General features: G+C 62.7%; 53 protein-coding genes and 2 pseudogenes (1 of these 55 cut by a window edge). 20 read left to right on the top strand and 35 right to left on the bottom strand.

Features of this window, described 5'->3' with window-relative positions; all coding sequences use genetic code 11:
- The 6 genes and pseudogenes from M5B42_RS14685 to metG all read right to left on the bottom strand — a co-directional run.
- Nucleotides 1–321 carry the 5' portion of an Rnf-Nqr domain containing protein gene (locus M5B42_RS14685; RefSeq protein WP_248746264.1) on the bottom strand. The gene continues 303 nt to the left of window position 1, outside the view, so the window shows 321 of its 624 coding nt (coding positions 1–321); its start codon is at nt 319–321; the stop codon falls past the left edge of the window.
- Nucleotides 314–913 carry an RnfABCDGE type electron transport complex subunit G gene (locus tag M5B42_RS14680; protein WP_248746263.1) on the bottom strand — a complete coding sequence of 200 codons (600 nt, stop codon included), beginning with the start codon at nt 911–913 and terminating at the stop codon, nt 314–316. The genes M5B42_RS14685 and M5B42_RS14680 overlap by 8 nt, the downstream gene beginning before the upstream one ends.
- Complete coding sequence (locus tag M5B42_RS14675; RefSeq protein ID WP_177102762.1) at nt 910–1,902, bottom strand: RnfABCDGE type electron transport complex subunit D; 993 nt, start codon at nt 1,900–1,902, stop codon at nt 910–912. The genes M5B42_RS14680 and M5B42_RS14675 overlap by 4 nt, the downstream gene beginning before the upstream one ends.
- Before the next feature lie 19 nt (nt 1,903–1,921).
- Nucleotides 1,922–2,719 (bottom strand): annotated as a pseudogene (rsxB, locus tag M5B42_RS14670) (electron transport complex subunit RsxB); the annotation flags it as partial.
- Complete coding sequence (locus tag M5B42_RS14665; RefSeq protein WP_103494191.1) at nt 2,716–3,303, bottom strand: Rnf-Nqr domain containing protein; 588 nt, start codon at nt 3,301–3,303, stop codon at nt 2,716–2,718. The pseudogene rsxB and the gene M5B42_RS14665, both read right to left, overlap by 4 nt.
- Before the next feature lie 112 nt (nt 3,304–3,415).
- Nucleotides 3,416–5,467, bottom strand: a complete 2,052-nt coding sequence (gene metG / locus M5B42_RS14660; protein ID WP_248746262.1) for a methionine--tRNA ligase — start codon at nt 5,465–5,467, stop codon at nt 3,416–3,418.
- A gap of 142 nt (nt 5,468–5,609) precedes the next feature.
- On the opposite strand from metG, the gene apbC reads away from it, so the two are divergent.
- Nucleotides 5,610–6,704 carry an iron-sulfur cluster carrier protein ApbC gene (gene apbC / locus M5B42_RS14655; RefSeq protein WP_177102760.1) on the top strand — a complete coding sequence of 365 codons (1,095 nt, stop codon included), beginning with the start codon at nt 5,610–5,612 and terminating at the stop codon, nt 6,702–6,704.
- A gap of 247 nt (nt 6,705–6,951) precedes the next feature.
- On the opposite strand, the gene M5B42_RS14650 is transcribed toward apbC, so the two are convergent.
- Nucleotides 6,952–7,161 (bottom strand): cold-shock protein, encoded by a 210-nt coding sequence (locus M5B42_RS14650; RefSeq protein WP_002554837.1) that lies wholly within the window; start codon nt 7,159–7,161, stop codon nt 6,952–6,954.
- Between the two features lie 374 nt (nt 7,162–7,535).
- On the opposite strand from M5B42_RS14650, the gene dcd reads away from it, so the two are divergent.
- The 3 genes from dcd to M5B42_RS14635 all read left to right on the top strand — a co-directional run bounded on the left by dcd (nt 7,536) and on the right by M5B42_RS14635 (nt 9,478).
- Nucleotides 7,536–8,102 (top strand): dCTP deaminase, encoded by a 567-nt coding sequence (gene dcd / locus M5B42_RS14645; protein WP_100944471.1) that lies wholly within the window; start codon nt 7,536–7,538, stop codon nt 8,100–8,102.
- 108 nt (nt 8,103–8,210) lie between these two features.
- Nucleotides 8,211–8,444, top strand: a complete 234-nt coding sequence (locus M5B42_RS14640; protein WP_103498263.1) for a hypothetical protein — start codon at nt 8,211–8,213, stop codon at nt 8,442–8,444.
- Between the two features lie 188 nt (nt 8,445–8,632).
- Nucleotides 8,633–9,478 (top strand): transporter substrate-binding domain-containing protein, encoded by an 846-nt coding sequence (locus M5B42_RS14635; RefSeq protein WP_103498264.1) that lies wholly within the window; start codon nt 8,633–8,635, stop codon nt 9,476–9,478.
- Between the two features lie 13 nt (nt 9,479–9,491).
- Here M5B42_RS14635 and M5B42_RS14630 read toward each other — a convergent pair whose 3' ends face one another.
- The 6 genes from M5B42_RS14630 to M5B42_RS14605 form a co-directional block, all read right to left on the bottom strand.
- On the bottom strand, nt 9,492–10,256 hold the full coding sequence (locus M5B42_RS14630) for an ATP-binding cassette domain-containing protein (protein WP_103498265.1): 765 nt from the start codon (nt 10,254–10,256) through the stop codon (nt 9,492–9,494).
- A 7-nt stretch (nt 10,257–10,263) separates the two neighbouring features.
- Entirely contained in the window at nt 10,264–11,382 is a 1,119-nt protein-coding gene (locus M5B42_RS14625) for a succinylglutamate desuccinylase/aspartoacylase family protein (protein ID WP_152741335.1), read from the bottom strand.
- An 11-nt stretch (nt 11,383–11,393) separates the two neighbouring features.
- Nucleotides 11,394–12,104: an ABC transporter permease gene (locus M5B42_RS14620; protein WP_100944466.1), complete on the bottom strand. Its 711-nt coding sequence runs from the start codon at nt 12,102–12,104 to the stop codon at nt 11,394–11,396.
- Nucleotides 12,101–12,829 carry an ABC transporter permease gene (locus M5B42_RS14615; RefSeq protein WP_100944465.1) on the bottom strand — a complete coding sequence of 243 codons (729 nt, stop codon included), beginning with the start codon at nt 12,827–12,829 and terminating at the stop codon, nt 12,101–12,103. The genes M5B42_RS14620 and M5B42_RS14615 overlap by 4 nt, the downstream gene beginning before the upstream one ends.
- 58 nt (nt 12,830–12,887) lie before the next feature.
- Complete coding sequence (locus tag M5B42_RS14610; protein WP_152741334.1) at nt 12,888–13,667, bottom strand: transporter substrate-binding domain-containing protein; 780 nt, start codon at nt 13,665–13,667, stop codon at nt 12,888–12,890.
- A 312-nt stretch (nt 13,668–13,979) separates the two neighbouring features.
- The gene (locus tag M5B42_RS14605) at nt 13,980–16,433 is read right to left on the bottom strand and encodes a penicillin acylase family protein (protein ID WP_248746261.1); all 2,454 of its coding nucleotides are present in this window, start codon (nt 16,431–16,433) and stop codon (nt 13,980–13,982) included.
- Between the two features lie 122 nt (nt 16,434–16,555).
- On the opposite strand from M5B42_RS14605, the gene M5B42_RS14600 reads away from it, so the two are divergent.
- Nucleotides 16,556–17,152 (top strand): cysteine hydrolase family protein, encoded by a 597-nt coding sequence (locus tag M5B42_RS14600; protein ID WP_248746260.1) that lies wholly within the window; start codon nt 16,556–16,558, stop codon nt 17,150–17,152.
- Here M5B42_RS14600 and M5B42_RS14595 read toward each other — a convergent pair.
- Nucleotides 17,111–17,311: a hypothetical protein gene (locus M5B42_RS14595; protein ID WP_349292780.1), complete on the bottom strand. Its 201-nt coding sequence runs from the start codon at nt 17,309–17,311 to the stop codon at nt 17,111–17,113. The genes M5B42_RS14600 and M5B42_RS14595 overlap by 42 nt on opposite strands.
- A gap of 367 nt (nt 17,312–17,678) precedes the next feature.
- Here M5B42_RS14595 and M5B42_RS14590 point away from each other — a divergent pair, with 367 nt between their 5' ends.
- On the top strand, nt 17,679–18,566 hold the full coding sequence (locus M5B42_RS14590; protein WP_248746259.1) for a hypothetical protein: 888 nt from the start codon (nt 17,679–17,681) through the stop codon (nt 18,564–18,566).
- 20 nt (nt 18,567–18,586) lie between these two features.
- Here the strand turns inward: M5B42_RS14590 and M5B42_RS14585 are convergent, their stop codons facing one another.
- From M5B42_RS14585 to M5B42_RS14575, 3 genes are read right to left on the bottom strand one after another with little or no spacing between them, the layout of a single operon-like run.
- Nucleotides 18,587–19,684, bottom strand: a complete 1,098-nt coding sequence (locus tag M5B42_RS14585) for a DUF1513 domain-containing protein (protein WP_248746405.1) — start codon at nt 19,682–19,684, stop codon at nt 18,587–18,589.
- Nucleotides 19,685–19,686: 2 nt separating this feature from the next.
- Nucleotides 19,687–20,751, bottom strand: a complete 1,065-nt coding sequence (locus tag M5B42_RS14580) for an imelysin family protein (protein ID WP_248746258.1) — start codon at nt 20,749–20,751, stop codon at nt 19,687–19,689.
- A 12-nt stretch (nt 20,752–20,763) separates the two neighbouring features.
- On the bottom strand, nt 20,764–22,185 hold the full coding sequence (locus tag M5B42_RS14575; protein WP_248746257.1) for a di-heme oxidoredictase family protein: 1,422 nt from the start codon (nt 22,183–22,185) through the stop codon (nt 20,764–20,766).
- Nucleotides 22,186–22,331: 146 nt separating this feature from the next.
- Here M5B42_RS14575 and M5B42_RS32185 point away from each other — a divergent pair.
- A pseudogene (locus M5B42_RS32185) lies at nt 22,332–22,409 on the top strand (outer membrane lipoprotein carrier protein LolA); the annotation flags it as partial.
- 21 nt (nt 22,410–22,430) lie between these two features.
- Here M5B42_RS32185 and M5B42_RS14570 read toward each other — a convergent pair.
- From M5B42_RS14570 to M5B42_RS14550, 5 genes are all read right to left on the bottom strand, one after another.
- On the bottom strand, nt 22,431–23,771 hold the full coding sequence (locus tag M5B42_RS14570; RefSeq protein WP_152741328.1) for an imelysin family protein: 1,341 nt from the start codon (nt 23,769–23,771) through the stop codon (nt 22,431–22,433).
- Between the two features lie 172 nt (nt 23,772–23,943).
- Nucleotides 23,944–25,995 carry a bifunctional diguanylate cyclase/phosphodiesterase gene (locus tag M5B42_RS14565; protein ID WP_103498274.1) on the bottom strand — a complete coding sequence of 684 codons (2,052 nt, stop codon included), beginning with the start codon at nt 25,993–25,995 and terminating at the stop codon, nt 23,944–23,946.
- A 286-nt stretch (nt 25,996–26,281) separates the two neighbouring features.
- Nucleotides 26,282–26,878, bottom strand: a complete 597-nt coding sequence (gene sodB, locus M5B42_RS14560; protein WP_103498275.1) for a superoxide dismutase [Fe] — start codon at nt 26,876–26,878, stop codon at nt 26,282–26,284.
- 179 nt (nt 26,879–27,057) lie between these two features.
- Nucleotides 27,058–27,660, bottom strand: coding sequence for a LysE/ArgO family amino acid transporter (locus M5B42_RS14555; RefSeq protein ID WP_103498276.1), 603 nt, complete (start codon nt 27,658–27,660; stop codon nt 27,058–27,060).
- A 5-nt stretch (nt 27,661–27,665) separates the two neighbouring features.
- Entirely contained in the window at nt 27,666–28,067 is a 402-nt protein-coding gene (locus tag M5B42_RS14550; RefSeq protein ID WP_103498295.1) for an ACT domain-containing protein, read from the bottom strand.
- 95 nt (nt 28,068–28,162) lie between these two features.
- Between M5B42_RS14550 and M5B42_RS14545 the strand changes: the two genes are divergently transcribed.
- From M5B42_RS14545 to M5B42_RS14530, 4 genes are all read left to right on the top strand, one after another.
- Nucleotides 28,163–29,056 carry a LysR family transcriptional regulator ArgP gene (locus M5B42_RS14545; protein ID WP_103498277.1) on the top strand — a complete coding sequence of 298 codons (894 nt, stop codon included), beginning with the start codon at nt 28,163–28,165 and terminating at the stop codon, nt 29,054–29,056.
- Nucleotides 29,057–29,108: 52 nt separating this feature from the next.
- On the top strand, nt 29,109–30,107 hold the full coding sequence (locus M5B42_RS14540) for an NAD-dependent epimerase/dehydratase family protein (RefSeq protein ID WP_248746256.1): 999 nt from the start codon (nt 29,109–29,111) through the stop codon (nt 30,105–30,107).
- A 114-nt stretch (nt 30,108–30,221) separates the two neighbouring features.
- The gene (locus tag M5B42_RS14535) at nt 30,222–31,070 is read left to right on the top strand and encodes an ATPase (protein WP_152741324.1); all 849 of its coding nucleotides are present in this window, start codon (nt 30,222–30,224) and stop codon (nt 31,068–31,070) included.
- A gap of 272 nt (nt 31,071–31,342) precedes the next feature.
- Nucleotides 31,343–31,660 (top strand): hypothetical protein, encoded by a 318-nt coding sequence (locus M5B42_RS14530; RefSeq protein ID WP_152741323.1) that lies wholly within the window; start codon nt 31,343–31,345, stop codon nt 31,658–31,660.
- 15 nt (nt 31,661–31,675) lie between these two features.
- Here the strand turns inward: M5B42_RS14530 and M5B42_RS14525 are convergent, their stop codons facing one another.
- Complete coding sequence (locus tag M5B42_RS14525) at nt 31,676–32,794, bottom strand: enoyl-CoA hydratase/isomerase family protein (protein WP_103498281.1); 1,119 nt, start codon at nt 32,792–32,794, stop codon at nt 31,676–31,678.
- A gap of 130 nt (nt 32,795–32,924) precedes the next feature.
- Between M5B42_RS14525 and ung the strand changes: the two genes are divergently transcribed.
- Nucleotides 32,925–33,617, top strand: coding sequence for a uracil-DNA glycosylase (ung, locus tag M5B42_RS14520; protein ID WP_152741321.1), 693 nt, complete (start codon nt 32,925–32,927; stop codon nt 33,615–33,617).
- Nucleotides 33,618–33,759: 142 nt separating this feature from the next.
- On the opposite strand, the gene M5B42_RS14515 is transcribed toward ung, so the two are convergent.
- The 3 genes from M5B42_RS14515 to M5B42_RS14505 are packed head-to-tail and all read right to left on the bottom strand — an operon-like array spanning nt 33,760 to nt 36,772.
- On the bottom strand, nt 33,760–35,274 hold the full coding sequence (locus M5B42_RS14515; RefSeq protein WP_103498283.1) for a tripartite tricarboxylate transporter permease: 1,515 nt from the start codon (nt 35,272–35,274) through the stop codon (nt 33,760–33,762).
- Nucleotide 35,275: 1 nt separating this feature from the next.
- On the bottom strand, nt 35,276–35,734 hold the full coding sequence (locus M5B42_RS14510) for a tripartite tricarboxylate transporter TctB family protein (protein ID WP_152741320.1): 459 nt from the start codon (nt 35,732–35,734) through the stop codon (nt 35,276–35,278).
- Nucleotides 35,735–35,791: 57 nt separating this feature from the next.
- Entirely contained in the window at nt 35,792–36,772 is a 981-nt protein-coding gene (locus M5B42_RS14505; RefSeq protein WP_103498285.1) for a tripartite tricarboxylate transporter substrate binding protein, read from the bottom strand.
- Between the two features lie 244 nt (nt 36,773–37,016).
- On the opposite strand from M5B42_RS14505, the gene M5B42_RS14500 reads away from it, so the two are divergent.
- Both M5B42_RS14500 and M5B42_RS14495 read left to right on the top strand, forming a co-directional pair.
- The gene (locus M5B42_RS14500) at nt 37,017–37,688 is read left to right on the top strand and encodes a response regulator (RefSeq protein ID WP_248746255.1); all 672 of its coding nucleotides are present in this window, start codon (nt 37,017–37,019) and stop codon (nt 37,686–37,688) included.
- On the top strand, nt 37,681–39,072 hold the full coding sequence (locus tag M5B42_RS14495; RefSeq protein WP_152741319.1) for a sensor histidine kinase: 1,392 nt from the start codon (nt 37,681–37,683) through the stop codon (nt 39,070–39,072). The genes M5B42_RS14500 and M5B42_RS14495 overlap by 8 nt, the downstream gene beginning before the upstream one ends.
- On the opposite strand, the gene M5B42_RS14490 is transcribed toward M5B42_RS14495, so the two are convergent.
- Nucleotides 39,069–39,890 carry an HDOD domain-containing protein gene (locus M5B42_RS14490; protein WP_103498288.1) on the bottom strand — a complete coding sequence of 274 codons (822 nt, stop codon included), beginning with the start codon at nt 39,888–39,890 and terminating at the stop codon, nt 39,069–39,071. The two genes, M5B42_RS14495 and M5B42_RS14490, sit on opposite strands and share 4 nt — an antisense overlap.
- Nucleotides 39,891–39,913: 23 nt before the next feature.
- The gene (locus M5B42_RS14485) at nt 39,914–40,855 is read right to left on the bottom strand and encodes a folate-binding protein YgfZ (RefSeq protein ID WP_248746254.1); all 942 of its coding nucleotides are present in this window, start codon (nt 40,853–40,855) and stop codon (nt 39,914–39,916) included.
- A 151-nt stretch (nt 40,856–41,006) separates the two neighbouring features.
- On the opposite strand from M5B42_RS14485, the gene M5B42_RS14480 reads away from it, so the two are divergent.
- Together M5B42_RS14480 and M5B42_RS14475 are read left to right on the top strand one after the other, a co-directional pair.
- On the top strand, nt 41,007–41,261 hold the full coding sequence (locus M5B42_RS14480) for a succinate dehydrogenase assembly factor 2 (protein WP_100944438.1): 255 nt from the start codon (nt 41,007–41,009) through the stop codon (nt 41,259–41,261).
- Nucleotides 41,245–41,697 (top strand): protein YgfX, encoded by a 453-nt coding sequence (locus M5B42_RS14475; RefSeq protein WP_248746253.1) that lies wholly within the window; start codon nt 41,245–41,247, stop codon nt 41,695–41,697. Before M5B42_RS14480 ends, M5B42_RS14475 begins: the two co-directional genes overlap by 17 nt.
- Here M5B42_RS14475 and nadB read toward each other — a convergent pair.
- Nucleotides 41,666–43,282: an L-aspartate oxidase gene (gene nadB / locus M5B42_RS14470; protein ID WP_248746252.1), complete on the bottom strand. Its 1,617-nt coding sequence runs from the start codon at nt 43,280–43,282 to the stop codon at nt 41,666–41,668. The two genes, M5B42_RS14475 and nadB, sit on opposite strands and share 32 nt — an antisense overlap.
- A gap of 541 nt (nt 43,283–43,823) precedes the next feature.
- Between nadB and rpoE the strand changes: the two genes are divergently transcribed.
- The 4 genes from rpoE to M5B42_RS14450 all read left to right on the top strand — a co-directional run bounded on the left by rpoE (nt 43,824) and on the right by M5B42_RS14450 (nt 47,656).
- A complete protein-coding gene (rpoE, locus tag M5B42_RS14465) occupies nt 43,824–44,405 on the top strand; it encodes an RNA polymerase sigma factor RpoE (protein ID WP_017127586.1) in 582 nt (193 codons plus the stop codon).
- A gap of 31 nt (nt 44,406–44,436) precedes the next feature.
- Nucleotides 44,437–45,030 carry an RseA family anti-sigma factor gene (locus M5B42_RS14460; RefSeq protein ID WP_103498292.1) on the top strand — a complete coding sequence of 198 codons (594 nt, stop codon included), beginning with the start codon at nt 44,437–44,439 and terminating at the stop codon, nt 45,028–45,030.
- 8 nt (nt 45,031–45,038) lie between these two features.
- Nucleotides 45,039–46,016: a MucB/RseB C-terminal domain-containing protein gene (locus M5B42_RS14455; RefSeq protein WP_248746251.1), complete on the top strand. Its 978-nt coding sequence runs from the start codon at nt 45,039–45,041 to the stop codon at nt 46,014–46,016.
- Nucleotides 46,017–46,222: 206 nt separating this feature from the next.
- Nucleotides 46,223–47,656, top strand: coding sequence for a DegQ family serine endoprotease (locus tag M5B42_RS14450; protein WP_247263209.1), 1,434 nt, complete (start codon nt 46,223–46,225; stop codon nt 47,654–47,656).
- Between the two features lie 63 nt (nt 47,657–47,719).
- On the opposite strand, the gene M5B42_RS14445 is transcribed toward M5B42_RS14450, so the two are convergent.
- From M5B42_RS14445 to gcvH, 6 genes are all read right to left on the bottom strand, one after another.
- On the bottom strand, nt 47,720–48,205 hold the full coding sequence (locus M5B42_RS14445) for an RDD family protein (protein ID WP_103494224.1): 486 nt from the start codon (nt 48,203–48,205) through the stop codon (nt 47,720–47,722).
- A gap of 115 nt (nt 48,206–48,320) precedes the next feature.
- Entirely contained in the window at nt 48,321–48,533 is a 213-nt protein-coding gene (locus tag M5B42_RS14440; protein ID WP_003175786.1) for a cold shock domain-containing protein, read from the bottom strand.
- Between the two features lie 426 nt (nt 48,534–48,959).
- Entirely contained in the window at nt 48,960–50,084 is a 1,125-nt protein-coding gene (gcvT, locus tag M5B42_RS14435; RefSeq protein WP_248746250.1) for a glycine cleavage system aminomethyltransferase GcvT, read from the bottom strand.
- Nucleotides 50,085–50,143: 59 nt separating this feature from the next.
- Nucleotides 50,144–51,520 carry an L-serine ammonia-lyase gene (locus tag M5B42_RS14430; protein WP_248746249.1) on the bottom strand — a complete coding sequence of 459 codons (1,377 nt, stop codon included), beginning with the start codon at nt 51,518–51,520 and terminating at the stop codon, nt 50,144–50,146.
- Between the two features lie 79 nt (nt 51,521–51,599).
- Entirely contained in the window at nt 51,600–54,449 is a 2,850-nt protein-coding gene (gcvP, locus tag M5B42_RS14425; RefSeq protein WP_248746248.1) for an aminomethyl-transferring glycine dehydrogenase, read from the bottom strand.
- 9 nt (nt 54,450–54,458) lie between these two features.
- On the bottom strand, nt 54,459–54,836 hold the full coding sequence (gene gcvH, locus M5B42_RS14420) for a glycine cleavage system protein GcvH (RefSeq protein ID WP_152741312.1): 378 nt from the start codon (nt 54,834–54,836) through the stop codon (nt 54,459–54,461).
- Nucleotides 54,837–55,177: the final 341 nt, after the last annotated feature.

Raw genomic sequence — 55,177 nt, 5'->3', positions numbered from 1 at the left:
CTCGAATGCTCCCAGGCGTTCCAATAGCAGGCATTGCAGGCTGATCAGGGCCGGGTAGATGCCCAGGGCCTGGTGCAGTTCCCAGGCCCAGGCCTGAAGGCTGAGGGACAGGCAACTGACCAGGGTGGCGGCGAGCAGGATGCTGCCCAGCGCGGCCAGCCCCGGGTGAATCCAGGGCTTGAGAGCCCGGCTCAACAAGCCATAGGCGCTGATCGTGATCAGGCTCAGGAGCCCGATCGAGAACGCCTTGAGCAGCGAGTCGCTGGCACCGAGCAACGGCGTCAGGACCAACGTTCCCTGGAACATCGCGGGTCTATTCATGAGCAGCTGTTCCCATGAGTGGCGCCAGGTGTTCATCGAAGTAGCGCAGGGCATCATGAATGGCGTCGACGGCGGCGCGGGAGGTGATCGTTGCGCCGGCGATCTGGTCGAATTGCCCGCCATCTTTTTTCAGTTTCCAGTCGTTATCGGGGGTATCCGCACTGGATTTGCCCAACCACTGTCGCCACCAGAGATTACCCGGGTCAGCGATTTTTGCTCCCAGCCCGGGTGTTTCCGAGTGCGACAAGGTCTTGACCCCGAGCAACCTGCCGTTGGCGCCAATCCCGATCATCAGTTCCAGCGGGCCACCGTAACCCTGGGTCCGACTTTGCAGGACAACCGCTGCCGGTTGTCCATCCTTGAGCATCAGGACGGCGCTGATCAGCAGGCTGTGGGGTTGCTGCGGCGCCTCCAGCAACAGTGGGCGGTTCTGGTATTGCCCTGGCGGCAAGACATCGAGCAGCCTGCGGTTTTCAATCGCCTCGCGTTGCTCCTGGATCCGCGGCCACGCGTGTTGCCGTGCCTGCCAGGTCAGGCCGATCCCCAGCCCGGCGATGGCCAGCAGGATAAGTGCCGAGGCGGTTCTGTTCATGCTGTCGGCTCCTTCACAGGGCTGGCCGTCAGGCGTTCCAGGGACGGTACCGCGAGGTTCATCAGCAGCACGGCAAAGGCCACGCCATCGGGGTAGCTGCCCCAGGTGCGGATCACGTAGGTCAGCGTGCCGACGCCGATGCCGAACAGCAGGCGGGCCCTGGGGCTTCTGGCGCCGGAGACCGGCTCGGTGACGATGAAAAATGCACCGAGCATGGTCGCGCCAGTCAGTAGGTGAAACAGCGGCGAGCCGTGGGAATCCGAGCCGGAACCATTCCAGAACAGCAGGCTGAGGATAAACAGGCTGCCCAGCATCCCCGCCGGCGCATGCCAACTGAAGACTTTTTGCCTGAGCAGAAAGGCGCCGCCGGCAAGAAAGGCCAGATTGAGCCATTCGCTGCCCTTGCCGCCAAAATGCCCGAACGCGGGGTTACCGGCAAAGAGCTCGTCCATGGTCAGGCTTTTGTTGATACGCAGGGTATCGAGTGCGGTGGCCTGGACCCAGGCGTCCGGCTGCCCGTCGAGATGCACACCGAAGACCGATTGCAGGCCGCCGAGCAGGTCCAGGCCATGGTTGACCGACCAATGGGTCATGGTGCCGGGAAAGCTGACGAGGACCAGGGCATAACCGAGCATGGCTGGATTGAATGGATTTTTCCCCACTCCGCCATACAGGTGTTTGCCCAACAGCAAGGCGCTGGCTGCCGCCGTGACGGTCAACCACCAGGGGCAATAGGGCGGCAGGGCGATGGCCAGCAGGACGGCGCTGACCAGGGCGCTGCCGTCCATCAACGCGGGGCGTACCGGACGGCGACGCAAACCGAGGGCCAGCGCTTCGGCTGCCAGCGCGGTGGTACCGGCCAGCAGCAGGTTGATCAGGATGGCCCAACCCGTGAGCCAGAGCAGCACCGCGATTCCAGGCAAGGTGGCGAGCAACACCCATTGCATGGCCTGGCGGGTGCGTTCGTCTGGCGTTTCAAGGGGCCGCATGGGCTTTCTCGGCGTCGCGCAGGGCCTGTTCCGCCGCCTCGAATTGCTCTTGCAGCAGCACCAGTTGCGCGGCCTGTTCGGCAATGGGCGGGTGGCCGAAAGCTTTCAGCGATTTGTTCAACTGCGCTCGGCTCATGGCCAGAGTGATCTTGGCTTTTTTCAGGGCCGCGTCGGCGGCCTCGGCTTTCTGCGCCTTGATCCGCGCAATGGCGTCCTGCACCGGGTTGGTCGCAACGGGCTCGGGTTGCGCCGCACGCTGCGTACGGGCCAGGCGCTCGGCCTGCTTGCGCTGTTCTTCGGCGTGCAGCCGGGCGTTACGGTTTTCGAAGCGCCGCCGGGCGCGATTGCGTTTTTCCGTGCGCGCCTGTCGTTCTTCGGTGCTGTTGGCCAGGCCGCCGACCACCGGCACGACCTGGGCGATGGGCAGCGGATGCATTTCGATGCAATCCACCGGGCAGGGCGCCACGCACAGGTCGCAGCCGGTGCACTCGTCGACGATCACGCTGTGCATCCACTTGGCCGCGCCGACAATGGCATCCACCGGGCAGGCCTGGATGCACTTGGTGCAACCGATGCACTCGGCCTCGCGGATAAACGCGACCTGGGCCGGGGCGCTGCCGCGTTCCGGATCCAGCAGCAGGACCGGCACGTGCAGCAGTTCGGCCAGGGCGGCAATGGTTTCGCCACCGCCCGGCGGGCATTTGTTGATCGCTTCGCCCTGGGCGATGCCTTCGGCGTAGGGCTTGCAGCCCGGGTGCCCGCATTTACCGCATTGGGTCTGCGGCAGCAGGGCATCGATACGTTGAATCAGGCTCATGGTTTGACCAATGCAGTTAAACCGAGGAACGCCACGCCCATCAAACCGGCGCCGATCAGCTCGATCGGCAGGCCGCGAAAGGGTAATGGAACCTCCTCGTGGAAAGTACGCTGGCGCAGGTCGTTGAACAGGTTCAGGACCAGCCAGAAACCCAGTCCGGCACCCAGGCTGGTGAGGAGCGCCTGGGCCAGTCCCTGGTCATTGGCGGCGTTGAGCAGGCTCAAGCCGAGGATGCCGGCATTGCCCAGCAGCAGCGTTGTGAGTCCGGCAAACGGCAGGCGTGGCAGGCAGCGCGCAAGCAGGGTCAGGACCGGGCCGATCAGCAATACGCTGGTGGGCAGGAAGACGAACAGCTTGAAGGCCTCCAGACCCTGGGGCAGCAGCACATAGTGGTAGAGGCTGTGGCTGATCAGCGTTGTGATCAGCATCAGGGTGCTGGTGGCAATTCCCAGCGCGTGGAGTGCCAGGCGTTCGCCGGCGGCGTCTGGCCTGGCCTGCAGCAGTGGATCGACGCCCAGGGGCCAGTGCAACACGAAATTGTTGAGCAGGGCTGCGCTGACGAGGGGAAAAACAAAATCGATCATGATCATGCCGGATTAGCGAACAACACTGATTATCCGGCAAGGAGGGACTGCGTACCAGTTTTGCGACATCGCGGGCCATGAATGCACATGGCCCGCGAGCAGGGGCGAACGGTTACTTGATCCGCTGGCCTGGCTTGGCGCCGGTGTCCGGGCTCAGCAGGTAGATTTCTTCACCGCCGGGGCCGGCCGCCATCACCATGCCTTCGGAGATGCCGAAGCGCATTTTCCGTGGCTTGAGGTTGGCGATCATCATGGTCAGGCGACCTTCCAGTTCGGCCGGGTTCGGGTAGGCGCTCTTGATCCCGGAAAACACGTTGCGTTGCTCATCGCCGATATCCAGGGTCAGGCGCAGCAGCTTGTCCGCGCCCTCGACGGCTTCGGCCTTGAGAATCAGCGCGACGCGCAGGTCGACGGCGGCAAAGGCGTCGAAGTCGATTTCCGCCGACAGCGGGTCCTTGGCCAGCTCGCCGTTGCCTTGCGGGGCGGCGCTACCGGTGTCGGTCTGGCTGGCGGTGAGGTCTTCCTTCGAGGCGTCGGTCATGGCTTGTACTTTTACCGGGTCGATACGGGTCATCAAGGGCTTGAACTCGTTCAACTGATGGTTGGCGAGCAAGGTGGCGTGATCGTTCCAGGTCAGCGGCGCGACATTCAGGAACGCCTCGGCATCGGCGGCCAGCAGCGGCAGCACCGGCTTGAGGAAGATGATCAACTGGCGGAACAGGTTGATGCCCAGGGCACAGACGGCCTGGACTTCATCCTGCTTGCCTTCCTGCTTGGCCAGGGACCAGGGTGCCTTGTCGGCGATCCAGGCGTTGGCGCGGTCGGCCAGGCCCATGATTTCGCGCATGGCCCGGGCGAAATCCCGTGCCTCGTAGGCCTCGGCGATGCTCGGGGTGGCGGCGAGGAAGGCGTCGGTCAGTTCCGGCGCGGCGTTGCCGGCCACCAGCACACCGGCATTGCCCTTGTGGATAAACCCGGCGCAACGGCTGGCGATGTTGACTACCTTGCCCACCAGGTCCGAGTTGACCTTCTGCACGAAGTCTTCCAGGTTCAGGTCGAGGTCGTCGACGCCTTTGCCCAGCTTGGCCGCGTAGTAGTAACGCAGGTATTCCGGGGACAGGTGGTCCAGGTAGGTGCGGGCCTTGATAAAGGTGCCGCGGGACTTGGACATTTTCTGGCCGTTGACGGTCAGGTAGCCGTGCACGTTGATCCCGGTCGGCTTGCGGTAGCCCGCGCCTTCGAGCATCGCCGGCCAGAACAGGGCGTGGAAGTTGACGATGTCCTTGCCGATGAAGTGGTACAGCTCGGCGGTGGAGTCCTTGCCCCAGAACGCGTCGAAGTCCAGTTCCGGACGCCGTGCGCAGAGGTTCTTGAAGCTGGCCATGTAGCCGATCGGCGCGTCCAGCCAGACGTAGAAATACTTGCCCGGCTCATCCGGGATCTCGAAGCCGAAATACGGCGCATCGCGGGAGATGTCCCACTGTTGCAGGCCGGCATCCAGCCATTCGGCGATCTTGTTCGCCACGGCGTCCTGCAAGGTGCCGCTGCGGGTCCAGGTTTGCAGCATGGCCTGGAAGTCCGGCAGCTTGAAGAAGAAGTGCTGGGAATCCTTGAGCACCGGAGTCGCGCCGGAAATCGCCGATTTCGGGTCTTTCAGATCGGTCGGTGCATAGGTGGCGCCGCATTTCTCGCAGTTGTCGCCGTACTGGTCTTCGGTGCCGCATTTCGGGCAGGTGCCCTTGATGAAGCGGTCGGCCAGGAACATCTGCTTTTCCGGGTCGAAATACTGGGTGATCGAACGCGTGGCGATATGCCCGGCGTCGCGCAGGCGCAGGTAGATCTGATTGGACAGTTCGCGGTTTTCCTCGGCGTGGGTCGAATGGAAATTATCGAACTCCACGAGGAAGTCGGCGAAGTCGCCGCTGTGCTCGACCTGGACGTTGGCGATCAACTGTTCCGGGGTGATGCCTTCCTTCTCGGCGCGCAACATGATGGCCGAGCCGTGGGCGTCGTCAGCGCAGACGTAGATGCATTGATTGCCGCGGTGCTTCTGGAAGCGCACCCACATGTCCGTCTGGACATACTCGACCATGTGGCCAAGGTGAATGGAACCATTGGCATAGGGCAGGGCGCTGGTGACGAGGATCTGGCGTGGCTCGGACATGGGGCTCGGCTACTTGAAGTGAAACGGAGATCGGCCACTATAAAGCCCCGGCGCACATAATTCACCCCTTGTGGAATGTCTCTGCGCTTCAGAACGGTTAGGATAGCTGCCTGTTTTACTCAGTCTTTTTCGGGAGTTGCCCATGAGCGCAGTCAATCGCGCAGCGGTGGAGGCCGTCCTCCGCCAGTACACCGACCCTTATCTGAACCAGGACCCGGTCAGCGCCGGCTGCGTGCGGGCCATCGATATCCAGGGTGATCGCGTAACGGTCCGGCTGGAGCTGGGTTATGCCGCCGGCCTGTTCAAGAGTGGCTGGGCGCAGATGCTGCAGATGGCCGTCGAAGGCCTGGACGGCGTGGCTTCGGCCAAGGTCGAGATCGATTGCGTGATCGCCGCGCACAAGGCCCAGGCGCAGATCCCGGGCCTGGCCAACGTGAAGAACGTGGTGGCGGTGGCCTCCGGCAAGGGCGGGGTGGGCAAGTCGACCACGGCGGCCAACCTGGCGCTGGCGCTGGCTCGCGAAGGGGCTCGGGTGGGGATTCTCGACGCCGATATCTACGGGCCGAGCCAGGGCATCATGTTCGGCGTCGCCGAAGGCACGCGGCCGAAGATCAAGGACCAGAAATGGTTCGTGCCCATCGAGTCCCATGGCGTGGAAGTGATGTCCATGGCTTTCCTAACCGACGACAACACGCCGATGGTCTGGCGCGGTCCGATGGTGTCCGGGGCTTTGTTGCAATTGGTGACCCAGACCGACTGGGGCAACCTGGACTACCTGGTGATCGATATGCCGCCCGGGACTGGCGATATCCAGCTGACCCTGGCGCAGAAGGTTCCGGTGGCCGGCGCGGTGATCGTCACCACTCCCCAGGACCTGGCCTTGCTGGATGCGCGCAAGGGCGTGGAGATGTTCCGCAAGGTGAATATCCCGGTGCTGGGTGTCGTGGAGAACATGGCGGTACACATCTGTTCGAACTGCGGTCATGCCGAGCACCTGTTCGGCGAGGGCGGCGGTGAGAAGCTGGCGAGCCAATATGGTGTCGAGCTGCTGGCTTCGTTGCCGCTGTCGATGCTGATCCGTGAGCAGGCCGATGGTGGCAAGCCGACGGTGATCGCCGAGCCGGACAGCCAGATCGCCATGGTCTACCAGGAGCTGGCACGGCACGTGGGCGCGCGGATCGTGTTGCAGGAAGCGGCCAGCCAAGCCATGCCGAATATCACCATCAGCGACGATTGATGCCGTTGCGCCTCAATCGAGGCGCAGCGCGGTCCCTGTAGGCGCCGGCTTGCTGGCGATTGCGATCTGACAGTCGACATCATGGTCGCCAGATAAACCGCTATCGCCAGCAAGCCGGCTCCTACAGGATTTGTGTCGTACGCTGGGTTGGCCTAGGTCCCGGTACCTGGCGCAAGCTGGCAAAAACACCCGGGCACAAAAAAGCCCCGCTTTTGAGGGCGGGGCTTTTTTACTGGATCAGTACAAGTTAGATAACTTGAACTTCTTCAGCTTGCATGCCTTTCTGACCGCGGGTAGCGATGAAAGAAACCTGTTGGCCTTCTTTCAGGCTTTTGAAGCCGTCGGATTGGATTGCTTTGAAGTGTACGAACAGGTCGTCACCGGATTGTGGAGTGATGAAGCCGAAGCCTTTTTCATCGTTGAACCACTTAACGGTACCGGTTTGGCGATTAGACATTTGATGTCTCCTTGGACAAAGTTAACTGCGACTCAGGAAAAGCCCTGGCCGAGACTGAGTGCAAAGAGCAGGAAAAATTCTTGGAGATGGTTGGATCGAAATTCAACATCGTGTAGAGATTCTCAGTGACACAAGCAGCACAGTGGCGCCACCATACCCCACTTTCCGAGACGTGCCAATGGTCTTCAACAAGGTTTCGCCTATTTCGTGACTGACGGCGGCCGGCCAGGGGGACAACCCCGCTCAAATAGCCGATTTGTCAGGCAGGGGGACAGCGTCATCGCGAGAAGCGGCGTCGGCGCTTTAACCCGGCGGCGCACCCCGGTAAGATGCCGGACAGAATTTCTCCACCTCGCTATATCAGGACACCCGCCATGAGCATCAAATCGGACAAGTGGATTCGCCGCATGGCGCAAGAACACGGCATGATCGAGCCTTTCGTCGAGCGCCAGGTGCGTGGCGAAGCCGACAACCGGGTGATTTCCTTCGGTGTCTCGAGCTATGGCTACGATGTGCGCTGCGCCGACGAATTCAAGGTGTTCACCAACATCAATTCGGCGACCGTCGATCCGAAAAACTTCGACGCGGGCAGCTTCGTCGATGTGAAGAGCGACGTCTGCATCATTCCGCCCAACTCCTTCGCCCTGGCCCGCACCGTCGAATACTTCCGTATTCCGCGCAATGTGCTGACCATCTGCCTGGGCAAGAGCACCTACGCCCGTTGCGGGATCATCGTCAACGTCACGCCGCTGGAACCGGAATGGGAAGGCCACGTGACCCTGGAGTTCTCCAACACCACCACGCTGCCGGCGAAGATCTACGCCAACGAGGGCGTGGCGCAGATGTTGTTCCTGGAGTCCGACGAAGAATGCGAAGTGTCCTACAAGGACCGTGGCGGCAAGTATCAGGGCCAGCGTGGCGTGACCCTGCCGCGGACCTGACGAAGGGCGCGTCGAAACAGGGAATTCCTCGGCGCGGGTGCACTCTACCGGGTGCACTGTCCCGGTTTGTGCAAGACAGGCCGGGCTTCCACGCTCAGGAGTACCCCCATGAAGAACGATCCAAGTATCAGCGCTCAACTGGCGAAACTTGAACCCAATCAAGTGGGTCTGTTGGCCTGGTCGTTGCTGGCGCATCCCCAGGGCATGACCAGTGGCATCCCGGGTATCCCGGGGCAACCTGATCCGGATACGCCGCAACCCTCCGAGCCCACCACGCCCACCCAGCCGCCCGATAACGGCGAGCCGCTCATTCCCGACAATACGCCTTCTCCCGACGCCTGAGCCCTGTTTTGGCCTTTCGACGGGCTTCGATCGAGCGCGACTCCTGTAGGCGCGTGGCTTGCCAGCGACTTTTTTGGCGGCCTCAAGGGCCATTTCGCGGGTAAGCCATGCTCCTGCAGGACGGTGTCGACTCTCGATCATCTATACGATACAAAGCTGTGGCCAAGACCCAGAAAAAAAGGCCACCCATGACGTTTGCCATTCCCGCGTATTTTTCCCGCTGCTTGTTCGCCGGGTTGTTACTGACCGGCACTGCCATTGCCGCGCCACAGCCGCTGACCAGTAGCGCTGTTTCCCAACAGGAAGCCACCAGCAGCCGACTCGACCGTATCGTTCAGCAGGGCGTATTGCGCGTTGGCACCACCGGTGACTACAAACCGTTCAGCTACAAGAATGCGGATGGTTTTATCGGCCTGGATATCGAGCTGGCCGAAGGGCTGGCGGCATCCCTGGGGGTCAAGCTGGAACTGGTGCCGACCACCTGGCCGACGCTGATGGGCGATCTGCTGGCCGACAGGTTCGACCTGGCGATCAGCGGAATCTCGGTGAACATGGAGCGCCAGAAGCTGGCGTTTTTCTCACAGCCTTACCAGCGTGACGGCAAGACGCCGATCACCCTCTGCTCCCGGCAGCAGGACTTCCAGACCCTGGCCCAGATCGACCGGCCGAATGTCCGGGCTATCGTCAATCCCGGCGGGACCAACGAGAAGTTCGCCCGTGCCAACCTCAAGCAGGCGCAGATCCTCGTGCATCCGGACAACGTGACGATTTTCCAGCAGATCGTCGACGGCAAGGCCGACCTGATGATGACCGACGCGGTGGAGACCCGGGTGCAGCAGAAACTGCACCCGGAGCTGTGCGCGGTGCATCCGGACCAACCTTTCGATTTTTCCGAGAAGGCCGTGTTGCTGCCCCGTGACATCGTGCTCAAGCAGTATGTCGACCAGTGGCTGCACCAGGATATGGAAAGCGGCCGCTTCGCCAAGCGCCTGGAGACGTGGCTGGCCTATCCATGGCCGGCGGCGCACGGCTGAAGAGCCGTTTCGATTACTTCAGATTGCCACTGAGGAACTGCCGTAGCCGCTCGCTCTGCGGATTGCCCAACACATCGTCCGGCGCGCCCTGTTCTTCCACCAACCCCTGGTGCAGGAACAGCACCTGGCTGGAAACCTTGCGGGCGAAGCTCATCTCGTGGGTCACCATGATCATGGTCCGGCCTTCCTCGGCCAGCCCCTGGATCACCTTGAGCACTTCACCGACGAGCTCCGGGTCCAGCGCCGAGGTCGGTTCGTCGAACAGCATCACTTCCGGCTCCATCGCCAGCGCCCGGGCAATTGCCACGCGCTGCTGCTGGCCGCCAGACAGGAATGCCGGGTACTGATCGGCAACCCGCGCCGGCAGGCCGACCTTGTCCAGGTAGCGACGGGCACGGTCCTCGGCGTCTTTCTTGCTCACCCCCAGCACCCGGCGCGGGGCCATGGTGATGTTTTCCAGCACGCTCATGTGGCTCCACAGGTTGAAGTGCTGGAACACCATGGCCAGGCGGGTGCGCAGGCGCTGCAACTCGGCGTCGTCGGCGACGCGCATGCCGTGCTTGTCGCTGACCATGCGGATCGCCTGGCCGTCGAGGCTCATGGCGCCGTCATTGGGCGTTTCGAGAAAGTTGATGCAGCGCAGGAAGGTACTCTTGCCCGAGCCGCTGGCGCCGATCAGGCTGATCACGTCGCCGGTCTTGGCCTTGAGCGAGACGCCCTTGAGCACCTGGTGTTCGCCATAGCTCTTGTGCAGGCCTTCAATGGTCAGTTTGTACATGGGCACCTCAAGGAGAAAGTAGATAGCCGCTGCGATAGGCTTCGCGGCCGGCGACATGGGCAATCACCATGCCGGCCGTGGCCATGCGGCGTAGCGAGCGGGCATAGAGCAGGCCCGCCGCGCTGCAATGAACAGGGGTGACGCGGTCGCTGAGCGGGTCGATGATCTCGGCGATCAACTCTCCGGCTTCCAGGTATTGCCCCGGCACGGCGCTGAACACCAGCAGCCCGCCCAGCGGCGTGCTCACCGGCTCGACACCGGCCAGCGGCGTTGCCGGGTGCGGCAGCTCCGGCAAGGGCGCGGGCTCGCCGGCGATGGCGCCGAAGTGCGTCAGGTAGTCGAGGATCGCCTGGCAGTCGAGACGTGCCTGGGGATGATTCACATCGCCCTGGCCGCGCAGTTCCACGGTCACCGAAAAACTGCCCTGGGGAATCGCGAACCGGTCGCCGAAGCGCTGGCGCAGGTCCCACCAGAGCAGGGTGAAGCATTCGTCGAACGACTGGCCGCCGGAATCGGTCGCCAGCAGGCTGGCTTGCGAGCCGATATAACGGGCCAGCGGTTCAACCTGCGGCCAGGCTTCGGGCGTGGTGTACAGATGGGCCACGGCTTCGAAGTCGCAGTGCAGGTCCAGGACCATGTCCGCGTCGCAGGCCAGTCGTTGCAACGCCAGGCGCTGGGATTGCAACTGGGTCGCCGGCACCTCCGCCGCCAGGGCGGTCTTGAGGTGGCTGCGGATCAGTTGCAGGTTGTGCGCCGGATCGTCGCTGAGTTGCTCTTCGATCTGGTTGCCGATCTCGTCACTCAGATCGACGAACCAGCGATTGAAGTTCTGCCCGCTTTCCAGCTCATAGCGCCCCAGCGGCACGTCCATCAGCACCTGTTCCAGGCCGATCGGATTGGCCACCGGTACCAGCACGATTTCGCTGCGCAGGGCGCCGGCCTGTTCCAGCTCGGCCAGGCGTTGCTTGAGGTGCCAGGCCACCAGCATGCCGGGCAGTTCGTCGGCGTGCAGGGACGACTGGATGTAGATCTTGCCCGCGGACCGCGACGGACCGAAATGAAAGCTGTGGATCTGCCGGGTCGTGCCCGGCAGGGGAGCCAGCAGCTCGTGAGTCAGATGACGCATGCTCTGGAGTCCTAGTGTGCCGGGCCGAGAAAGGCCAGCCAGCGGCGCTCGGCCAGACGGAACAGACCGACCAGGGTAAAGGTGATCGTCAGGTAGATGATCGCGGCGATACCGAACGACTGGAAAGTCATGTAGGTCGCCGAGTTGGCGTCCCGGGCGATTTTCAGGATGTCCGGGATGGTCGCGGTGAACGCCACGGTGGTGGAGTGCAGCATCAGGATCACTTCGTTGCTGTAGTAGGGCAACGAGCGGCGCAGGGCCGAGGGCATGATCACATAGGCGTAGAGCTTCCAGCCGCTCAGGCCATAGGCCTTGGCCGCCTCGACTTCACCGTGGTTCATGCTGCGGATCGCCCCGGCAAAGATCTCCGTGGTGTAGGCGCAGGTGTTCAGGGCGAAGGCGAGGATGGTGCAGTTCATCGCATCGCGGAAGAACGAGTTCAGCAGCGGCTGTTCGCGGACCGCTTCCAGGCTGTAGATCCCGGTGTAGCAGATCAGCAGTTGGATATACAGCGGCGTGCCACGGAACAGGTAGGTGTAGAACTCCACCGGCCAGCGGATGCGACGCTTGGGCGAGACCCGGGCGATGGACAGCGGGATCGACACCAGGAAACCGAAGAAGATCGAGGCGCTGAGCAGCCACAGGGTCATGGCCAGGCCGGTGATGTGCTGGCCGTCGCTGTAGAGGAACGGCCGCCAGTATTGCTGCAAGAGTTCGATCATCGCACGGCCTCCCGGGCGCCCGCGGCGTAGCGGCGTTCCAGCCAGCGCAGGACATAGTTCGAAGCACTGGTAATAAGCAGGTAGATCAAGGCGGCGAGTACCAGGAAGTAGAACAGTTGATAAGTGCTCTTGCCCGCGTCCTGGGCAGCCTTGACCAGGTCGGCCAGGCCGATGATCGAGACCAGCGCGGTGGCCTTGAGGATCACCATCCAGTTGTTGCCGATCCCCGGCAGGGCAAAGCGCATCATTTGCGGAAAGGTCACGAAGCGGAACCGCTGGGCCCGGGTCAGGCCATAGGCGGTGGCGGCTTCAAGCTGCCCGCGTGGCACGGCGAGAATCGCGCCACGGAAGGTTTCGGTGAAATAGGCACCGTAGATAAAGCCCAGGGTGATGACCCCGGCGGCAAACGGGTCAATCTCGATGTAGTCCCAGTCCATGGCATCGGTCAGGGTCGAGAGCCAGGTTTGCAGGCTGTAGAAAATCAGCAGCATCAGCACCAGGTCGGGCACCCCGCGAATCAGCGTGGTGTAGAGCTGGGCCGGAATGCGCAACAGGCTGAAGCTGGATAATTTGGCACTGGCGCCGAGCAGGCCCAGTAGCACGCTGACCAGCAGCGAGAGGATGGAGAGCTGGACGGTCATCCAGGTGCCTTGCAGCAGGATCGGGCCAAAGCCCTTCAGGCTGAAGGCCGAAAGCCCCAGAGTTTGCAGGAGGTTGTCGAACATGAAAAATCAGACCTTTGGCAGTCGAAAAGGCGCCCCTCGGACGAGGGGCGCCAAGGGATCACTTCCCGCTGTACAGGTTCAGATCACCAAAGTTCTTCTTCTGGATTTCCGCGTACTTGCCATCTTTGTGTAACGCGTCGATACCTTTATCCAACAGGGCTTTCAGCTCTTTGTTGCCTTTTTTGATACCGACCGCGGTTTTAGCCGGCAGCAGTGGATCGTCGATCGGCTTGCTGACTTCGTAGCCGGCGCCCGCTGGCGACTTCAGGAAGCCCAGTTCGGCTTGCAGCATATCCTGCACCGAAGCGTCGAGGCGGCCGGAGGTCAGGTCAGCATAAACCTGGTCCTGGTTGGCGTAGGCCTTGGTGGTCACACCAGCCTTGTCCAGTACGGCCTTGGCGTAGGCTTCCTGGATGGTGCCTTGCTCGTAGCCCACGGTTTTGCCCTTGAGGGACTCAGGCGTGGAGAAGTTCGCACCCTTTTTGAACACCAGGGAAGTCGGGCCGGAGAACAGCTCCTTGGAGAAGTCAATGGCCTTCTCGCGGGCTTCGGTCACGGTCATCGACGAAATCACACCGTCGAACTTGTTGGCGTTCAAGCCCGGGATCATGCCGTCGAAGTCACTTTCGACCCATTTGCACTTGACCTTCAGCTCGGCACAGATGGCGTTGCCCAGATCAATGTCGAAGCCGACCAGGCTACCGTCTGCAGCCTTGGATTCGAATGGCGCGTAGGAAGGATCGACGCCGAAGCGCAGTTCCTTGTATTCCTTGGCCATAGCGGAACCGGCGGCCATGCAGAGAGCCAGTGCAGAAAGGGTCAGCAATGCTTTTTTCATTATTTATTCCCTAAAAACCAATATGAGCGCTTGTGGCGCACTGAGTACTGTTACTGGAACGCGTATGACCTGATAAAAGTAGCAATTTCCGAACCAGAGTCACGAACAAGTGTTTTAAAAGGCAGGAATATGGCTCCGAGCCAGCTAATCATGCCCGAAATTGGGCGGCTGAAATAAATTGCACAATATTGGTGCGTCCGCGAGTGAGAAAAGAGTGCAGTTACGCGGCGGGAAGGGTGACATCCGTAACTTTAGGAACCGACTTGCCAGCGATGAGGCCATCGCTGGCAGGCCGGACCCGGCCGTGGAGTGTTACTTGCCGGGCGTCAGGGTCAGGCGCGTGGTGCCGTAGGCCTTGTCGAAGTTCTGCTGCTGCATCGGGAAGCTGACGTACTGGGCCTTCAGCCAGCCATCGATACCGCTGGCGTAGCTCGGGCTGGCCGGGTTGCCGGACTGTCCGGGGCTCTGCTGGCCGCTCATCGGTTCGATCTGGCCGAAGTCGACGATCATGCGCACGCCGGGCACCTGGGTGACATCGAAGTTCCCGCCGCCCCAGGCATAGGCCGAGGTGTTCAGCGTGGTGTGGTCGCCGCCGGCCTGGATCGGTCCGCGAATCACCTGGCCGGCGCCGTTCTTCCAGCTATAACGGTGCAGCGTGCCCCATTGCCAGGCCTTGTGATTGCTGCCTAGCAGGCTGTCACCGGCGCTGATCGCCGCCGCCAGGCTGCGGGCCAGGATCGCCGGCTTGTCTTCCTTCTGTGGCGTGCGGCTGTCATCCCAGAACGGGCTGTCCTCGCGGCCCAACAGGTGATCGGTCTGGGCCGAGTAGGACAGCTTGCCGTTGGCGACAAAGGCCTGCCACACCGGACCGTTTTCCGGGCCGAGTTTGTCGAGGAAGATCTGCTTCATGCTTTCCTGCAGGAACAGTTCGTACAGCGCGGCGTCGGCCGAGGTCGCGCTGAGCCTGCCGTCGAACGCCATCAACCGGCTGAGGGCTTCGCGTGCCTTGCCGCGTTCGGCTTCCGGCAGGGCGTCGATGGCCTGCTTGAGCGGCAAGGCCATGCCTGGCGCTTCGAACATCTTCTTCAGCTTGTTGGCGAACGTGGTGCTCTGGTCGTATTGCATGGCGATGGTGCTGCGGCTGTCCTGCTTGCCGGCCGCGGCCAGTTCAGCCAGGCGTTCGCCGCGTTCCGGGTAGTACCAGGCGTTGGACAGTTGCATGCCGTAGCCGCGCGCCGCCGTGCGCTGGTTGGCGGTGCCCAGCCAGCCCTGGCCCGGGTCCTGGTCATAAGGGTGGAGCATCGCGTCGGCGTAGCCGTCCCAGTCGAAGCGGCCGTCCCAGCCCGGCGACGGCAACAGGCCTTCGCCTTCGCGGCGGTTGGGGAAGCGCCCGGTGACCTGCCAGCCGATATGACTGGCGTCGGCAAAGACCATGTTCAGCGCGATGGCGCGGATTTCCCGGCTGGCATCCGAGGCTTTCTCGGCGCTCTGGGCACGGGACAGGTCGAAGAACGCATCCAGGCTCTTGTCGTCCTTGAACGAGGCGCTCTGCAGGGCCAGGCCGTAGCCGCCGGTCAAGGCGCTGTTGTCCAGTGCACTGTTGAGCAGCGGGCCGTGGCGGGTTTCGAACACCGTCTCGCGGATCGAGCGCTGGCCCTTGATGAAGTAGGTTTCGTTGCGCACGATGGCCGGCAGCCACTTGCCGTCGGCTTCGTAATAGAGCGCATTGCCCTGGCGCTTGAGTTTTTCCAGGAACAGGTCCTGGTTGTCCCCCGGGACGGCGGCCATGCTCCAGGCCACCTTGCCGTTGAAACCGGACAGCAGCATCGGCAGGCCGGCGATCGAGGTCCCGGCGGCCCGGTACTTCGGCGCGTAAATTTGTACGTAGTTCCAGGCGGCGGGGGCGCTGGTCGGCTGTTGCAGGTCGGCGGCCAGCAGGCTCTTGCCGCTGCGGGCGCGTTGCGGGCCGATGGCCCAGTTGGTCGAGGTGCCGGAGCCGAGGATATTCAACGCGGCGACTTGCTCGGCGGCCTTGTTCAGCGCGCCGAGGCCCGAGACCTGGCTCAGGGCGATGCCCTTGAGTTTCTCGGCTTCGGCCAGGGGCAGCGGTTCGTCCGGGGCGGCCGGGGTCAACCAGGCGAGCTTGTCGACGCCGACTTTCTGCGCCAGGACCAGGCTAGCAATCTCTTGCTGCAGGTTGGCCGACAGGTTGAAGTTGAGCAGGCAGAAGATCAGCGCCGAATCTTCCGGCTTCCAATATTCCGGCTGGTAGCCGCTGCTGGCCAGATCCGGCGGCAGCTTGTCGCGGTAGCGGAACAGGTAGGCGTTGACGCCGCGCGCATAGACTTCGAAGAAGCGCTTGAGCCGTGGCGACGAGGCGTTGTACAACTCGCCGGCGCTTTTCTTCAGGTTGACGGCGCGCATGAATCGGTCGCTGTCGAGGGCGTCCGGGCCGTTGATTTCGGCGAGCCGGCCCTGGGCGAGCAGGCGCAGGGTGACCATCTGGGTGATGCGGTCGCTGGCGTGGACATAACCGAGGGTGAACAGCGCATCGTGAAAGCTGTTGCTTTCGATCAGCGGCATGCCGAGGCTGTTGCGGCGTACCGAGACGTTCTGTGCCAGGCCCTTGATCGGCTGTACGCCGGAGGTCGGTGGCAGGCTGTCCTGGGAGTTCCAGGTCTGGCAACCAGTCAGGCCGAGCAGGCCCGCCATGGCGGCGGCAACGCCACATTGCTTGAGAGAGAAGGAAAAGGCTGGCGAGGCCATGGCAAAGCTCCTGCGGGGGGTAGCGTCAGTAAAGGCGCTACGTTAGTGAGCAGGAGGAAGGCGCGCAAGACAGCGGGCGGGCTTATTTCGAGTTTTGAGCGATAAATCGGAAGGGAAAAGGCATGAACAGGGATATCCAGGTAAACGCGGCGTTGATCCTGATCGACCAGCAGCAAGGCATTCTTCATCCGCGGCTGGGACCACGCAACAATCCCGAGGCCGAGGCGCGCATGCTTGAGCTGTTGCAACACTGGCGTGAAACCGCGCGTCCGATTGTGCATGTCCAGCATCTGTCGCATTCGCCGGAGTCGGTGTTCTGGCCCGGACAGTCGGGAGTCGAGTTCCAGCAGCGCTTTGCGCCGGGGGAGGGCGAACGGCTGGTGCGCAAGCGGGTGCCGGATGCGTTTTGCGCGACCGGGTTGGAGGCTTGGCTACGCGAGAGCGGTATCGAGCAGTTGGTGATTGTCGGCGTAGCGACCCATAACTCCGTGGAGGCGACCGCGCGGACGGCCGGCAACCTCGGGTTTGAGACCTGGGTGGTGGAGGATGCGTGCTATACCTTCGACAAAGCCGACTATTTTGGTACGCCCCACACTGCCCAGGAGGTTCATGCCATGTCCCTGGGCAATCTGCATGGCGAGTATGCGACGGTGGTGTCCAGCCGCGTGCTGCTCGGGCTACAGGGCGTGGTTGACCATGGCCTGCACGGTGTCCCGTGAACAGCGCTCGATCCACGCCTGCACGCCATACACTTCGGCAAACAGCCTCGGGCTGAGAATCGCCTGGGGCGCGCCGTTGGCAAACAGGCGACTCTGGCGCAACACCGCCAACTGATCGGCATACCGCGCCGCCAGGTTGTTATCGTGTAATACCACCACGGCAAGCAGGCTGTGTCGGCCTCTTCGCGGGCAAGCTCCGCTCCCACATTGGAATCGTGGTCGTACGACAAACTTGTGCCTTACTCGGTCAGTGTGGAGGCGGCGCTTGCGCAACCGCGAGGGAGCTGGGTGGGAAGTGACATCGGCGTTCGAGCGCCAGCCTGAATAGAGCACCGCTGACACTAACGAAAAAAACCGGAAAAAGGCCTTCGCCGTTTGTCTGAACTGTCAGAAATGACAGTAGTGACAACCGGACGCCTGCGGCTAAATTCAATGGGACAGAAAGATATCCCCTGAAACGGGGTCCTGAATGACTTTGCATTGAGCTTTAAAGCCCTCTAGGTCCCAATGCACGAGTGATGAAAAAATGAAAAAACAATTAGAGGCATTCGTTTCACCTCTTTCCACCTTCTCGATTATTAACTACGAGAGAAAGGAAGTGCTCTCTTTATCACCTTCGCTCTATCAGAGATTATTGCCGGCAGAGAATTACCTTGTTATTAATAGTTGGGGCGCGGGAGTTGCGGGAGGACGCTTGTCAGCAAGCACGCGTGTGAATGAGCACGGGCGGAGAGTGAGCTATAATTCGGCTCCGTTCACGTTGTCGATAAAGGGGGCGTCAACCCAGTGCGTATTCAATATAAGTCAGCATGGGGATCAAGTTTTTTATACGTCCACGACCCCTCACGGAACCGTTTACCCACGAGCAATTTTTTATGATGACGTCATCGGAGGTGTGGCCTTGATGGTCAAGGAGCCGGCAGGAATTGCTCGCAATAAAAATGTAAAGAAACCAACAAAATCTCATGACAGGTCCTACTTGTCAGAGGAGGATTGTGAAACCAAGGGGATCGCCCCCGCCAATGCATCCAGTTCTATCGTAATTCCCGACACCGAGAAATTCTCATTACTGACCAACGCCAATATGTACTTCTCAGGGAGTATTTATCAAACGATGGATGGCGTGTTGGTGAGAATCCATGATTGGATCATAGACGACGCAGGTGCCTGGGGTGGGTGGGGGGGATATTTTGCACTTACCGACGACGAGAATAACCTTTACCCTGATGGTATATCCATGTTGATGATAGACGATGGGTTTTCAGAGGGTAAGGCGATCATTGAGTTCAATCACAACTCCCTCGATAAAACCGTCACTATCACGGTGCTGTCACACACCAGTAAAGTATGTGACCTCAGAGATTTGACGGAGGTGGGAGAGCCTTTCCCCTATACAATCTGTTTTGCCCTGTAAACAGGTTGGAGGCGCGGGACTCAGACCAGATGCAGATGGTTGTCCCACAGCCCAGCCGGCAGCTCCAGCGGCTGGGCTGTCAATTCCTTCTGGCGACAATCGTAGAAGCGACAGCGGCCCTGGCCGGAGGTGACCACGAAACCGTCTGCCACCGCGCCGACGCCCGCGCAGTCCGGTAATGGTGCATCCAAGCGTACGGCGCCGCTGTCCAAATCCCAGATAAAGAAGCGGTTGCCCCGAGGCGCGGTCAACGCCACCAGGCGCAACTCGCTGTGTACCGCGACGCTGGCGGTGTAATGCGCCATGGCCTGCAACTGCTGCTCGGCCACCGGGAAGGCGACAAAGGGCCGGCCGGGACGCTTGATCGCCAGCAACTCGGAGGACTCATGGGATGGTCCCATGAACTGCTGGCCGGCAACGATGGTGCCGTCACTGGCCACGCCCAGATGGCGCACGCTGTTCATCTGCTGGGGCAGGGTTTCCTTGCTCAGCAGGGCGCCGTCGCGGCGCATCAGCACCAGGCTCGGCTCCATGGCATCGAGGTTCATCTCCACCCGGCTTTCGGCTTCGGTGCGAATCCCGCCGTTGGCGACGACCAGGGTCTCGCCATCGGGCATCCACGACACCTGGTGTGGGCCGATGCCATGGGTCGAGATCTCGCCACTATGAACCAGACGCTCACCTTCGAAACGATACACACCCAACAGGCCACGGCCCGGATCGGTGGTGTCATTCTCGGTGGCGTACAACCAGTCGCCGCTCCTGTGGATTACCGCATGCCCATAGAAATGCCGGTTCGGCTGTGAAGCGAGGGTCTGCAGCAGGCGGCCATCCCGCAGGTCGATCAGGTAACTCTCGGTGCCGGGACGTCGCGCGACGAACAGCGCCAGGGGCTGGCTCGGGTGGTTGATGATGTCGTGGCAGCGCTGGCCGACCCGGGTGGCGAAGACCTGCGTCCCGTCCAGCCGATAGCCCACGGCATAGTGCCCGCCGTCGCTGTCGTCACGGGCAGAGAGCAGCAGCGGGCTTTGGTCTTTTTGCCGGAGCAGGCGCCAGCCGCCCAGCGTCAATGCGCTGAGCAGCAGGCTGCCGAAAGTCAGGGCCTGGCGTCGCAACATCATCAATCCCCGTCGTTGGCGTTGAAGCCCAGTTGGATACCCAGCGCCTTGGCCAGTTCGCCTTCGTGCAGGCGGTGGACGACGTTGAGGCTGTCGTAGAGGTCGTTGAGCTGCTGGCGTCCGGCGTCGTCGCCGAGCAGGTCGGTCAACGAACGCTGGGTACTGTCGAACAGCTTCAGGGACGCGGCGTAGGCGGCGTCGATCTTGTCCGCCAAGGCTTTTTGTTCCGCCGGCAGCAGGTTGCGCAGGCCCTTGTTATCGACACCGATCCAGACGGTCCGGGCGGCGGCCAGGCTGGCGCGCATACCTTGCAGCGACGTCTGGCTGCGCCAGGCCTCGGCCTGGAAGGGCTGCGGGATGCCCTTGGTCTGGCGGCCCATGGGCGTGCCGAGTTTTTTCTTCAGGGTATCGAGGGCGGTGACCTGGACCCGCAGCAGATCGGCGATGGCTTCGTGGGAGTCGGCGTAGCGCTGGTTGGGGAACTTGCTCATCTGCGCGAGCATGCCGTCGCTGGTTTCCCAGCGCGAGAGGATCTCTTCGGCGAGGACTTTCTGGCGTTTGCCGATGGCCGTCAGCAGTGGGCAATAGCGGGCTTTCTGCGCGCTGTCGGCCATATCGATCTTGCTGTCGTAGAGGATGTATTCGTAGGCCGAGAGGCCCTGGACCACGACGCTGGACTTGGCCAGGGCGTCGGCGTCGATCTGCGGCTGGGCGCTGACCAGTTGCTCGACCTGGCGGCCCACCAGGTTTTTCTTGTCCGGCCAGAACTGCACCTGCCAGGAACGATTACCCTCGGCCAATGGCCCGATCAGCAGCGGCTGCAATTCCGCCCAGGCTTTCTGCGCATGGAGGAAGTCGGCGCGGGCGGTTTCCAGGCTCTCCTTGCCTTCGCAGAAGGCCAGGGCGCTGATGGCCAACTGGCGGTCGGCGTCGACCCAGCGGCTATAGGTCGGCAGGATCACCTGCTTGGCGATCGCGGCGGAGGTCAGCGCCTGCGGGTCCTGGGGCGAGCAGGCGCCGAGGACGAGGGCGGCTAGGCTGGTGAACAACAGTTTCGGGCGGAACATGTCCGTGTCCTCTTACAAAGAATTCAGGAATGCCAGCAACGCGGCGCGTTGTTCGGCATTGAAAGACAGCACCTGCTGCTGCGCCGGCAAGGCCTCGCCGCCATGCCAGAGCACGGCTTCGAGCAGGTTGCGGGCGCGGCCGTCATGCAGGAACTGGGTGTGGCCGCTGACGCTCTGCGTCAGGCCGATACCCCACAGCGGCGGGGTGCGCCAGTCATTGCCGTCGGCGAGGAACTCGCTGCGCTGGTCGGCGAGGCCGGGGCCCATGTCATGCAGCAGCAGGTCGCTGTAGGGCCGGATCAACTGGTTGGCCAGCTCGGGTTCGGCGGCCGTGGCCGAGGTGGTGAATTGCGGGGTATGACAGGCCTGGCAACCGACCTGGTAGAACAGGCTCTTGCCGGCCAGTACCTGCGCCGCGCCGACGTCACGCCGTGCCGGTACCGCGAGGTTGCGGGTGTAGAAGGTCACCAGGCGCAGGATGTTGTCGCTGACTTCCGGCTCGCCGTCCGGACCGCCGCCGTGGGGCGCTTGCAGGCAGTCGGTCTGGGTCGGCGTGCAGTCGTCGAAGGGGCGCAGGCTGCTGGTCAGGCCCATGTCGCTGGAAAACGCGTGGACGTTCTGTTGATTGATATTCGGTTGCCCGGCCTTCCAGCCGAAGCGGCCGAGGACGGTCTTGCGCTGGGCATCGTCCCAGACCCGGTTCGGCCGGCCGTTGACCCCCAGCCGTTGTTGCTGCCGGGCGTTGGCCAGGATGGCTTGCTCGGGAATCGCTTCGAGCAGGCCGAGGCCGATCATCGGCGGGGCGATGCGCGCGGAAAACAGTGTCTGTGGGTGCATCGGGCCGTAGCCCAGTTGGGTGATGCGCAGCGTCGGTCGGCGCAGTTCGATTTCGGTGCCGTCCTTGAAACGTATCGGCACCGCTTCGTAGTCGACCCGCACCTTGCCTTCCGGGGTGACACCGGGGATGGCCATGTCCTGCAACTGTCCGCCATAGACGGGTTCCGGTACCACGCCCTGGCGTTCGATCAGATTGGCGTACATCGGGTTGTTGGGAATCGACAGGCGCACCAGCATCGACACCGCGTTATCCGCTCCCGGCGCCGGCGGATGTCCGCGGCCGTCCTTGATATGGCAGTTCTGGCAGGCGTTGGTATTGAACAGCGGGCCGAGGCCGTCGCGGGCTGTGGTGGTTGACGGCGCGATGACCCAGGGGCTGCGGAAGAAACTGTTACCGACGCTGAAGTCCAGGCGTCGCTCCGGCGAGAGGTTGGCCGAGGGTTGCGAGAAGGCATTGCGATCGTGTTTGCCCACCGTGGTGGTGCCACCGGATCGAGCTTCGCCGGGTTCGGGCTTGGTAAAGCGCGGGGCGTCGTCGCAGGCGCTCAGGCCAAGGGCCAGGAGCAGCGTCGACAGGCGAAGGGGCAGCGAGGGCATCGGTGTCCAGGGGGTGAGAGGGATCGGGCGCGAGTTTATCAGTCTCGATACATTTGAATAAGAGGGATTAGCATTTACTTGATTTATGACACTGCGCGGCTTTGTGGGGGCTGGCTTGCCCTCATGTAGGAGCGAGCTTGCTCGCGATGGTCGTCAACGATGACACGGGGCATCTGATACCCCGCGGTGCCTGGGCTACCATCGCGAGCAAGCTCGCTCCTACATGAGGGGGGGACAAGGGCCGATCAGAAATCGTGATCGGCGTTATCCGGGTTCAGGTCGCTGATGCCCAGCTTGGCCGCCGCCTGCTCGATGGAACCGGTCTGCTTGACCAGCGCGGAGATGGCGTCGCGCACGATCTTGTTGCCAGGCTCGTTGCCGGACGCGATCAACTGGTCGTAATGCTCACCCTTGTTGGCATGGTCGACCATGATCTGGATCTTCGCTTCGGTGGCCTGCAGGTCGTTTTTCAGTGCTTCGTCGGTCGCCGGGTCGGCCTTGGCCACCAGGGAGGACAGGCTCGGGCCGGTCAGCTTGGTGCCGTCGATACGGGTGTATTCACCCAGGTAGACGTTGCGAATGCCCTTGGCATCGTAGAAGTGCGAGTTATGGGTGTTGTCGCTGAAGCAGTCCTGCTCGTCTTCCGGCGAGTTGGCCTCCAGCGACACCTTCATGCGCTCGCCCGCCAGTTCACCGAGGGACAGGCTGCCCATGCCGAACAGCATCTTGCGCAGGCCACTTTCCGCCGGCTCGGCTTCCAGGCTGGCGCGATAGTTGTCGGCCACACCCGGTTTCCAGTTGCCGACCATCTCTTCCAGGTCGTTGACCAGCAGTTGGGTCACGGCCTTGAGGTAGGCACGCCGACGATCGTTGTGCCCGCCAGTGGCGCCGGCACCTTCCAGGTAGTCCGAGGCCGGACGGTTGCCGGCGCCCGGGCCGGTGCCGTTCAGGTCCTGGCCCCAGAGCAGGAATTCGATGGCGTGGTAGCCGGTGGCGACGTTGGCTTCGGAGCCACCCAGCTCGTTCAGGCTGGCGAGTTTTTCCGGGGTGATCTCGCTGACATCGACCTTGTCTTCGCCGACCTGGATCTGCGGATTGGCGATGATGTTGGCGGTCGCGGCCGGATTGCCCAGGGCATGTTCGTAGGAGCTGTCGACGTAGTCGATCAGGCCTTCATCCAGGGGCCAGGCGTTCACCTGACCTTCCCAGTCGTCGATGATGGTGTTGCCGAAGCGGAACACTTCGCTTTGCAGGTACGGCACGCGGGCGGCGATCCAGGCGGCGCGGGCGGCCTTGAGTGTCTCTTCGTTCGGCTTGGCGAGGAAGGCGTCGACAGCGGCTTGCAGGTTCTTCGCGGTGGATTCGGCATCGCTGAACACGGCGAAGACGATCTCGGTGTAGTGGGCGACCACGGCCTTGGCGGCGGCTTCATCGACCTTGGCGGCGGCATCGTCGGCGGGCGCCTGGGCGGCCGCGGCAGGGGCCTGGGTGGCCGCTGTGGATTTTTCCTTGTCCTTGTCGCCACAACCGGCGAGGGTGATGGCGATGGCCAACAGACTGGCGGTGGCCAGAGGCATGCGAATCATGGCGAACATCCTGCTTCGAGAGGGGGGATGGGGGCGCACGGCCCCGCAAAACCGGCACATAATGCGAAGGATTTGCATTCTGTGTAAAGGGCTTAGTGATTGAAATATTTGGTATTAAAGCGCCGGTTGATCCCGGCGGATTTTGCAGGTGCGAGCTTGTTGGCCCCGAGCCTTACAAGATCGCCGCATTGCTGCGCTGTGCCTGCTTGAGATACGCCGCCAGCTCCCGGGCCGGCAGCGGCTTGCTGTAGTGGTAGCCCTGGCCCTCGTGGCAGCCTTCGGAAATGATGTAGGCCTCCTGCTCGACGGTCTCCACGCCTTCGGCGATCACCTGCATGCCGAGACTCTTGCCCAACTGGATGATCGCCCGGACGATGGTCGCGTCGTCGTCGTCATCGAGCAGGTCCTGGACGAAGCTCTTGTCGATCTTGATCTTGTCCAGCGGCAGGCTCTTGAGATAGCTCAGCGACGAGTAGCCGGTACCGAAGTCATCAATGGCGATCAGCGCGCCGGAGCGGCGCAGGCTCAGCAGGTGCTGGGCGGCGGTGCTGATGTCTTCCATCAGGCCGGTTTCGGTGACTTCCAGTTCCAGGCTGCGCGGCGGCAGGCGGTACATCTGCAGGAGGTTGTTGACCACCCGCGGCAGCTCGGCGTGGTGCAGTTGCACGGTGGACAGGTTGACCGCCATGCGCAGGTCGCTGAAGCCCTGGTCGTGCCATTCGCGCAACTGGCGGCAGGCCTGGTCCAGCACCCACTCGCCGATGGCGATGATGGTGCCGTTCTGCTCGGCCAGGGGAATGAACAGGTCCGGCGGCACCAGGCCGTGTTCCGGGTGCTGCCAGCGGATCAGTGCCTCGACGCCCACCACCCGGTGGTCGCGGTAGCTGATCTGTGGCTGGTAGACCAGGTAGAACTGATTGCGGTTGAGGGCTTCGCGCAGGTCTTTTTCCAGTTCGCGACGGCGGCGCATTTCGCTGTCGACGCTGGCGATATAGAACTGGTAGCGGTTGCGCGAGCGGGTCTTGGCCAGGGTCATGGTCTGTTCGGCTTTCTGCAGCAGCTTCTCGGTGCTGTCGCCGTCTTCCGGGAACAAGGTGATGCCGATGGTGGCGCGCAGGCGGATTTCCTGGTGATCCAGGGCAAACGCCGCTTCCAGATCGTCAAGGATACTCTGGGCCAGCTCGGCCGCTTCATAGGGTTGTTCGATATCGGCCTGGACCAGGGCGAACTGGTCGCCACCCAGCCGGGCCAGGGCGCCGAGGCGGCCGCTGTGGGCGCGCAGGCGGTCGGCCAGGGCCAACAACAGTTGGTCGCCGACCTGGTAGCTGAATTGTTCGTTGATGCCCTTGAAGTCGTCCAGACCCACGCAAAGTACTGCGACCCGACGTTGCAGGCGCCCGGCGTCCACCAGGATCTTGTCCAGTTGCTGTTGCAACTGCTGGCGATTGGGCAGGCCGGTGAGGAAGTCGTACTGGGCCATGCGCAGCAGGCTGTTTTCCGCTTCGTGACGCAGGTGGGTGTTGCGCTCGATGGATGCCAGCAACTGGTTGGCGGTGTTGACCCAGATGCCCAGTTCGTTCTTTTCATGGCCCTTGAGCTGCGGCAACAGGTGTTCGCTGGGGCGGTCCGGGTTGACGGTACTCAGGTGCCCGATGATCCGCGACAGCGGTTTGGTCAGCAGCCAGTGATAGACCAGGTACAGCACCAGGCCGAGGAACAAGGCCCGCAGCACGCCGGAGATGAAGATGATCACCGAGTTGACCAGGAACCCCTGGCCGTAGGTGGCGGTGTCGAGGGTGATGCTCAGGTCGCCGTAATATTCGCTGTAGGGGCCGCGACCGACCAGTTGTGTGCTGAAGGTACTTTCCTGGCCAAGGATAGGATCGGTCAGCCAGCGGCTGGAAGTCTTTTGCAGATCGCGGGATTTTTCCGCGAGCATGGCCTCGTTGGGATGGCCGATGGAGGCCATGCGCACGGCGTCATCCTGGAACAGGCCTTCGATCACTTGCATGCCCATCTCGCGGTCGAGGCTGTAGACGGCCTGGGTCGAGGGGTCGCGGAACATATCGAGAATGCGCTGGGCATCGCTGGCCACGGCCTGCCGGGTCTTGTAGGCATCAAAGACGATCTGCGCACAGCTCAGTACGGCGCCGACAATCAGCGCCGACAGCAGCACGACCCGGAGCAACTTCACCGACAAGCTGTTCTTGAGTTCCAGCTTCAAAGGGCTATTCCTTGTTCCGTGCGGATGGCATCAAGTTGCCATGAGTATTGGCAATCCGGCCCGGTCAGTCAAAGGGACAATGCAAGCGGCGAGAACCCGTGCTCATGCTTGGCCGATCAGGTGGCTCCCGGACTCTTCAGGCCATGGAGACTGTGTCGGTCGCTCAAGCCGTCTACTTGAGGGGCTAGCGCGTCATTTTCCCGGATTATTCAGGTTAGTTCCTGTCGGCGCGGCAGGCATAAAAAAACCCGGCGAGGCCGGGTTTTTTTGCGCAGCGGGTTCAGTCTCAAGCGGTGAAGGCTTTGCCTTCGAACTGCTCGGCGACGAATTTCCAGTTCACCAGGTTCCAGAACGCCTCGACATACTTAGGGCGGACGTTACGGTAGTCGATGTAGTAGGCGTGTTCCCAGACGTCGCAGGTCAGCAGCGGGGTGTCACCGCTGGTCAGCGGGTTGCCGGCGCCGATGGTGCTGGCCAGGGCCAGGGAGCCGTCAGCCTTTTTCACCAGCCAGCCCCAGCCGGAACCGAAGGTGCCGACGGAAGTCTTGGTGAACTCTTCCTTGAACTTGTCGAAGGAACCGAACGCGGCGTTGATGGCTTCAGCCAGCTTGCCGGTCGGTTGACCGCCGGCGTTTGGCGCCAGGCAGTTCCAGTAGAAAGTGTGGTTCCAGACCTGAGCGGCGTTGTTGAAGATGCCGCCGGAGGAAGACTTGACGATTTCTTCCAGGGTCTTGCCTTCGAACTCGGTGCCTGGCACCAGGTTGTTCAGGTTCACGACATAGGTGTTGTGGTGCTTGTCGTGGTGATACTCCAGGGTTTCCTTGGAGATGTGCGGCTGCAGGGCATCATGTGCATAAGGCAGCGGAGGCAATTCGAAAGCCATGGTGATTCTCCTAATCAGGTCAGTTGCGGTGAGCGCAAGGCCGATCACGGCGGCCATACAGGCGTGCGCCGGGGAGTTTGTACTCTTTGCGGCGCAAGACTCGGATCATAGCACCGGGGTGGCGGCTTAACCACGCAACAACTGTGTGGAATAGAGGTTCCAGAGCCTTTTGGAATAAGTCAGCCGGCGCCGATCAACTGGGCGGCGACGCTGAACATCATCACGGCCACCAGCAGGTCGAGCAGGCGCCAGGTGGCCGGGCGCGCCAGCCACGGGGCCAGCCACGCCGCGCCCAGGGCCAGGCTGAAGAACCACAGCAGCGAAGCGCTGGCGGCGCCCATCACGTAGGCGCCGGGCTCGGTCTGCTGGGCGCCGAGTGAACCGATCAGCAGCACGGTGTCGAGGTACACGTGGGGGTTGAGCAGGGTCACGGCGAGAGCGCTGAGCAGTACGGCGCGCAGTGAGCGCACGGTCTGACCTTCGCCTTGTTGCAGGCTCTGGCGGGAAAAGGCCCGGCGCAGCGCCAGGCTGCCGTACCAGAGCAGGAAGGCCGCGCCACCCCAGCGGGCGAACGCCAGCAGCGTCGGGTTGTGTGCCAGGACGGTGGCGAGGCCGAAGACCCCCGCGGCCACCAGGATCGCATCGCAGAGTACGCACAGGGCCGCCACCGGCAGGTGGTGTTCGCGACGCAGGCTCTGGGCCAGGACAAAGGCGTTCTGTGTGCCGATCGCCATGATCAGGCCGGCGGCCACCAGCATGCCATTTAGATAGCTCTGCCACATGACGCTTACTCCCCGTGTTCGGCCAATTGCCGCAAGACCTGCAGGGCGCGTTCGGCGTCGTCGCGACCGACGAACAGGTGGTCGTGGTAATAACCGGCGATCACGTTGCAACTGATACCGGCTTTGCCCAGGGCGCCGGCGAAAGCGGCGGTGAGGCCGACCGCTTCCAGGGCCGAGTGCACGTTGAGGGTGATCCAGGCCGCCAGATAGTCGAACGGCAGGCCGAGGGCCTGGGCGTCTTCGCGGCGCAGGATGACGGTCAGGCCTTCGCGTTCGCGAAAGCTGCCGATGGGCTCGCGGCCATTGAGCCGGCTGGCGTCGGTCAGGCTGCAGAAAACGTAGTCGCCCTCGTTGAGTTCGGGGCTCATGCTGCGCAGCAGCACGCTCAGGGAAGTTTCGCCGGCCATGTCGGTGTCCTTGGATAAACAGTGGATGTGGGCATTCTGCGGGGCGATGTTGTATAAGAAAAACCAATAGTGCTGATCACTCATTAGGAGAACTGATGTTCGACTATAAATTGCTCTCCGCCCTGGCGGCCGTGGTCGAGCAGGCCGGCTTCGAACGGGCGGCCCAGGTGCTGGGGTTGTCGCAGTCGGCGATTTCCCAGCGGATCAAGTTGCTCGAAGCCCGGGTCGGCCAGCCGGTGCTGGTGCGGGCCACGCCACCGAGCCCGACCGAGATCGGCCGGCGCCTGCTCAATCATGTGCAGCAGGTGCGTCTACTTGAGCGCGACCTGCAGAGCCAGGTGCCGGCGCTGGACGAGGAGGGCCTGCCGGAACGCCTGCGTATTGCCCTGAATGCCGACAGCCTGGCGACCTGGTGGGGCGAGGCGGTGGGGGATTTCTGTGCTCGTCAGCACCTGCTGCTGGACCTGGTGGTGGAGGACCAGACCGTGGGCCTCAAGCGCATGCGTGCTGGCGAGGTAGCCGCGTGTGTCTGCGCCAGCGAGCGCCCGGTGGCCGGCGCCCGCAGCGTATTGCTGGGGGCAATGCGCTATCGCGCGCTGGCCAGCCCTGCGTTCATTGCCCGGCACTTTCCCCAAGGCATAGATGCGCAGACGCTGGCCCGCACGCCGGCGCTGGTGTTCGGTCCGGACGACTTTCTGCAACACCGTTACCTGGCGGCACTGGGCGTGGAGGGCGGTTTCGAACATCATCTGTGCCCGTCATCGGAAGGTTTTATCCGCCTGACCGAGGCCGGCCTGGGCTGGGGGTTGGTGCCGGAATTGCAGGTGCGCGGGCAGCTGGCCCGGGGCAGCCTGGTGGAATTGATCGCGGATAAAACCATCGATGTGCCGCTGTACTGGCATCATTGGCGCAACGGCGGGCAATTGCTCGGGCAGTTGACCGAGCACCTGGCGCGTTCGGCGGCGCAATGGCTGGTGCCTCTGGCATGATCGGCGGCGTCCAGGTAGCAGGCAGGACGAATCAAGGTATGTGGAGCAATCGATGAAAATTCTGGTTACCGGCGCAAGCGGCTTTATCGGCGGGCGCTTTGCGCGTTGCGCCCTGGAGCAGGGCCATGAGGTGCGGGTCAATGGCCGCCGGGCCGAGAGTGTCGAGCATCTGGTGCGGCGTGGCGCCGAGTTTATCCAGGGCGACCTGACGGACCCGCAACTGGTCCGCGAGCTGTGCCAGGATGTCGAGGCCGTGGTGCATTGCGCCGGCGCGGTGGGCCTGTGGGGACGTTATCAGGACTTCCACCAGGGCAATGTGCTGGTCACCGAGAATGTGGTCGAGGCCTGCCTCAAGCAGCAGGTCCGGCGCCTGGTGCATCTGTCGTCGCCGTCGATCTATTTCGACGGTCGCTCGCACCTGGGCTTGACCGAGGAGCAGGTGCCCAAGCGTTTCAAGCACCCTTACGCGGCGACCAAGTACCTGGCCGAGCAGAAGGTCTTCGGTGCCCAGGAGTTCGGCCTCGAAGTCCTGGCGCTACGCCCGCGCTTCGTCACCGGCGCTGGTGATATGAGCATCTTCCCACGCCTGCTGAAGATGCAGCGCAAAGGCCGGCTGTCAATTGTCGGCAACGGCCTGAACAAGGTCGATTTCACCAGCGTGCACAACCTCAACGAAGCCTTGCTGAGCAGCCTGCAGGTCGGTGAATCAGCCCTGGGCAAGGCCTACAATATCAGCAACGGCACCCCCATTCCGTTGTGGGATGTGGTGAACTACGTGATGCGCCAGATGCAGGTGCCGCAGGTGACCCGCTACCGCTCCTTCGGCCTGGCCTACAGCGTCGCGGCCTTGAACGAAAGTGCCTGCGCTCTCTGGCCGGGACGCCCGGAACCGACCCTGTCGCGCCTGGGCATGCAGGTGATGAACAAGGATTTCACCCTCGACATCAGCCGCGCCAGGCATTATCTCGGGTACGACCCCAAGGTCAGCCTGTGGGCGGCCCTCGACGAGTTCTGTGCCTGGTGGAAAGCCCAGGAGCCCGCGGCCGTTTAAATATTCGGTTACCACAACTGAACCGAGTTCCGGGTTCAGGGTCGATCAGAGCGGTGGGTTGGGCGGTTATACTCGCTGCATTTCGCTATCACTGCGGTTCAGAAAGGTTCCTTCATGCGTAACGATGCCAACGACGATTTTGATGATGTGCCCAGCCTGCGTGCCGATGCGGACGACCATGAGGAACATGTGGGCACTGCGCCCGTGCGTGAACGCACGCGTACCCAGGTCGCCGCCACGCCACGGCTCAAGGTCAAGGTGCCGAGCACCGGGCCGCTGTGGGCGCTGGTCGGGGCCTTGTTCATTGCCTTCGCTGGCCTTGCCTGGTGGAGTTTCCAGCAGATCAGCCTGATGGAGCAGCAACTGGTGGCGACCCAGGAAAGCTTTGCGCGTATCAGCGAGGAAGCGGCTGGGCGTTTGCAGGCGATTTCCGGGAAAGTGGTCGCCAGCGAGTCAAGCGTCAACAGCGACAGCGAAGCGCTGAAGTTGCAGATCCGTCAGCTTGAAGGCAAGTTGCTCGAGCAGGGCCGCCAGCAACAGGGCGTTGCCGGGCAGGCCACCGGCCTTGAGCAGCGGCTGCAACAGATGAGCGCGCTGACGGCGGACCAGCAGACCGCCAACACCCAGTTGCAGGCCCAGGTCAAAAGCCTGACGGCGGAACTGGCCAGCCTGAAGGCCGGCCAGGGCGACGCGGGCAAGCTCGACGCGCAGGTAAAGAGCAACGCCGCCGAGATTGCCGCCTTGAAAAAGCAGGGTAATAGCAGCGCGGCGGTCGAGCGTATCGAACAGGAACTGATCGTGCTCAAGAGCGAGCAGGACAACCGTCAGGCCGCGGGTGGACAGGCGGCTGGCAACACGGCGGAGTTCGATGCCTTCCGTGGGCAGGTCACGCGCAATATCACCACCCTGCAGAACCAGATCCAGAACCTGCAGGAGCAGATCAGCGCCAAGCCCGGAGCATAGCGCCTGGCTTCAGGGCCTCTTCGCGGGCAATCGAGCGTCGACCGGCCGCTCCTACAGTTTCGTGTCGTACACAAGATTTGTATTCGACGCTGAACTGTAGGAGCAGGGCTTGCCCGCGAAGCTTTTGGCGACCACGCGGTATGGCGGGGGAATTTTTGGTTTCAGGGCACTCGCCAAGGGTTTCACGGTCTGATCAGGTGTAGGCGGGCATTGGCCCGCCTACGTCGGTCAGCGTCGCTGTCCGGCGCCCCTTAGCGGTCCAGGAGGCCGCCATGTACCCTCGAATCCTTCTTGCTGCAAGCCTGTCCCTGCTGCTGTCCGCGTGCGTGCCCTACTACGATGGTGGGGCCACCTACTACCGCTCCGATGTCTACACCGCCCCGGCTCCGGCCTATTACTACGGCGACGGCTCCTACTACCGGCGCGACTATTATGTGCCCGCGCCACGCTATTACGCACCGACCTATCGCCCTTACCCGAACCGGGGTTGGGGTTGGGATCGGCATCAATGGAGCGGTGACGACCATGGCGGCCACGGCGGTCACCGTGGCGACGGTGGCCGTGGACACGGCAACGGCAACGGACGCTGACCCGGGCAACTTCGATCAGTAGTCCGACAAGTCCGCCAGCGGGTGACGTCCCTCCCAGGCCTTGTGGAAGTGCGCCTCGACCACCGCTTCCGGCACGGCGGCGATATCCGGCCAATGCCAGCGCGGTTCGCCGTCCTTGTCGATCAGCCGTGCCCGCACGCCTTCGCTGAACTCCGGATGACGGCAGCAGTTGAGGCTCAGGGTGTATTCCATCTGGAACACCTGCGCCAGCGACAGGTGCCGGGCCCGGGCGATCTGTTCCCAGACCAGGTGCGCGGTCAGCGGGCAGCCTTCCTTGAGTTGCCTGGCCGCCCGGGCCAGGCGTTTGTCGGCGTCTTCGGCCAATTGCGCAATGGCCTTCCAGGCACAGTGCACATCGCTGACATCCAGCAATTCATCGATGCGATCGCGTAGCGGCAACCATTGCGCCTGCGGCTGCGGTTGCTGATCGCGGGCCTGACGCTCCAGGGCCTTGAGCAGGCTGTTGAGCTGCATCGCCGTCTGTTCCTGCCAATTGAGTTGCAACAGCCCTTCGATCAGCTCTTCCTGTTGATCGTCGGCCAGGAGCCGGTCAGCCAGGCCCAGGTCGATGGCGTCGCGTGCGTTCATCTGCGCGCCGGTCAGGCCGAGAAACAAGCCCAGCTTGCCCGGCAGTCGCGAGAGGAACCAACTGGCGCCGACATCCGGGTACAAGCCGATGCCGATCTCCGGCATCGCCAGGCGGCTGCTCGGGGTGACGATACGAATGGATGCGCCTTGCAGCAGGCCCATGCCGCCGCCGAGGACATAACCATGGGCCCAGCACAGCACCGGCTTGGGATAGGTGTGCAGGCGATAGTCGAGGCGGTACTCCGAGGCAAAGAACACGCTGGCCAGCGGAGGTACGGCGCCGGGGTGCGCCTGGCAGGCCTGGGCCAGGCTGCGCACTTCGCCGCCGGCGCAGAAAGCCCGGGCGCCGTTGCCGCGCAACAGCACGCAGGCAATGTTCGGATCCCGCGCCCAGGTCTCCAGACGTTCGTCCAGAACCTGGATCATCGGCAGGGACAGCGCGTTGAGGGTGTGTTCGGCATCCAGGGTGGCGATACCCAGGCGGGCACCGTTGATACCGGTGAGCTCTTCGAAATGCAGGTTCATCGTGACCTCGCTACTCGTTGAATGCACAGTATGATCCTTGTGTGGGAAAGTGCCGGTTCTGTCGCGGATCAATTGACAAGCGTGATGGGCTTTCCTAGTGTCCGCCCCATTGTTATTTCCGGACACGATCATGACCGACGAAGACCGCATCAAACTCGAGCCCAGCTGGAAGCAGGCGCTCCGTGAAGAGTTCGACAAGCCCTACATGAGCGAGTTGCGAGAATTTCTGCGCCAGGAGCGTGCCGCCGGGAAAGAGATCTACCCGCCGGGCCCGCTGATCTTCAATGCCATGAACACCACGCCGCTGGATCAGGTGAAGGTGGTGATCATCGGCCAGGACCCCTACCACGGCCCCGGTCAGGCCCATGGCCTGTGCTTTTCGGTGCAGCCAGGTGTTCCGGCGCCACCGTCGCTGGTCAATATCTATAAGGAATTGCAGCGCGACCTGAATATCGACATTCCCCGGCACGGCTACTTGCAAAGCTGGGCCGAACAGGGCGTGTTGTTGCTCAACACCACCATGACCGTGGAACGCGGCATCGCCGCCTCACACGCCAATCGTGGCTGGCAGTTCTTTACCGATCGGATTATCGAGGTGGTCAGCGAGCGTCAGGACAAACTGGTGTTCCTGCTGTGGGGTGCCCATGCCCAGGGCAAGCAGAAGCTGATCGACGCGACCAAGCACCTGGTGTTGAAGTCGGTGCACCCGTCGCCGTTGTCGGCCTATCGCGGGTTTATCGGTTGCGGGCATTTCAGCCGGACCAACAAGTTCCTCGAGCAGAACGGCCTGGCGCCGATTCAGTGGGCCTTGCCGCCGCTCTGACGGTCTTGCCCACCCCCTGTAGGAGCGAGCTTGCTCACGATGGACGACCAGACACCACGGGGTATCAGACTACCCGCGTTATCGTTGACCACCATCGCGAGCAAGCTCGCTCCTACAGGGAGAAGTGACAGTTCGTCAGTTCTCAAGCATTCGCCAATGCGCGGCGCTGGGCCGAACGCTTGCGCCAGATCCGCAGCAGCGGCATCAGCAGCATGATCGCCGTCAGTGCCCAGACCCCCGCCGTGATCGGGCTCGACCAGAGAATTTCCAGCGCACCGTTGGAAATCGACAGCGCCCGGCGCAGGTTCGACTCCATCAATCCGCCGAGGATAAAGCCGAGCAATACCGGCGACAGCGGGAAATCCAGTTTGCGCAGGATATAGCCGAAGATACCGATGCCGACCATCAGGAACAGGTCGAAGGTGGTGGCATGGACGGCGTAGACCCCGATCGCGGTGATGATGGCGATCACCGGCACCAGCGCCCAGTTCGGCACGGCGAGGATGCGGGTGAAGATACGGATCATCGGGATATTGAGGATCACCAGCATGACGTTGGCGATAAACAATGACGCGATCAGGCCCCAGACGATGTCCGGCTGCTGCTGGAACAACAGCGGGCCGGGGGTGATGTTGTACAGCGACAGGGCGCCGATCATCACCGCCGTGGTCCCGGAACCGGGGACGCCGAGGGTCAACATCGGCACCAGGGCACCGCAGGCCGAGGCGCCGATGGCGGTTTCCGGTGCGGCGAGGCCACGTTTGTCACCTTGGCCGAAGGTGCCGCTGGCACCCGCCAGGCGTTTTTCCGTCATATAGGCCACGGCACTGGCCAGTGTCGCGCCGGCACCCGGCAACACGCCCATGATGAAACCCAGCAGGCCGCAACGGATATTCACCACGAACACCGAGGCGGCTTCCTTGAAGTTGAACATCATCCGCCCGGTAGCTTTCACCGCTTCCTGGCCGCGATGGGTCTTTTCCAGCAGCAGGAGGATTTCACTGATGGAAAACAGGCCCAGCACCAGCACCACGAACTGGATGCCGTCGGTGAGGTGGATATTGTCGCCGGTGAAACGGTACACACCGCTGTTGGCATCGATCCCGACACTCGACAGGAACAGGCCGATCAGCGCCGCGATAAAAGTCTTCAGCGGTCGGTCGCCGGCCATGCCGCCAAGGCAGACGATGGCAAAGACCATCAGCACGAAGTACTCCGCCGGACCGAAGGCAATCGCCCATTTCGCCAGCAACGGGGCGAACAGCACCATGCCGCAGGTGGCGATAAAGGCACCGATAAACGAGCTCCAGGCCGACAGCGACAGGGCTACGCCGGCCAGGCCCTGGCGGGCCATGGGGTAGCCGTCGAGGGTGGTCATCACGGTGGAGGCTTCGCCGGGGATATTGAGCAGGATCGAGCTGATCCGCCCGCCGTATTCGCAACCCAGGTACACCGCCGCCAGCAGGATCAGCGCCGACTCCGGCGGCAGGCCGAGGGCGAAGGCAATCGGGATCAGCAGCGCCACGCCGTTGATCGGGCCCAGGCCCGGGAGCAGGCCGACGACGGTGCCGATCAGGGTCCCGCACAGTGCGGTCACCAGGTTGTAGGGGCTCAGGGCGACGCCGAAGCCCTGGCCCAGATAGCCGAAAGTATCCATGTCAGTTCTCCAGTACGTCGAGCAATCCGAGGGGCAGCGGCACGTCCATGGCTTTATCGAACAGCAGATAAAGTCCGATGCTCATCAGGCTGATGATCAGCGCGCTCGGCAACCAGCGGCCGCCGTACAGGCGCGCCATGGGGATGCCCACCAGGATGCTGCTGAGGATGAAACCCAGGGATTCGAAGGTGGCGGCGAACGCCAGCAACAGCACCACGCAAACACCGATCTTGCGCAAGGTGGCAGGGTCCAGCGGCGGCTCTTCTTCGCTGTGCACAATGGGGGTGGGACGAAACAGCAGGTACAGCAAGCCCAGGCCCATCAGGCCGAGCATCAGTAGCGGGTAGGCGCGGGGGCCGACCGGTTCGTAGGAAAATGCGGCCTGATAGGGCCAGGCCATCAATGCCAGGCCGGCGCAGGCCAGCAGCAACACGACGGCAAACAGTCGTTGTAAAAGCATGGGACGAACTCCTGTGGCGCGCCCCTTTGCAGGGGCGCGAACGCTAGGCGCGGATGATCACTGGATCAGGCCGAATTCCTTGGCCAGCACCTTGTAGTCGGCGACCTGTTTCTTCACATAGGTGTCGAGCTCGGGGCCGGTCATGGCGAAAGGGAAGAGTTCGCGCTGGTCACGCAGCTTGGCGAAGTCTTCCGAGGCCAGGAGTTTGTCGAAGGCGGCTTTCCACCAGGCGTAGTCTTCGTCACTGACCTTTGGCCCCAGGTAGAAACCGCGCACCACCGGCCAGACAATGTCGTAGCCCTGTTCCTTGGCGGTGGGGATGTTCTTCATTTCCTCTTCGTCCAGGCGCTTTTCGGCGAACACCGCCAGCAGGCGCATATCGCCGCTCTGGATATGGGGCATGGAGTCGGAAATGTCGGTGCTGCCGACCTGGATATGTCCGCCCATCAGCGCGGTGACGATTTCACCGCCGCCTTCGAGGGCCACATAGCGCAGGTCACGCGGGTTGATCCCGGCGGCCTTGGCGATCAGCGCGGTCTGCATCCAGTCCTGGCTGCCGACGGTGCCGCCGGAGCCGATGACCACCTTGCTCGGGTCGGCCTTCAGCGCCTTGACCAGGTCGTCGAGGGTTTTATACGGCGAGTCGCTTTTCACCGCGATGGCCCCGTAGCTGGTGCCGACGGCCGCCAGCCAGCGCACCGCGCCTTCGTCGAAGCGGCCGAACTTGCCTTGCGCCAGGTTCAGCAGCGAACCGCTGGACCAGGCCACGAGGGTGCCGGCATCGGCCGGGCGCTGGGCGACCACGGCGTTGTAGGCCACGGCCCCGACGCCACCGGGCATGTAGGTGACACGCATGGGTTTGCTGAGGATCTTTTCGTTGACCAGGGCACTTTGCGCCAGCTTGCAGGTCAGGTCGAAACCACCGCCGGGGGAGGCCGGGGCAATGCATTCGGGGCGTTTGGGTTCGGCGGCGCAGAGGTGTCCGGCAAACAGCAGGCAGCCGGCGGCGAGGGCGAAGGTGCGCAATGGCAACATCATGGGTGACTCCATTATTGTTCTTATTCGAACGAAAACGCATCGAGGCGTTTTCGGGTTTCCAAGGACCTGCTCCGACGGTGGTCGTCACTGTCCGTGAGGGGACTCTAATGGGTCAACCTTTCACCAGGCTTTCAGCGCAAAAGGTCCGCTGAACTCGGCCGGCGATGGCTAGCGGCGCTTTGTTTATCCGGTAGACTCCCGGCCAAAAGGGCGTTTAAGTCAGCCCGGTCGAGGTAGGAAATCCATGCGCGTGCTTCTGGTCGAAGACCATCCCCAACTGGCTGAAAGTGTTGCCCAGGCGCTCAAGAGCGCGTGTTTGACCGTGGATGTGCTGCACGATGGGGTGGCCGCCGACCTGGCCTTGAGCAGCGAGGAATACGCCGTGGCGATCCTCGACGTGGGCCTGCCGCGCCTGGACGGTTTTGAAGTCCTGGCCCGTTTGCGCGCCCGCGGCAAGAACCTGCCGGTGCTGATGCTCACCGCGCGCAGTGATGTGAAGGACCGCGTCCATGGCCTGAACCTGGGGGCCGACGATTACCTGGCCAAGCCGTTCGAACTCACTGAGCTGGAAGCACGGGTCAAGGCGCTGCTGCGCCGTAGCGTGCTCGGCGGTGAGCGCCAGCAACGTTGTGGGCCGCTGGTCTACGACCTGGACACCCGGCGTTTCAGCCTCGGTGACGAACTGCTGACCCTGACTTCGCGCGAACAAGCGGTGCTCGAGGCACTGATTGCCCGACCGGGTCGGGTGATGAGCAAGGAGCAGTTGGCCGCGCAGGTCTTTGGCCTGGACGAGGAGGCCAGCGCCGATGCCATCGAGATCTACGTGCACCGCCTGCGCAAGAAGCTCGACGGCCAGGCGGTGGTCATCGTCACCTTCCGTGGCCTCGGCTATCTGCTGGAACACCGCGATGCATAAGGCCGGCAGCCTGCGTTGGCGGCTGCTGTGGAACCTGGCGTTGTTGCTGGTGGCATTGATGCTCGCCAGCGGCTGGAGCGCTTATTACAACGGTCGCGAAGCGGCGGATACGGCCTATGACCGTACCTTGCTGGCCTCGGCGCGGACCATCGCCGCCGGCCTCTCGCAACGCGACGGCAGCCTGAGCGCCAACGTGCCCTACGTGGCCCTGGACACCTTTGCCTATGACAGCGCCGGGCGGATCTACTACCAGGTCAACGACATCCACCAGCAGTTGATTTCCGGTTACGAAAACCTCCCCGCACCGCCGCCCGGCACGCCGCGCACCGATGACTATCCGGCGCTGGCGCGCTTCTACGACGGCCAATATCGCGGGCAGAACGTGCGGGTGGTGAGCCTGCTCAAGGCGGTCAGCGAGCCGAACATGAACGGCATGGCGGAAATCCGCGTGGCCGAAACCGATGAAGCCCGGGTCAACATGGCCCGTAGCCTGATGGCTGACACCCTGCTGCGCCTGGGAATGCTGGCGGGTGGCGCGTTGCTGCTGGTGGGCTTTGCCGTGAGCGCGGCCTTGCGTCCGTTGGAGCGTTTGCGTGCGGCGGTGGAAGAGCGCCAGCCGGACGATCTGCGGCCCTTGCCGCTGGTGGAGGTGCAGCATGAACTCTGGCCATTGGTGCGCTCGCTCAATCACTTCACCGAACGCCTGCGTCGGCAGTTCGAGCGCCAGGGGCAGTTTATCGCCGACGCCGCCCATGAACTGCGCACGCCGCTGGCGGCGCTCAAGGCGCGTCTTGAGCTGGGCTTGCGGGCGAACGAGCCGGCGATCTGGCGCGAGACCCTGGAAACCACGGCCCAGGGTACCGATCGCCTGACCCATCTGGCCAACCAGTTGCTGTCGCTGGCGCGGATCGAAAATGGCGCGCGGGCGATTGCCGAGGGCGGCGCGCAGTTGCTCGATCTCAGTCAGCTGGCGCGGGAGTTGGGCATGGCGATGGCGCCGCTGGCCCATGCGCGGGGTGTGGCGTTGGCGTTGGAGGCCGACGAGCCGGTGTGGTTGCGGGGTGAGCCGACCTTGCTCAACGAGTTGTTGAGCAACCTGGTGGACAACGCCCTGGCCCATACACCGTCCGGTGGCAATGTGATCCTGCGGGTCGGCTTGCCGGCGGTGCTGGAGGTCGAGGACGACGGGCCGGGGATTCCGTTGGAGGAGCGGGGACGGGTCTTCGAGCGTTTTTACCGGCGTCATCAGCAGGGCGTCGGTGCTGGGCTGGGTTTGGCGATTGTCGGCGAGATCTGTCGGGCGCATCTGGCGCAGATCAGTCTGCATGAGGCCCAGCCCCACGGTTTGAAGGTCCGTGTGAGCTTTATCGCCGGATCAGTCTAGCGGAACATCTCCCGCGCTTCGTTGAGCTGGTCACTGAGGGCGCTGCTCTGCGCATCCAGCCCCAGCTTGATAAAGGCTTTCAAATCACCCAGGGCGATTTGCCCGAAAGGATGCGCCGTGCCCTGATGGCAAAACACACTGGCGATCTGCACCAGGCCGATATAGTCGACGCCCTTGCTGTCACGCTCCAGGTTCAGGTATTGCCCGGGCAGCTTGGCGAGCATCTCCGGAAACTCCCAGACCTTCAGCAACTCGTCGCCGAGCAATGGGTGAATGCTGTCGATCACATGATCCAGGCTCAGCGGATCGGCGAGCAACTCATAGTGGTCCTCGGCATAGGTCAGGATCGGCAGAACGCCGATCTGGTGCACGAGCCCACCCAGCGCCGCCTGGTCCGGCTTGAGCAGGGTGAAGTTGCGGCACAGCACGTAGCAGACCCCGGCGATCTCCAGGCTCTTGCGCCAGACCTCGCGCATCTTCTGTTCCACCACCTCGGAGCGGGCATGGAAAATCTGCTCCATGACCAGGCCGATGGCCAGGTTGCTGCTGTAGTTGACGCCCAGCCGGGTGATAGCCGTGTGCAGGTCGGTAACTTCATGGCTGGCCCGCAGCAACGGGCTGTTGACCACCTTGATCAGGCGCGCCGACAAGGCAGTGTCGCCACCGATCACTTTGCTCAAGGTGCTGACACTGATCTCCGGATCTTCCGCCGCCTTGCGAATCTTCAGGGCCACTTCCGGGAGGGTCGGCAGAACCAGGTCATCGTTGTCGATGGCCTTGACCAAATCCCGTTGGACCTTTTCCGCCAGCTTGTTCATTTCAATTCTCTAGGGCGGTGCGTTTAACGCTGGATTTCGCTGTCGCGGTCCAGTTGATAGGGCAAGTCCAGTAATGTCAGGGCCGGACCTTGCAAGTCGCCCAGGTGCACATGACCTTCCTGCGCAGCTTCGGCTTGCAGAACGGCCAGGAGTTCAATGCCATTTTCCGCTCGGGCGGCGATCACCACTTCACCGATGGCGCTGCCATGGGAGGGAGCGAACAGCGTACTACCCGGTTCCGGCAGCTGGTCGGCCACCAGCGCCAGACGATAAAGGCGGCGCTTGAGCTTGCCCAGGTACTGCATGCGGGCGACGATTTCCTGCCCTGTATAGCAGCCTTTCTTGAAGCTTACGCCACCGACCGCCTGCAAATTGAGCATTTGTGGAATAAACAGTTCGCGGGTCTGCGGCATGACCTGGCCGATACCGGCACGCACCTGGCCGAGCAGCCAGGTGTTCAGATCGGCTTCGCGCAGTTGCGCGGCCAGATGCTCGCGCACCCGGGCGGCCTGATCCGCTGGAACCCAGAGTTCGCTGCGTCCCGGGGAAACCCGCAGGGCGATCAGATTGTCCGCGCGGACCACCGCGTCGGTCTCTGTCGGCAGCTCAAGACCCAGGCCGCGCAAGGCGGCGTCGCCGTCGCCGAGGCCGAAACGGACCCAGCCGGCGCTTTCGTCGGTGAGCTTGGATTTGGAGAACACCGCGTATTTTTTCAGGTCCGCCAGTTGCGGCTCCAGCAGCTCGCCGGTCATCGCCAGCAGCACGCCGTCACCTTCGAGCAGGATACGGAAGCTCGACTGCATGCGGCCTTTTTGCGTGCAGCGGGCACCGAGGCTGGCCCGCACGTCACTCAGGTAGTTGAGGTTGCAGGTCAGCTGGCCCTGGAGAAACTTGGCGGCGTCGGAGCCGCGGACGGCAAGAACGCCTTCGTGGGTCAGCGTGCAGAAAAAAGCGGAATCGGCCATGGGTCATCGCAGCGGAATAAAGGATGGGAGACATCATAGAGGGGCGCCTGGCAAATGGGTAGTTCACAACAGTGCCCGTGCCCCCGACCAAAGCCGACTGTCCGCACGCGCGCAGGGCTGTATACTTGCGCTCAAATTTGAGGAGCGCTCCATGGTCGAAGATGTAGAACTCAATCGCCTCTATTGGCACAGCCGGCGCGGCATGCTGGAGCTGGACGTGTTGCTGGTACCGTTCGTCAGGGAGGTGTACCCGCATCTGAGCCAGGCTGACCGCGACTGCTATCGCAACCTGCTCGAATGCGAGGACCAGGACATGTTCGGCTGGTTCATGGAGCGCTCCGAATCGGAAGATCCTGAGTTGCAGCGAATGGTTCGCATGATCCTGGATCGTGTCCAGCCCAAGTAATCTGTTCGAATGCCGCTGGCAGGCCTCACGGCTGCTGCCGGCGGTGTATCTCGGGGCCCTGGGCCTTTCGCTGGTTTCGCTTTGTCTGCTGGATATTCCGCGCTGGGCCAGTCTGTCCGGGGCTTTGCTGTGCCTGCTGCATGGCGCCTGGGTGTTGCCACGGCAGTTGCTGCTGAGCCATCCGTCGGCTTTTACCGGCTTGCGCCGTGACGAGCAGGGCTGGCAGCTGTGGAGCCAGGCCGCTGGCTGGCAGCCGGTGCAGTTGTGCCGCGACAGCCTGGCCCTGCCGTGGCTGGTGCTGTTGCGTTTTCGCCTGCCGGGCGAGCGCCGGGTCCGTGCGCTGTGTGTCCCCTGGGATGCGCAGGCGCCGGATGTGCATCGGTGCCTGCGCGTACGCCTGAAGTTCAGCCGACGTAGGTGGGCGGCACCAGGATAGTGTCCAGCGCCCCGGGCAGCAGGTCCGGGTAGTCGAGGGTGTAATGCAGGCCCCGGCTTTCCTTGCGTTCCATGGCTGAACGAATCATCAGTTCGGCGACCTGGGCCAGATTGCGCAACTCGATCAGGTCGCGGCTGACCTTGTAGTTGCTGTAGAACTCATCGATCTCGTCCAGCAGCAGGCGCACCCGATGTTGCGCCCGTTGCAGGCGCTTGTTGGTGCGCACGATGCCGACGTAGTCCCACATGAAGCGCCGCAGTTCGTCCCAGTTGTGCGCGATGATCACGTCCTCGTCGGAGTCGGTCACCTGGCTCGCATCCCAGCTCGGCAGGGCGGCCGGCACGGCGATCTGCGGCAGTTGCTGGAGAATGTCCGCCGCCGCCGAGCGGGCGTAGACGAAACATTCGAGCAGCGAGTTGCTGGCCATGCGGTTGGCGCCGTGCAGGCCGGTGAAGCTGGTCTCGCCGATGGCGTACAGGCCGGGCACATCGGTACGGCCCTGTTGGTCCACCAGCACGCCGCCACAGGTGTAGTGCGCGGCGGGGACCACGGGGATCGGGCCTTTGGTGATGTCGATGGAGAATTCCAGGCAGCGTTCGTACACCGTCGGGAAGTGCGCCTTGATAAAGGCTTCGGGCTTGTGGCTGATGTCCAGATAGACGCAGTCGATACCCAGGCGCTTCATCTCATGGTCGATGGCCCGGGCCACGATGTCCCGTGGCGCCAGTTCGGCCCGTGGATCGAAGCGCGGCATGAAGCGTTCGCCGTTGGGCAGCTTCAGGTGCGCGCCTTCGCCACGCAGGGCCTCGGTGATCAGAAAACTCTTGGCCTGGGGGTGATACAGGCAGGTGGGGTGGAACTGGTTGAACTCCAGGTTCGCCACCCGGCAGCCCGAGCGCCAGGCCATGGCGATGCCGTCGCCGCAGGCACCGTCGGGGTTGCTGGTATAGAGATAGACCTTGGCCGCGCCGCCCGAGGCGAGCACGGTGAAACGCGCGCCATAGGTGTCCACCTCGCCGGTGCCGCGGTCAAGCACGTAGGCCCCCAGGCAGCGGTCGCCGGCCAGGCCCAGGCGTTTTTCGGTGATCAGGTCGACGGCGACCCGTTGTTCCAGCAGCTCGATATTGGGCCGCCGGCGGGCTTGCTCCAGCAGGGTCTTGAAGATCGCCGCGCCGGTGGCGTCGGCGGCATGGATGATCCGTCGATGGCTATGGCCGCCCTCGCGGGTCAGGTGGAACTCGAAACCGCCGTCATCGGCACTGGCCTCTTCGTCGCGGGTAAACGGCACGCCCTGGTCGATCAGCCACTGGATGGCCTCGCGGCTGTGCTCGACGGTGAAGCGCACGGCGTCTTCGTGGCACAGGCCACCGCCGGCGTTGAGGGTGTCCTCGACGTGGGACTGCACGGTGTCGGTATCGTCGAGCACCGCGGCGACTCCGCCCTGGGCCCAGAAAGTCGAACCGTTGGCCAGGTTGCCTTTGCTCAGGACGGCAATGCGCAGATGGCTGGGCAGGGTGAGGGCCAGGCTCAGGCCGGCGGCACCGCTGCCAATCACCAGCACATCGTGTTGAAAATGTCGGCTCATCAGAAACATCCGAAAAAAGCGCCCGGGGGCAGTTGCCGGGCCCCGCCCGACAGCCCACTAGTATATGGCTGGGGGGAGCGGCACAATAGCCGGGCCTTTGTGGCATTGTGAAAGGGCTGTGGGCGCTGAGTGTGCGCCAGTCCATGCCGCCATGCATGCGCTTTTGCAGGGTAAGGCAATGATTTTTCAGCTATAACCAAGGCTCAGGCAGCCGTGGTCAGCACAGCCATTACAATGCCATTACTCGCAGGGGGTTCCGGGAACTTTTACGGGGCTCCGGGCTCCCATGCGGGGTGCCTGAAAGAAGGGGACAGCGTCGGCTTTATGCGAGGTGCCTGAGACGGCCTTCGCAAGCAGATTCGACGACCAGATTATTCACGCAGTCGGCGCTGGCCGTGCTGCGTTTTTCGTGTGTGTCCGTTCGGCGGGCCACAGGAAACTTGCTTGAAGGGGGAGAACTTTTGCCAGAAGCCCGAGTCTATGTTTGCAAGCCTGGTCAATTCGCGATGCACGCCTCCTTCAGGTCCTATGAGGAGTGTTCATGCTAACCCAGGAAGAGGATCAGCAGCTGGTCGAGCGCGTTCAACGCGGCGACAAGCGGGCATTTGATCTGCTGGTGCTGAAGTATCAGCACAAAATTCTCGGGTTGATCGTGCGATTCGTGCACGACACCCATGAAGCCCAGGACGTTGCACAGGAAGCCTTTATCAAAGCCTACCGTGCATTGGGCAATTTTCGCGGTGACAGTGCTTTTTACACCTGGCTCTACCGCATCGCCATCAACACGGCGAAGAACTACCTGGTGTCCCGCGGTCGCAGGCCACCGGACAGCGATGTGAGTTCAGAGGACGCGGAGTTCTACGACGGCGATCATGGCCTCAAGGACCTCGAGTCGCCGGAGCGTGCATTGTTGCGGGATGAGATCGAAGGCACCGTCCATCGGACCATCCAGCAATTGCCAGAAGATTTGCGTACGGCTTTAACTTTACGTGAATTCGACGGTCTGAGTTATGAGGACATTGCAGCCGTCATGCAGTGTCCGGTGGGCACCGTGCGCTCCCGGATTTTCCGCGCTCGGGAGGCCATCGATAAAGCCCTGCAGCCGTTGTTGCAGGAAACCTGAGACAGCGGCGACAGCCAAGAGAGGAACCGCCATGAGTCGTGAAGCCCTGCAGGAATCGCTGTCCGCGGTGATGGATAACGAAGCGGACGAACTGGAATTGCGTCGGGTGCTCAATGCCCTTGACGATGCCGAGACCCGTGCCACCTGGTCTCGTTACCAAATCGCCCGGGCAGTGATGCACAAGGAACTGTTGGACCCGCGCCTGGACCTGGCCTCGGCCGTTTCCGCGGCCCTGGCCGGCGAAGAAGTCCCGGCTAAAAACACTCGCGGTCCGTGGCGTACCCTCGGTCGCCTGGCCGTCGCGGCCTCGGTCACCCTGGCCGTACTGGCCGGTGTGCGTCTGTACAACCAGGATGACATTGTCGGTGCCCAACTGGCCCAGCAATCGAACCAGCCAGGCTTGGTTGCCCCTACGGCCAAGGGCCCGGCGGTGCTGGCCGGCTACACTGAAAGCAGCGACCAGTCGACCGGCCCGATGGCCAACGGCGTGCTGCAGCAAGGCCAGTCCGGCTGGCACGATCAGCGTTTGCCAGGCTATCTGCGCCAGCATGCGCAACAGGCCGCACTCAAGGGCTCTGAAAGCGCTCTGCCCTACGCCCGTGCCGCCAGCTTGGAAAACCGTTAAGGAGGATCATGCGCGCGCTACCTCTTCTAACGCTGGTGCTCAGTGGCTGGTGGGTTCTTCCAGCCCAGGCCGATGAGGCCCAGGACTGGTTGAACCGTCTTGGGCAAGCCGAGCAGCAGCAAAGCTTTCAGGGCACTTTCGTCTACGAGCGCAACGGTAGTTTTTCTACCCATGGCATCTGGCACCTGGTGCGCGATGGCAAGGTTCGTGAGCGTCTGATCCAGCTCGATGGCTCGGCACAAGAGGTTGTTCGCGTCGATGGTCATACCCAGTGCGTCAGTGGTGCGCTGGTGGCGGGGCTCGGCGATATGCCCGATTCCCATACCCGCTCCCTGGACACCCAGACCCTCAAGACCTGGTACGACATCGCCGTCGTCGGCAAGTCGCGGGTGGCCGGTCGTGCCGCCGTGGTGGTCTCGCTGACGCCGCGTGACCAGCATCGTTATGGTTTTGAACTGCATCTGGATCGTGAGACCGGCTTGCCCTTGAAGTCATTGTTGCTCAATGACAAGGGGCAGTTGCTGGAGCGTTTCCAGTTTACCGAATTGAATACCACCCAGCCTCCCGAGGAAAGCCAGGTACAGCCGAGTGCCGAGTGCAAGCCGGTGGTTCTGTTGACCAACCAGGCCCAGCCCAAGGTGCAGGCACTGGGAGCAGCGGTGGCCCAGTTGTGGCATTCGGACTGGCTGCCGCCGGGTTTCGAACTGGTCAGCAGCACGGCGCGGGTCGACCCGGCCACCAAGGTCGAGGTCAGCAGCTTGATGTATGACGACGGTCTGTCGCGTTTTTCGGTGTTCCTTGAGCCCCTCAACGGTGCCACGGTAACCGACGCCCGGGCCCAGTTGGGGCCGACGGTCGCGGTGTCGCGACACCTGACCACGCCGAGCGGCGACATCATGGTCACGGTGGTGGGTGAGATTCCCATCGGTACGGCCGAACGGATTGCTCTGTCCATGCGTTCCGGCAATGCGCAGGCCAAGCAGTGAGCTGCTGAATCATGAGGTCTGTGGGGGGCTGGTGCAGAAATGTTTGGTGATCAAATTCATTTGCAAATATCCCTGAATTTTCCTATAGGTCAGAGCCCCTCAGCTCTGGCCTTGTTTGCTGTTTCCGGTCCGAAAGTCCCGGTGTTTCATGCCTGGGGCTTGCAAGGGCCTATCGCTTAATCATGCTCGTTGTTCACGGGAGCCATATGTCGATACCACGCTTGAAGTCTTATCTGTCCATTGTCGCCACCGTCCTGGTGCTCGGCCAGGCGATGACCGCCCAGGCCGCTGACTTGCCCGACTTCACCGAACTGGTGGAGCAGGCTTCGCCGGCGGTGGTCAATATCAGCACCACCCAGAAACTGCCGGATCGCAAGGTTTCCGACATGCAGGGGCTAGAAGGCCTGCCGCCGGAAATCCAGCAATTCTTCCGCGGTTTCCCGCAGCCGCGCAGTCCGAAAGGTGGTGGCGGTGGCGGCGGTCGCCAACGTGAAGCCCAGTCCCTGGGATCGGGCTTCATCATCTCCAAGGACGGCTACATCCTGACCAACAACCATGTGGTCGCCGATGCCGACGAGATCGTGGTACGCCTGGCTGATCGCAGCGAGCTCAAAGCCAAGCTGGTGGGCACTGACCCACGTTCCGACGTGGCGCTGTTGAAGATCGACGGCAAGGACCTGCCGACCCTCAAACTCGGCAAGTCCAAGGACCTGAAAGCCGGTCAGTGGGTGGTGGCCATCGGTTCGCCGTTTGGCTTTGACCATACCGTGACCCAGGGCATCGTCAGCGCCGTGGGCCGCAGTCTGCCGAACGAGAACTATGTCCCGTTCATCCAGACCGACGTGCCGATCAACCCGGGTAACTCCGGTGGCCCGCTGTTCAACCTCAAGGGTGAAGTGGTCGGGATCAACTCGCAGATCTATACCCGCTCCGGTGGCTTCATGGGGGTTTCCTTCGCGATCCCGATCGACGTGGCCATGGACGTCTCGGACCAACTGAAGGCCGGTGGCAAGGTCAGCCGTGGCTGGTTGGGCGTGGTGATCCAGGAGGTCAACAAGGACCTGGCCGAGTCGTTCGGCCTGGATAAACCGGCCGGAGCCCTGGTCGCCCAGGTGCAGGACGGTGGTCCGGCGGCCAAGGGTGGCCTGCAGGTCGGTGACGTGATCCTCAGCCTGAACGGCCAGCCGATCGAGCTGTCGGCTGACCTGCCGCATCTGGTCGGCGCGTTGAAGGCCGGTGATAAGGCATCCCTGGAAGTGATTCGTGAAGGCAAGCGCAAGACCGTGGACCTGACGGTCGGTGCGATTCCGGACGAAGGCAAGGAAATGGATCTCGCCAAGGCCAACGGTGCCGAGCGCAGCAGCAACCGCCTGGGGATTTCCGTGGTCGAGCTGAGCGATGAGCAGAAGAAAGACAACGACCTCAAGGGGGGCGTGGTCATCAAGGATGTCCAGGACGGTCCCGCGGCCTTGATCGGCCTGCAACCGGGCGATGTGATCACCCACCTGAACAACCAGGCGATCACTAGCGCGGCGCAGTTCACCGACATTGCCAAGGCCCTGCCGAAGAATCGTTCGGTGTCCATGCGCGTACTGCGTCAGGGACGTGCCAGCTTCATTACCTTCAAATTGGCTGAATAAGCCCGACTGAAGTCGCTGTATGAAAAAGCCCGCCTCGAAACAGGCGGGCTTTTTTGCGCCGGTTTACTTGGAAGGTTTGGGCAGGCGGACCAACTGGCTGTTGGAGTAGATGTCGTGCCAGCTGCGCTTCTGCTTGTCGACCAGCGACCAGAGGAAGCCCAGGCCGAAGATCCAGGAGGCAATGGATACGATAAACCGTAGCAGCGCCTGCCAGAGACTGATGGCCGTACCGTCGGTGTTCTGTACGCGAATGCCCCAGACCTGCATGCCCAGGGTCTGGCCCTTGTAGGTCCAGAACTTGGCGAAAAAGCCGAACAGCACGAACAGCAGGATTGTCGACAGCAACGGATCGCCGTCCAGCGCCCCGGCGTCGGAGAGCTTGCGCAGTTGCTGTTCGCCGACGATCGCCATCTGCACCAGCTTGTAGATAAAAGCAGTGACGATCAGCAGCGCGGTGCACAGCAGGAAATCATAGAACATCGCGGCCAGGCGACGGCCCAGGCCGGCGGCGGGGAAATCACCCTGGGGGCTCAGCACGTGTTTTGACATGGTGGCTCTCTCCGTGAGGACTGAAAAAAGCCAGTTTACGAAATTGCGCCCATAAAAAAGCCCCTGATATCAATATCAGGGGCTTTTCATTGCAAGAAAACGGGCTCCCTGGGGATCAGGCTTCCGCTTGCACTTCATCAGCCTGCATGCCTTTCTGGCCCTGCACGGCGACGAAGGTCACTTTCTGGCCTTCTTTCAGGCTCTTGAAGCCGTTGCCCTGAATAGCGCGGAAATGGACGAACAGATCCGGACCGCTTTCTGGAGTGATAAAACCAAAACCTTTCTCGTCGTTAAACCACTTGACGGTACCGCTCTGACGTTGGGACATTTTCTTATTTCCTTGACGCTAAAATTAATGACAGTCCCTTTCATATGAAAGAGTACTGGGCTGGGTTGCAGGAAAGTAAGAGGCGTCGAACGGGTTGTAGCAAACTTCAGGCTACTGCCCAGGTCACGATTCCAAGCGACCCATGCAAACACAGTAGAGAAACTCTACGCCAACTCCGGGAGAAAAAACAAGCCCTGCGAAACCCCCAGGTTTATGGCTGTTTATGGGGGGTTGCAGGGCCTTGCAGGCGGTCGCTGGCCATCCACGTGGGTGGGCTTATTTTAGACTGTTATAACGCAAGTTCATTGACGCATATATGCACTGTTTTGTGGCGGTTGCGTGACAAGGTAGTGCACTGTTTCAACGTCGGCTTAGTTGTTACTGTAAGTATCAACAGGGGTATCGGCCCCTGTTGAAGACGCTGTATCAGCCCCTGTAGTAACGCTGTGGCACAAACGGCATTTTGCTCACCTTGAGCGGTACGCGCTTGCCGCGCACGATGGCCCAGACTTCGCTGTCCAGGGCGGCCTGCGAGCTGTCTACATAGCCCATGGCCAGAGGCGCACCGAGGGTCGGACCGAAGCCGCCGCTGCAGACATTGCCAATCACCTGGCCGTCCTGGTCGACGATTTCCGCGCCTTCGCGCACCGGTGTGCGTTCCTGCGGTAACAGGCCTACACGTTTGCGTGACACACCCTGTTGCTGCTGGGCAAAAACCGTCTCGGCACCGGGGAAGCCGCCGGCTCGTGCACCGTCGGCGCGGCGGACCTTGGAGATCGCCCAGAGCAGGCTGGCCTCGACCGGGGTGGTCTCGCTGTTCATGTCGTGCCCGTACAGGCACAGGCCGGCTTCCAGGCGCAGGGAATCGCGGGCGCCGAGGCCGATGGCCTCGACTTCGGTTTCGGCCAGCAGGCTGCGGGCCAGGGCTTCGGCGCTGGCCGCCGGGACGGAAATCTCGAAACCGTCTTCGCCGGTGTAGCCGGAGCGGCTGACGTAGCAGTCCACCCCCAGCAGGCGCACGCTGGCGAACTGCATAAAGGTCATTTTTGTCACTTCAGGGGCCAGGCGCGCCAGCACGCTGACCGCGGTCGGGCCTTGCAGGGCGAGCAGGGCGCGCTCCTCGAACAGGGGCACAACCTCGCACAGGTGGCCCAGGTGTTTTTGCAGGTGCGCCAGGTCCTGTTCCTTGCAGGCGGCGTTGACCACCAGGAACAGTTCGTCGTTACCCAGGTTGGCGACCATCAGGTCATCGAGGATGCCACCGGCTTCGTTGGTGAACATCGCATAACGCTGCATGCCCACCGGCAGGTCGATGATATCCACCGGTACTAGGGCTTCCAGGGCCTTGGCGGCAGCGGCGCCGACCAGGCGGATCTGGCCCATGTGCGAGACATCGAACAGCCCGGCTTTTTCACGGGTGTGCTGGTGTTCTTTCATCACGCCCAACGGGTATTGCACCGGCATGTCGTAGCCGGCGAACGGCACCATGCGCGCGCCGAGTTGCAGGTGCAGGGCGTGCAGCGGGGTTTGCTTCAGGGATTCGGTGGACATTGCAGCTCCTTAAATGGGGTGTGGAGGGGATGGCCAAAACCACTCCCCTTGAATGAGGGTCAGCACTCGATGATGTTGACGGCCAGACCGCCGCGCGCGGTCTCCTTGTATTTGCTTTTCATGTCGGCGCCGGTCTGGCGCATGGTGCGAATCACCTTGTCGAGGGAGACGAAGTGCTGGCCGTCGCCGCGCAGGGCCATGCGCACGGCGTTGATGGCTTTCACCGAGCCCATGGCGTTGCGTTCGATGCACGGCACTTGCACCAGGCCGCCGATGGGGTCGCAGGTCAGGCCGAGGTTGTGTTCCATGCCGATTTCAGCGGCGTTCTCCACCTGTTGCACGGTGCCGCCGAGCACTTCGCACAAGGCCCCGGCGGCCATCGAGCAGGCCACGCCGACTTCGCCCTGGCAGCCGACTTCGGCGCCGGAGATCGAGGCGTTTTCCTTGTAGAGAATGCCGATGGCGGCGGCTGTGAGAAGGAAACGCACCACGCCGTCTTCATTGGCACCGGCAATAAAGCGCATGTAGTAATGCAACACGGCGGGGACGATCCCGGCCGCACCGTTGGTGGGCGCGGTGACCACGCGACCGCCGTTGGCGTTTTCTTCATTGACCGCCAGGGCGTAGAGGTTGACCCAGTCCAGCACCGACAGCGCATCGCGCAACGCCGCTTCCGGGTGCTTGCACAGCTGGCGATGGAGTGCCGCGGCGCGCCGCTTGACCTTCAAGCCGCCGGGCAGGATGCCTTCATTGCGGCAACCGGCGTCGACGCAGTCCTGCATCACCTGCCAGATCTTCAGCAGGCCGGCGCGGGTTTCCGCCTCCGGGCGCCAGGCGCTTTCGTTGGTCAGCATCACCTGGCTGATGGACAGGCCGTAGGTGGTGCAATGGCCGAGCAGTTCCTTGGCGCTTTTGAACGGGAAGGTCTGCGGCGTGCTGTCCTCGACGATGCGGTCGGCGCCGGCGGCGTCTTCATCGACCACGAAACCGCCGCCCACCGAGTAATACTCGCGGCTGCGGATCTGGATGCCGGCGGCGTCGAAGGCGCGGAAGATCATGCCGTTGGGGTGATAGGCCAGGGGTTTCCTGATCATCGCCAGGTGCAGTTTTTCATTGAATTCGATGGAGTGTTCGCCGAGCAGATTCAGGCGGCCGTTACTGCGAATAGTGTGCAGGCGGGCGGCGACGGATTCTGTATCGACGGTATCCGGGTGTTCACCTTCCAGGCCCAGGAGCACGGCCTTGTCGCTGCCATGGCCTTTGCCGGTGGCGCCGAGGGAGCCGTACAGCTCGACTTTGACGCTGGTGGTCTGTGACAGCAGTTGCTCGCGCCGCAAACCCTCGACGAAACGCGCGGCTGCGCGCATCGGACCGACGGTGTGGGAGCTGGAGGGACCGATGCCGATCTTGAACAGGTCGAACACGCTCAGGGACATGGGATTCTCCGGGATCATTCTTATTATGGTGATGGACACGGTCTCCTGTAGGAGCCGGCTAGCCGGCTCCTACAGGAGGTCAGGCGTAGTTCTCGATCGACGGGCAGGCGCAGACCAGGTTGCGGTCGCCGAACACGTTGTCGACACGCCCCACCGGCGGCCAGTACTTGCCTTCGATCAAGGACTCCACCGGGTACACCGCCTGTTCGCGGCTGTACGGGTGGAACCACTCGCCGACGATTTCCGCCGCGGTGTGCGGGGCGTTCTTCAGCGGGTTGTCGTCCTTGTCCAGGCTGCCGTTTTCCACCGCGCGGATTTCTTCGCGGATGTGGATCATGGCGTCGCAGAAGCGGTCCAGTTCTTCCTTGGATTCGCTTTCGGTCGGCTCGATCATCAGGGTGCCGGCCACCGGGAACGACATGGTCGGGGCATGGAAACCGAAGTCGATCAGGCGCTTGGCGACGTCATCGACGCTGATGCCGCTGCTGTCCTTCAACGGACGCAGGTCGAGGATGCACTCGTGGGCCACCAGGCCGTTGCTGCCGCTGTAGAGCACCGGGTAGTGCTCTTCCAGGCGCCGGGCGATGTAGTTGGCATTGAGGATCGCCAACTGCGAGGCGCGCTTGAGGCCTTCGCCACCCATCATGCGGATATACATCCAGGTGATCGGCAGGATGCTTGCGCTGCCGAACGGCGCCGCGCAGACCGCGCCTTCCTTGCGCTCCATGGTGCCGTGACCCGGCAGGAACGGCGTCAGGTGCGACTTCACACCGATCGGGCCGACGCCCGGGCCGCCACCGCCGTGGGGAATGCAGAAGGTCTTGTGCAGGTTCAGGTGCGATACATCGCCGCCGAACTTGCCCGGGGCGCAGAGGCCGACCATGGCGTTCATGTTGGCGCCGTCGATATACACCTGGCCGCCGTTGTCATGAATGATGCCGCAGATTTCGCGGATACCTTCCTCGAACACACCGTGGGTCGACGGGTAGGTGATCATCAGCGCGGCGAGGTGCTCGCGGTGCTCGATCGCCTTGGCCCGCAGGTCTTCGATATCGACGTTACCGCGGGCATCGCAGGCGGTGACGATCACGCGCATGCCGGCCATGTTCGCCGTGGCCGGGTTGGTGCCGTGGGCTGACGACGGGATCAGGCAGATATCGCGGCGCTCGTCGCCACGGCTCTGGTGGTAGGCACGGATCGCCAGCAGGCCGGCGTATTCGCCCTGGGAACCGGCGTTCGGTTGCAGGGAAATCGCGTCGTAGCCGGTGGCGGCGCAGAGCATCGCTTCCAGCTCGTCGGTCAGTTGCTGGTAGCCGACGCTTTGCTCGGCCGGGGCGAACGGGTGCAGGGCACCGAATTCGGCCCAGGTCACCGGGATCATTTCGCTGGCGGCATTGAGCTTCATGGTGCAGGAGCCCAGCGGGATCATGGTGCGATCCAGGGCCAGGTCCTTGTCGGCCAGCTTGCGCAGGTAGCGCATCAGCTCGGTTTCCGAGTGATAACGGTTGAACACCGGGTGGCTGAGGATGGCCGACTGGCGCACCAGGGCTGCCGGGATACGGCTTTCGACCGACGCGGCCAGGACGTTGAAGTCCGGCACGGCTTTGCCGCCGGCCAGCAGTTTCCACAGGTTTTCGATATCGGCCTGGCTGGTGGTCTCGTCCAGGGACAGGCCCAGGCGCTGGGCATCCACGACGCGCAGGTTGATGCGCTGGGCGCGTGCCTGTTCGTGCAGGGCCGCGGTCTGGGCGCCGGTGTTGAGGGTCAGGGTGTCGAAGAAGTTGTCCTGCTCGACCGTCAGGCCCAGGGCGCTCAGGCCCTTGGCGAGGATCGCGGTGAAGCCGTGGATGCGCTGGGCAATCTGGATCAGGCCTTTTGGACCGTGATACACCGCGTACATGCTGGCGATGTTGGCCAGCAGGACCTGGGCGGTGCAGATGTTGCTGGTGGCTTTCTCGCGACGGATATGTTGCTCGCGGGTCTGCATGGCCAGGCGCAGGGCCGGCTTGCCGAAACGGTCCACCGAGACGCCGACCAGACGGCCGGGCATGTCGCGCTTGAACGCATCGCGGGTGGAGAAGTAGGCCGCGTGCGGGCCACCGAAGCCCAGCGGGACACCAAAGCGCTGGGCGCTGCCGATGGCCACGTCGGCACCGAACTCGCCCGGCGGGGTCAGCAGGGTCAGGGCCAGCAGGTCGGCGGCGACCGCCACCAGGGCGTTGGCCGCATGGAAACGCTCGGTCAGGGCGCGGTAGTCGAACAGATCACCGTTGCTCGCCGGGTATTGCAGCAAGGCGCCGAAGAACGGGCTGACGTCGGTCAGTTGGTGTTCATCGCCCACCACCACGTTGATGCCCAGGGGCTCGGCACGGGTGCGCAGGACGTCGAGGGTCTGCGGATGGCAGTGCACGGAGGCGAAGAAGGCGTTGCTGCCCTTGTTCTTGCTCAGGCGCTTGCAGAAGGTCATGGCTTCGGCGGCGGCGGTGGCTTCGTCGAGCAGCGAGGCGTTGGCGATCGGCAGGCCGCTGAGGTCGCTGATCAGGGTCTGGAAATTCAGCAGCGCTTCCAGGCGACCCTGGGAGATTTCCGGTTGGTACGGGGTGTAGGCGGTGTACCAGGCGGGGTTTTCCAGGAGGTTGCGCAGGATCGGCGACGGCGTATGGCAGTTGTAGTAGCCCTGGCCGATGTAGGTCTTGAACAGCTGGTTTTTCGCGGCGATGGCCTTGATCGACGCCAGGGCGTCGGCTTCGCTTTGCCCGGCCCCGAGGTCAAGGACGCTGGTGCCCTTGATGCTGTCGGGAATCACGCTGGCGCTGAGGGCTTGCAGGGAGTCGAAACCGAGGGTTTCGAGCATGGCCTGTTCATCTGCCTGGCGCGGGCCGATATGACGGGCGATAAATTCGTTGGCGGTGCTGAGATTGACAGTCATGACGATTCCTCAGGCGTTGGCTTTGATCAGTTGGTCGTAGGCATCCTGATCCAGCAGTCTAGCGACTGCCGAGGCATCGGTTGGGCGGAAGCGGAAAAACCAGCCTTCGCCCAGCGGATCTTCGTTGACCAGCTCGGGGCTGTCTTCCAGCGCCGGGTTGAATTCGAGCACTTCACCGTCCAGGGGCATGTACACGCCGCTGGCGGCCTTGACCGATTCCACGGTGGCGGCTTCGGCGCCTTTGTCGTACTGCTGCAGTTCCGGCAGTTGCACAAACACCACGTCGCCCAGGGCGTTTTGCGCGAAAGCCGTGATGCCGACCGTGACACTGCCATCGGCTTCGGTACGCAGCCATTCGTGGTCTTCAGTAAAACGCAACTCGCTCATGGAAACTCCTAAGGGGGCCAGACTCGTCGTCAGGTGGACGCAGGGGATGCGGGATCGACGTCCCGCTGAATGGGAGTTCCCATAGCAAGTTTGTGGCCAATACTGCCCGAGGCTTGTAAATCAAGGGTTTACGGATTTTTTACGCACACTGGATGGCCGCGGCTGTAGCGAAATCGCTACAGCTGGAGGGCAGAAAAAAAGCCTAACAGGATCAAAGCCTTGTGCAGTGGGGATTGGCTTGAAGTGTAGCGAAATCGTTCCGCTGTAGCGCTTTCAGTACAGATGGAGGTCGCTTTCAGGGCTGCCCGTGCGGCGTGCATAACTCAGACACGCCATAACCC

This window comes from Pseudomonas sp. MWU12-2037 (assembly GCF_023242345.1).
Classification (GTDB): Bacteria; Pseudomonadota; Gammaproteobacteria; order Pseudomonadales; family Pseudomonadaceae; genus Aquipseudomonas; species Aquipseudomonas gingeri_D.
Note: the sequence above shows the minus strand (reverse complement) of the source record. Positions and strands in the feature narration are given on the sequence as shown.

Bases quoted from the DNA above. Each gene is read 5' to 3' on its own strand.
- M5B42_RS14680 (WP_248746263.1), bottom strand. From the start codon at position 913: ATGAACAGAACCGCCTCGGCACTTATCCTGCTGGCCATCGCCGGGCTG.
- M5B42_RS14675 (WP_177102762.1), bottom strand. From the start codon at position 1,902: ATGCGGCCCCTTGAAACGCCAGACGAACGCACCCGCCAGGCCATGCAA.
- M5B42_RS14665 (WP_103494191.1), bottom strand. From the start codon at position 3,303: ATGATCGATTTTGTTTTTCCCCTCGTCAGCGCAGCCCTGCTCAACAAT.
- metG (WP_248746262.1), bottom strand. From the start codon at position 5,467: ATGTCCGAGCCACGCCAGATCCTCGTCACCAGCGCCCTGCCCTATGCC.
- apbC (WP_177102760.1), top strand. From the start codon at position 5,610: ATGAGCGCAGTCAATCGCGCAGCGGTGGAGGCCGTCCTCCGCCAGTAC.
- M5B42_RS14650 (WP_002554837.1), bottom strand. From the start codon at position 7,161: ATGTCTAATCGCCAAACCGGTACCGTTAAGTGGTTCAACGATGAAAAA.
- dcd (WP_100944471.1), top strand. From the start codon at position 7,536: ATGAGCATCAAATCGGACAAGTGGATTCGCCGCATGGCGCAAGAACAC.
- M5B42_RS14640 (WP_103498263.1), top strand. From the start codon at position 8,211: ATGAAGAACGATCCAAGTATCAGCGCTCAACTGGCGAAACTTGAACCC.
- M5B42_RS14635 (WP_103498264.1), top strand. From the start codon at position 8,633: ATGACGTTTGCCATTCCCGCGTATTTTTCCCGCTGCTTGTTCGCCGGG.
- M5B42_RS14630 (WP_103498265.1), bottom strand. From the start codon at position 10,256: ATGTACAAACTGACCATTGAAGGCCTGCACAAGAGCTATGGCGAACAC.
- M5B42_RS14625 (WP_152741335.1), bottom strand. From the start codon at position 11,382: ATGCGTCATCTGACTCACGAGCTGCTGGCTCCCCTGCCGGGCACGACC.
- M5B42_RS14620 (WP_100944466.1), bottom strand. From the start codon at position 12,104: ATGATCGAACTCTTGCAGCAATACTGGCGGCCGTTCCTCTACAGCGAC.
- M5B42_RS14615 (WP_100944465.1), bottom strand. From the start codon at position 12,829: ATGTTCGACAACCTCCTGCAAACTCTGGGGCTTTCGGCCTTCAGCCTG.
- M5B42_RS14610 (WP_152741334.1), bottom strand. From the start codon at position 13,667: ATGAAAAAAGCATTGCTGACCCTTTCTGCACTGGCTCTCTGCATGGCC.
- M5B42_RS14605 (WP_248746261.1), bottom strand. From the start codon at position 16,433: ATGGCCTCGCCAGCCTTTTCCTTCTCTCTCAAGCAATGTGGCGTTGCC.
- M5B42_RS14600 (WP_248746260.1), top strand. From the start codon at position 16,556: ATGAACAGGGATATCCAGGTAAACGCGGCGTTGATCCTGATCGACCAG.
- M5B42_RS14590 (WP_248746259.1), top strand. From the start codon at position 17,679: ATGAAAAAACAATTAGAGGCATTCGTTTCACCTCTTTCCACCTTCTCG.
- M5B42_RS14585 (WP_248746405.1), bottom strand. From the start codon at position 19,684: ATGTTGCGACGCCAGGCCCTGACTTTCGGCAGCCTGCTGCTCAGCGCA.
- M5B42_RS14580 (WP_248746258.1), bottom strand. From the start codon at position 20,751: ATGTTCCGCCCGAAACTGTTGTTCACCAGCCTAGCCGCCCTCGTCCTC.
- M5B42_RS14575 (WP_248746257.1), bottom strand. From the start codon at position 22,185: ATGCCCTCGCTGCCCCTTCGCCTGTCGACGCTGCTCCTGGCCCTTGGC.
- M5B42_RS14570 (WP_152741328.1), bottom strand. From the start codon at position 23,771: ATGATTCGCATGCCTCTGGCCACCGCCAGTCTGTTGGCCATCGCCATC.
- sodB (WP_103498275.1), bottom strand. From the start codon at position 26,878: ATGGCTTTCGAATTGCCTCCGCTGCCTTATGCACATGATGCCCTGCAG.
- M5B42_RS14555 (WP_103498276.1), bottom strand. From the start codon at position 27,660: ATGTGGCAGAGCTATCTAAATGGCATGCTGGTGGCCGCCGGCCTGATC.
- M5B42_RS14550 (WP_103498295.1), bottom strand. From the start codon at position 28,067: ATGGCCGGCGAAACTTCCCTGAGCGTGCTGCTGCGCAGCATGAGCCCC.
- M5B42_RS14545 (WP_103498277.1), top strand. From the start codon at position 28,163: ATGTTCGACTATAAATTGCTCTCCGCCCTGGCGGCCGTGGTCGAGCAG.
- M5B42_RS14540 (WP_248746256.1), top strand. From the start codon at position 29,109: ATGAAAATTCTGGTTACCGGCGCAAGCGGCTTTATCGGCGGGCGCTTT.
- M5B42_RS14535 (WP_152741324.1), top strand. From the start codon at position 30,222: ATGCGTAACGATGCCAACGACGATTTTGATGATGTGCCCAGCCTGCGT.
- M5B42_RS14530 (WP_152741323.1), top strand. From the start codon at position 31,343: ATGTACCCTCGAATCCTTCTTGCTGCAAGCCTGTCCCTGCTGCTGTCC.
- M5B42_RS14525 (WP_103498281.1), bottom strand. From the start codon at position 32,794: ATGAACCTGCATTTCGAAGAGCTCACCGGTATCAACGGTGCCCGCCTG.
- ung (WP_152741321.1), top strand. From the start codon at position 32,925: ATGACCGACGAAGACCGCATCAAACTCGAGCCCAGCTGGAAGCAGGCG.
- M5B42_RS14515 (WP_103498283.1), bottom strand. From the start codon at position 35,274: ATGGATACTTTCGGCTATCTGGGCCAGGGCTTCGGCGTCGCCCTGAGC.
- M5B42_RS14510 (WP_152741320.1), bottom strand. From the start codon at position 35,734: ATGCTTTTACAACGACTGTTTGCCGTCGTGTTGCTGCTGGCCTGCGCC.
- M5B42_RS14505 (WP_103498285.1), bottom strand. From the start codon at position 36,772: ATGATGTTGCCATTGCGCACCTTCGCCCTCGCCGCCGGCTGCCTGCTG.
- M5B42_RS14500 (WP_248746255.1), top strand. From the start codon at position 37,017: ATGCGCGTGCTTCTGGTCGAAGACCATCCCCAACTGGCTGAAAGTGTT.
- M5B42_RS14495 (WP_152741319.1), top strand. From the start codon at position 37,681: ATGCATAAGGCCGGCAGCCTGCGTTGGCGGCTGCTGTGGAACCTGGCG.
- M5B42_RS14490 (WP_103498288.1), bottom strand. From the start codon at position 39,890: ATGAACAAGCTGGCGGAAAAGGTCCAACGGGATTTGGTCAAGGCCATC.
- M5B42_RS14485 (WP_248746254.1), bottom strand. From the start codon at position 40,855: ATGGCCGATTCCGCTTTTTTCTGCACGCTGACCCACGAAGGCGTTCTT.
- M5B42_RS14480 (WP_100944438.1), top strand. From the start codon at position 41,007: ATGGTCGAAGATGTAGAACTCAATCGCCTCTATTGGCACAGCCGGCGC.
- nadB (WP_248746252.1), bottom strand. From the start codon at position 43,282: ATGAGCCGACATTTTCAACACGATGTGCTGGTGATTGGCAGCGGTGCC.
- rpoE (WP_017127586.1), top strand. From the start codon at position 43,824: ATGCTAACCCAGGAAGAGGATCAGCAGCTGGTCGAGCGCGTTCAACGC.
- M5B42_RS14460 (WP_103498292.1), top strand. From the start codon at position 44,437: ATGAGTCGTGAAGCCCTGCAGGAATCGCTGTCCGCGGTGATGGATAAC.
- M5B42_RS14455 (WP_248746251.1), top strand. From the start codon at position 45,039: ATGCGCGCGCTACCTCTTCTAACGCTGGTGCTCAGTGGCTGGTGGGTT.
- M5B42_RS14450 (WP_247263209.1), top strand. From the start codon at position 46,223: ATGTCGATACCACGCTTGAAGTCTTATCTGTCCATTGTCGCCACCGTC.
- M5B42_RS14445 (WP_103494224.1), bottom strand. From the start codon at position 48,205: ATGTCAAAACACGTGCTGAGCCCCCAGGGTGATTTCCCCGCCGCCGGC.
- M5B42_RS14440 (WP_003175786.1), bottom strand. From the start codon at position 48,533: ATGTCCCAACGTCAGAGCGGTACCGTCAAGTGGTTTAACGACGAGAAA.
- gcvT (WP_248746250.1), bottom strand. From the start codon at position 50,084: ATGTCCACCGAATCCCTGAAGCAAACCCCGCTGCACGCCCTGCACCTG.
- M5B42_RS14430 (WP_248746249.1), bottom strand. From the start codon at position 51,520: ATGTCCCTGAGCGTGTTCGACCTGTTCAAGATCGGCATCGGTCCCTCC.
- gcvP (WP_248746248.1), bottom strand. From the start codon at position 54,449: ATGACTGTCAATCTCAGCACCGCCAACGAATTTATCGCCCGTCATATC.
- gcvH (WP_152741312.1), bottom strand. From the start codon at position 54,836: ATGAGCGAGTTGCGTTTTACTGAAGACCACGAATGGCTGCGTACCGAA.